51 protein-coding genes (1 of these 51 cut by a window edge) are annotated in these 57225 nt (G+C 65.1%); 23 read left to right on the top strand and 28 right to left on the bottom strand.

Features of this window, described 5'->3' with window-relative positions; translation table 11 throughout:
- Positions 1–447 carry the 5' portion of an NAD(P)H-dependent oxidoreductase gene (locus FHR70_RS14430; RefSeq protein WP_183451278.1) on the bottom strand. The gene continues 864 nt to the left of window position 1, outside the view, so 447 of the gene's 1311 nt are visible here — the first part of the coding sequence; it begins with the start codon at positions 445–447; its stop codon lies off the left edge, out of view.
- 189 nt (positions 448–636) lie between these two features.
- On the opposite strand from FHR70_RS14430, the gene FHR70_RS14425 reads away from it, so the two are divergent.
- Complete coding sequence (locus FHR70_RS14425; RefSeq protein ID WP_183451276.1) at positions 637–1200, top strand: M10 family metallopeptidase C-terminal domain-containing protein; 564 nt, start codon at positions 637–639, stop codon at positions 1198–1200.
- Positions 1201–1262: 62 nt separating this feature from the next.
- Here FHR70_RS14425 and FHR70_RS14420 read toward each other — a convergent pair whose 3' ends face one another.
- A complete protein-coding gene (locus tag FHR70_RS14420; RefSeq protein ID WP_183451274.1) occupies positions 1263–1526 on the bottom strand; it encodes a hypothetical protein in 264 nt (87 codons plus the stop codon).
- 638 nt (positions 1527–2164) lie between these two features.
- Positions 2165–3010, bottom strand: coding sequence for a class I SAM-dependent methyltransferase (locus tag FHR70_RS14415; RefSeq protein WP_183451272.1), 846 nt, complete (start codon positions 3008–3010; stop codon positions 2165–2167).
- Between the two features lie 103 nt (positions 3011–3113).
- On the opposite strand from FHR70_RS14415, the gene FHR70_RS14410 reads away from it, so the two are divergent.
- A complete protein-coding gene (locus FHR70_RS14410; protein ID WP_343058812.1) occupies positions 3114–5132 on the top strand; it encodes a transcriptional regulator in 2019 nt (672 codons plus the stop codon).
- Between the two features lie 6 nt (positions 5133–5138).
- Here FHR70_RS14410 and FHR70_RS14405 read toward each other — a convergent pair whose 3' ends face one another.
- Positions 5139–6497: an aminotransferase-like domain-containing protein gene (locus tag FHR70_RS14405; RefSeq protein ID WP_246408204.1), complete on the bottom strand. Its 1359-nt coding sequence runs from the start codon at positions 6495–6497 to the stop codon at positions 5139–5141.
- Between the two features lie 155 nt (positions 6498–6652).
- Here FHR70_RS14405 and FHR70_RS14400 point away from each other — a divergent pair, with 155 nt between their 5' ends.
- Both FHR70_RS14400 and FHR70_RS14395 read left to right on the top strand, forming a co-directional pair.
- Positions 6653–7588 carry a DMT family transporter gene (locus FHR70_RS14400; RefSeq protein ID WP_183451268.1) on the top strand — a complete coding sequence of 312 codons (936 nt, stop codon included), beginning with the start codon at positions 6653–6655 and terminating at the stop codon, positions 7586–7588.
- A 266-nt stretch (positions 7589–7854) separates the two neighbouring features.
- Positions 7855–10257, top strand: coding sequence for a bifunctional diguanylate cyclase/phosphodiesterase (locus FHR70_RS14395; RefSeq protein ID WP_183451266.1), 2403 nt, complete (start codon positions 7855–7857; stop codon positions 10255–10257).
- 74 nt (positions 10258–10331) lie between these two features.
- Here FHR70_RS14395 and der read toward each other — a convergent pair whose 3' ends face one another.
- From der to FHR70_RS14380, 3 genes are all read right to left on the bottom strand, one after another.
- The gene (der, locus tag FHR70_RS14390; RefSeq protein WP_183451264.1) at positions 10332–11675 is read right to left on the bottom strand and encodes a ribosome biogenesis GTPase Der; all 1344 of its coding nucleotides are present in this window, start codon (positions 11673–11675) and stop codon (positions 10332–10334) included.
- 13 nt (positions 11676–11688) lie between these two features.
- Positions 11689–12363, bottom strand: a complete 675-nt coding sequence (locus FHR70_RS14385; protein WP_183451262.1) for a tetratricopeptide repeat protein — start codon at positions 12361–12363, stop codon at positions 11689–11691.
- 83 nt (positions 12364–12446) lie between these two features.
- Complete coding sequence (locus FHR70_RS14380) at positions 12447–13037, bottom strand: NnrU family protein (protein WP_183451260.1); 591 nt, start codon at positions 13035–13037, stop codon at positions 12447–12449.
- A gap of 299 nt (positions 13038–13336) precedes the next feature.
- Between FHR70_RS14380 and FHR70_RS14375 the strand changes: the two genes are divergently transcribed.
- Together FHR70_RS14375 and FHR70_RS14370 are read left to right on the top strand one after the other, a co-directional pair.
- Positions 13337–13963, top strand: a complete 627-nt coding sequence (locus FHR70_RS14375; RefSeq protein ID WP_183451258.1) for a TRAP transporter small permease subunit — start codon at positions 13337–13339, stop codon at positions 13961–13963.
- Between the two features lie 37 nt (positions 13964–14000).
- Entirely contained in the window at positions 14001–15896 is a 1896-nt protein-coding gene (locus FHR70_RS14370; RefSeq protein WP_183451256.1) for a TRAP transporter large permease, read from the top strand.
- 355 nt (positions 15897–16251) lie between these two features.
- On the opposite strand, the gene FHR70_RS14365 is transcribed toward FHR70_RS14370, so the two are convergent.
- The 4 genes from FHR70_RS14365 to FHR70_RS14350 form a co-directional block, all read right to left on the bottom strand.
- Positions 16252–16599 (bottom strand): ArsC family reductase, encoded by a 348-nt coding sequence (locus tag FHR70_RS14365; protein ID WP_183451254.1) that lies wholly within the window; start codon positions 16597–16599, stop codon positions 16252–16254.
- Between the two features lie 3 nt (positions 16600–16602).
- Positions 16603–18159 (bottom strand): glutamine-hydrolyzing GMP synthase, encoded by a 1557-nt coding sequence (guaA, locus tag FHR70_RS14360; RefSeq protein WP_183451252.1) that lies wholly within the window; start codon positions 18157–18159, stop codon positions 16603–16605.
- A 218-nt stretch (positions 18160–18377) separates the two neighbouring features.
- The gene (locus FHR70_RS14355) at positions 18378–19631 is read right to left on the bottom strand and encodes a calcium-binding protein (RefSeq protein ID WP_183451250.1); all 1254 of its coding nucleotides are present in this window, start codon (positions 19629–19631) and stop codon (positions 18378–18380) included.
- A gap of 240 nt (positions 19632–19871) precedes the next feature.
- On the bottom strand, positions 19872–21167 hold the full coding sequence (locus FHR70_RS14350; protein ID WP_183451248.1) for an RsmB/NOP family class I SAM-dependent RNA methyltransferase: 1296 nt from the start codon (positions 21165–21167) through the stop codon (positions 19872–19874).
- Between the two features lie 122 nt (positions 21168–21289).
- Between FHR70_RS14350 and FHR70_RS14345 the strand changes: the two genes are divergently transcribed.
- Positions 21290–21439 (top strand): hypothetical protein, encoded by a 150-nt coding sequence (locus tag FHR70_RS14345; RefSeq protein WP_183451246.1) that lies wholly within the window; start codon positions 21290–21292, stop codon positions 21437–21439.
- Between the two features lie 41 nt (positions 21440–21480).
- Here the strand turns inward: FHR70_RS14345 and FHR70_RS14340 are convergent, their stop codons facing one another.
- Positions 21481–21912 (bottom strand): MAPEG family protein, encoded by a 432-nt coding sequence (locus FHR70_RS14340; protein WP_183451244.1) that lies wholly within the window; start codon positions 21910–21912, stop codon positions 21481–21483.
- A gap of 21 nt (positions 21913–21933) precedes the next feature.
- A complete protein-coding gene (gene guaB / locus FHR70_RS14335) occupies positions 21934–23427 on the bottom strand; it encodes an IMP dehydrogenase (RefSeq protein ID WP_183451242.1) in 1494 nt (497 codons plus the stop codon).
- A 174-nt stretch (positions 23428–23601) separates the two neighbouring features.
- On the opposite strand from guaB, the gene FHR70_RS14330 reads away from it, so the two are divergent.
- The 3 genes from FHR70_RS14330 (at position 23602) to FHR70_RS14320 (ending at position 27126) form a co-directional block, all read left to right on the top strand.
- The gene (locus FHR70_RS14330) at positions 23602–25059 is read left to right on the top strand and encodes a DHA2 family efflux MFS transporter permease subunit (RefSeq protein ID WP_183451240.1); all 1458 of its coding nucleotides are present in this window, start codon (positions 23602–23604) and stop codon (positions 25057–25059) included.
- A gap of 38 nt (positions 25060–25097) precedes the next feature.
- Positions 25098–25958 (top strand): dienelactone hydrolase family protein, encoded by an 861-nt coding sequence (locus FHR70_RS14325; RefSeq protein WP_183451238.1) that lies wholly within the window; start codon positions 25098–25100, stop codon positions 25956–25958.
- 154 nt (positions 25959–26112) lie between these two features.
- Positions 26113–27126, top strand: a complete 1014-nt coding sequence (locus FHR70_RS14320; RefSeq protein WP_183451236.1) for a magnesium and cobalt transport protein CorA — start codon at positions 26113–26115, stop codon at positions 27124–27126.
- A 38-nt stretch (positions 27127–27164) separates the two neighbouring features.
- On the opposite strand, the gene FHR70_RS14315 is transcribed toward FHR70_RS14320, so the two are convergent.
- From FHR70_RS14315 to efp, 5 genes are all read right to left on the bottom strand, one after another.
- Positions 27165–28100 (bottom strand): Gfo/Idh/MocA family protein, encoded by a 936-nt coding sequence (locus FHR70_RS14315; RefSeq protein WP_183451234.1) that lies wholly within the window; start codon positions 28098–28100, stop codon positions 27165–27167.
- A gap of 42 nt (positions 28101–28142) precedes the next feature.
- Positions 28143–28853, bottom strand: a complete 711-nt coding sequence (locus FHR70_RS14310; protein WP_183451232.1) for an SAM-dependent methyltransferase — start codon at positions 28851–28853, stop codon at positions 28143–28145.
- Positions 28850–29857 (bottom strand): Ppx/GppA phosphatase family protein, encoded by a 1008-nt coding sequence (locus FHR70_RS14305; RefSeq protein WP_246408202.1) that lies wholly within the window; start codon positions 29855–29857, stop codon positions 28850–28852. Before FHR70_RS14305 ends, FHR70_RS14310 begins: the two co-directional genes overlap by 4 nt.
- Before the next feature lie 239 nt (positions 29858–30096).
- Complete coding sequence (locus tag FHR70_RS14300; RefSeq protein WP_183451228.1) at positions 30097–31281, bottom strand: aminotransferase; 1185 nt, start codon at positions 31279–31281, stop codon at positions 30097–30099.
- 234 nt (positions 31282–31515) lie between these two features.
- Entirely contained in the window at positions 31516–32082 is a 567-nt protein-coding gene (gene efp / locus FHR70_RS14295) for an elongation factor P (protein WP_183451226.1), read from the bottom strand.
- A gap of 141 nt (positions 32083–32223) precedes the next feature.
- On the opposite strand from efp, the gene epmA reads away from it, so the two are divergent.
- The 3 genes from epmA to FHR70_RS14280 all read left to right on the top strand — a co-directional run bounded on the left by epmA (position 32224) and on the right by FHR70_RS14280 (position 34776).
- On the top strand, positions 32224–33288 hold the full coding sequence (gene epmA, locus FHR70_RS14290) for an EF-P lysine aminoacylase EpmA (protein ID WP_210277616.1): 1065 nt from the start codon (positions 32224–32226) through the stop codon (positions 33286–33288).
- A complete protein-coding gene (locus FHR70_RS14285; RefSeq protein ID WP_183451224.1) occupies positions 33285–34334 on the top strand; it encodes a lysine-2,3-aminomutase-like protein in 1050 nt (349 codons plus the stop codon). Before epmA ends, FHR70_RS14285 begins: the two co-directional genes overlap by 4 nt.
- 73 nt (positions 34335–34407) lie before the next feature.
- Positions 34408–34776 carry a hypothetical protein gene (locus FHR70_RS14280; protein ID WP_183451222.1) on the top strand — a complete coding sequence of 123 codons (369 nt, stop codon included), beginning with the start codon at positions 34408–34410 and terminating at the stop codon, positions 34774–34776.
- Positions 34777–34778: 2 nt separating this feature from the next.
- Here FHR70_RS14280 and arfB read toward each other — a convergent pair whose 3' ends face one another.
- Positions 34779–35201 carry an alternative ribosome rescue aminoacyl-tRNA hydrolase ArfB gene (arfB, locus tag FHR70_RS14275; protein ID WP_183451220.1) on the bottom strand — a complete coding sequence of 141 codons (423 nt, stop codon included), beginning with the start codon at positions 35199–35201 and terminating at the stop codon, positions 34779–34781.
- A gap of 157 nt (positions 35202–35358) precedes the next feature.
- Between arfB and FHR70_RS14270 the strand changes: the two genes are divergently transcribed.
- The gene (locus FHR70_RS14270) at positions 35359–36285 is read left to right on the top strand and encodes an AEC family transporter (RefSeq protein WP_183451219.1); all 927 of its coding nucleotides are present in this window, start codon (positions 35359–35361) and stop codon (positions 36283–36285) included.
- Positions 36286–36477: 192 nt separating this feature from the next.
- Entirely contained in the window at positions 36478–36633 is a 156-nt protein-coding gene (locus tag FHR70_RS14265) for a hypothetical protein (protein ID WP_183451217.1), read from the top strand.
- Here the strand turns inward: FHR70_RS14265 and dprA are convergent.
- Genes dprA through FHR70_RS14245 form a run of 4 tightly spaced genes read right to left on the bottom strand, consistent with a single transcriptional unit; the run spans position 36630 to position 40680 of the window.
- Positions 36630–37814 carry a DNA-processing protein DprA gene (gene dprA, locus FHR70_RS14260; RefSeq protein ID WP_183451215.1) on the bottom strand — a complete coding sequence of 395 codons (1185 nt, stop codon included), beginning with the start codon at positions 37812–37814 and terminating at the stop codon, positions 36630–36632. The two genes, FHR70_RS14265 and dprA, sit on opposite strands and share 4 nt — an antisense overlap.
- Before the next feature lie 4 nt (positions 37815–37818).
- Positions 37819–38421, bottom strand: a complete 603-nt coding sequence (gene plsY, locus FHR70_RS14255; protein ID WP_183451213.1) for a glycerol-3-phosphate 1-O-acyltransferase PlsY — start codon at positions 38419–38421, stop codon at positions 37819–37821.
- Between the two features lie 10 nt (positions 38422–38431).
- Positions 38432–39724 (bottom strand): dihydroorotase, encoded by a 1293-nt coding sequence (locus FHR70_RS14250; protein ID WP_183451211.1) that lies wholly within the window; start codon positions 39722–39724, stop codon positions 38432–38434.
- A gap of 8 nt (positions 39725–39732) precedes the next feature.
- Positions 39733–40680, bottom strand: a complete 948-nt coding sequence (locus FHR70_RS14245; protein WP_183451208.1) for an aspartate carbamoyltransferase catalytic subunit — start codon at positions 40678–40680, stop codon at positions 39733–39735.
- Between the two features lie 111 nt (positions 40681–40791).
- Between FHR70_RS14245 and FHR70_RS14240 the strand changes: the two genes are divergently transcribed.
- From FHR70_RS14240 to FHR70_RS14230, 3 genes are all read left to right on the top strand, one after another.
- Positions 40792–42426 carry an isovaleryl-CoA dehydrogenase gene (locus FHR70_RS14240; RefSeq protein ID WP_183451206.1) on the top strand — a complete coding sequence of 545 codons (1635 nt, stop codon included), beginning with the start codon at positions 40792–40794 and terminating at the stop codon, positions 42424–42426.
- A gap of 138 nt (positions 42427–42564) precedes the next feature.
- On the top strand, positions 42565–45288 hold the full coding sequence (gene topA / locus FHR70_RS14235) for a type I DNA topoisomerase (RefSeq protein WP_183451204.1): 2724 nt from the start codon (positions 42565–42567) through the stop codon (positions 45286–45288).
- A gap of 5 nt (positions 45289–45293) precedes the next feature.
- Positions 45294–45797: an MgtC/SapB family protein gene (locus tag FHR70_RS14230; protein WP_183451202.1), complete on the top strand. Its 504-nt coding sequence runs from the start codon at positions 45294–45296 to the stop codon at positions 45795–45797.
- Here FHR70_RS14230 and FHR70_RS14225 read toward each other — a convergent pair.
- The gene (locus FHR70_RS14225) at positions 45786–45974 is read right to left on the bottom strand and encodes a hypothetical protein (RefSeq protein WP_183451200.1); all 189 of its coding nucleotides are present in this window, start codon (positions 45972–45974) and stop codon (positions 45786–45788) included. The two genes, FHR70_RS14230 and FHR70_RS14225, sit on opposite strands and share 12 nt — an antisense overlap.
- A gap of 245 nt (positions 45975–46219) precedes the next feature.
- Here FHR70_RS14225 and parE point away from each other — a divergent pair, with 245 nt between their 5' ends.
- Positions 46220–48283, top strand: a complete 2064-nt coding sequence (gene parE / locus FHR70_RS14220; protein WP_183451199.1) for a DNA topoisomerase IV subunit B — start codon at positions 46220–46222, stop codon at positions 48281–48283.
- Positions 48284–48430: 147 nt separating this feature from the next.
- Here the strand turns inward: parE and FHR70_RS24355 are convergent, their stop codons facing one another.
- The 3 genes from FHR70_RS24355 to FHR70_RS14205 are packed head-to-tail and all read right to left on the bottom strand — an operon-like array spanning position 48431 to position 51391.
- Positions 48431–50596, bottom strand: coding sequence for a calcium-binding protein (locus tag FHR70_RS24355; RefSeq protein WP_183451197.1), 2166 nt, complete (start codon positions 50594–50596; stop codon positions 48431–48433).
- Positions 50523–50954 carry a hypothetical protein gene (locus FHR70_RS14210; RefSeq protein ID WP_183451195.1) on the bottom strand — a complete coding sequence of 144 codons (432 nt, stop codon included), beginning with the start codon at positions 50952–50954 and terminating at the stop codon, positions 50523–50525. The genes FHR70_RS24355 and FHR70_RS14210 overlap by 74 nt, the downstream gene beginning before the upstream one ends.
- Entirely contained in the window at positions 50954–51391 is a 438-nt protein-coding gene (locus FHR70_RS14205) for a hypothetical protein (protein WP_183451193.1), read from the bottom strand. Before FHR70_RS14205 ends, FHR70_RS14210 begins: the two co-directional genes overlap by 1 nt.
- Positions 51392–51860: 469 nt before the next feature.
- Between FHR70_RS14205 and rnr the strand changes: the two genes are divergently transcribed.
- The 4 genes from rnr (at position 51861) to rpmG (ending at position 55706) form a co-directional block, all read left to right on the top strand.
- Positions 51861–54170, top strand: a complete 2310-nt coding sequence (rnr, locus tag FHR70_RS14200; protein WP_246408161.1) for a ribonuclease R — start codon at positions 51861–51863, stop codon at positions 54168–54170.
- Between the two features lie 14 nt (positions 54171–54184).
- The gene (locus tag FHR70_RS14195; RefSeq protein ID WP_246408159.1) at positions 54185–54613 is read left to right on the top strand and encodes a DUF983 domain-containing protein; all 429 of its coding nucleotides are present in this window, start codon (positions 54185–54187) and stop codon (positions 54611–54613) included.
- A gap of 29 nt (positions 54614–54642) precedes the next feature.
- Positions 54643–55368 carry an NUDIX hydrolase gene (locus FHR70_RS14190; RefSeq protein WP_210277648.1) on the top strand — a complete coding sequence of 242 codons (726 nt, stop codon included), beginning with the start codon at positions 54643–54645 and terminating at the stop codon, positions 55366–55368.
- A 170-nt stretch (positions 55369–55538) separates the two neighbouring features.
- A complete protein-coding gene (gene rpmG, locus FHR70_RS14185) occupies positions 55539–55706 on the top strand; it encodes a 50S ribosomal protein L33 (protein ID WP_173950390.1) in 168 nt (55 codons plus the stop codon).
- A gap of 154 nt (positions 55707–55860) precedes the next feature.
- On the opposite strand, the gene FHR70_RS14180 is transcribed toward rpmG, so the two are convergent.
- On the bottom strand, positions 55861–57225 hold a 1365-nt coding region (locus FHR70_RS14180; RefSeq protein WP_281381343.1), incomplete at its 5' end, for a Calx-beta domain-containing protein.

The following is a 57225-nucleotide window of genomic DNA, read 5'->3' as shown; positions in this document are numbered from 1 at the left end:
CAGGGCCGGCTGGTCGCCATAGGCCATGGAATAGACTACGCCGCGCTCCCGCGCCCTCTCGGCCAGCAGCGGGCCCGCCAGCACATCCGCCTCCACGTTGACCATGACGATGTGCCGGCCCGCTTCGATGGCGGCGAGCGCATGGCGGATGACCGCCTCCGGATGGCCGGTCGCCTCGATCACGACCTCCACGTCATCCGCCCGGCAGGCCTCGAGCCCGTCGGCCACGAAGCGGGTTCCGGCGATCCGCGCCTCGTCCCAGCCGACATTGCGGCAGGCCTCCCTCGCCCGGTCCGGGTCGAGATCGGCGATCACCGCGACCTCGAGCCCGGCAATACTCGGCACCTGGGCGAGGAACATGGAGCCGAACTTGCCAGCGCCGATCAGCGCCACGCGGACGGGACGGCCGGATTCGGTGCGGCGGCGAAGCAATGCGTGCAGGTTCATGGGCCTTGGGCTCTTTCGTCTCTCGGTTTCCTCAACGCCGAGGCTCGAAGCTGCCGAACGGGAAGTCAATGGCCTGCCCTGTGCGCCGGAACACATACCTATCGTTAGGTAATAGCATTGTGGTAGTCCGGGTCTGTTGTCATTCAACCCGATTCGAAATCGGGGCAGACCGCATGGGAGGACGATGAGATGAGTACGAGGAACACGTCGAACGGCACTTGGAGCATGCCGAGCGTCGGCCAGGACCAGGACGCCCTGTGGGGCGCAGCGTCTACGGGTCTTCCCCCGATGGGCACGCCCGGCAACGACGTGCTGAGGGGCGACGACGGCATCAACGGCTTCTATGGCATGGGCGGCAACGACACCATCTATGGCTACGGCGACTATGACGCGATTGCCGGTGGGACCGGCAACGACAAGCTCTATGGCGGCGCGGGCAAGGACAACTTCATTTTCGAATCCCGGCTCAATGCGAAGACCAATGTCGACCGGATCATGGACTTCAAGGCGGCCGACGACACGATCAGCCTCTCGCGTTCGATCTTTAAGAAAGCCGGGTCGTATGGCGGCCTCAAGGAGGCGGCGTTCTATGCCGGCAAGAAGGCGCACGATAAGGACGACCGCATCATCTACGACAAGAAGACCGGCTCGCTGTATTACGATGCGGACGGCACCGGCAAGATCGCGCAGATCAAGTTCGCGATCCTGAACAACAAGACGAAGATCACGCACGACGACTTCGCCATCGGCTAGACAACCCGTCGCGCATGAGACATGCCCCTCCGGTGCCGGAGGGGCTTTTTTGTTGTGGCGTGCTAGTGCCGCCGCAGCACGGCCTCGAAGCTGGCCCGCTGGGCGGTCCAGTGGTCCCGGTGCAGGTGCATGTCCTCCAGCACCGCATCGGCGAAGCGCTTGCGATCCTCGAAATAGCACGGCGGGCCATAGCCGCCCTGGCAGCGCTCGTCGTTGCGGCACCGGCGCCGGCGGCAGGTGGACGGCACCTGGATCACGTCGGCGAGGCGCCGCAGGGCGTCGTCGGCATCGGGCATGCGGGACAGGATGGTGCGAACACGGCTCATGCTGAAACCTCATGGATGAAAGAGCGGAATGAAAAGACTCGGGTTAAGATAGGCACGGCCTCGCGGGCTCAGGAGCCGTTTCGGCTCCGAGCCTTTTGAGGCAATCGAGGGTGGCGCGAATGGCAGCCCGGCTCGATGTGTGTATTGGAATGGAAGAGCCGGAATGCCTCTTCGCGCACGGCTTCTTTAGGCGGACAAGCGATGCCAGCCCGGTGACCGCTCAAGGCGTTGCCCGTCTGGCTCGACGGGGGCCTTGAACCGATTCCGACCACCGGCACACAGCCTGGGCCTCCTGTCGATGCAGCGTGCGAGGCCGCACCACAGGACCGTGCCTGCCTCCACACTGCGACGCCTCGCGAGCGCGCCCCTCGATAGAGGCAGGTCTAAGGCAATGATATAGCCGAGCTTGGAGCAGTCGTCAAGAACAAAATAGGAACATCAACCTGCCGGGCGGTGTCGTTCCCTCCTCGTCATGGCCGGGCTCGTCCCGACCATCCACGTCTTTCATCCGCTGTGGTTCCTAAGACGTAGATGGCCGCAACAAGTGCGGCCATGAAGATGGGGAGTGGGGCGGCCGTTCCTGTTGTCGGGAGTTCTATCAGGAATGTCCCGATGCGAGCATCCCTCCTCCGCCCCGCCTACCGCGTGATCACCACCTCGAGATATTCGCTCGGCACCACCATGGTGTCGTCGCCCGAGCGGTTGAACTCGGAGATGAGCCAGAGCAGGTCCTTGCGGAGGGCCTCCTGGGCCTCGGGCTGCAGGGCCGCGAAGGTTTTCAGGACCGGGCCGTAGAAGGTCTGGAACACCTCCAGGCAATGCTCGGGCGAGCGGTAGCGGAACACGAAATGCTTGCGGCGTGCCTGGATGGAGGTGACGCCATGGCTGAACAGGTGGTCGAGGTGTTCGCGCTGGCCCCACAGGGAGGGCGGGCGGATGCCGGCCGGCGGGGGCATGTGGCGGCCGATGGTCTTGAACATCTGGCCGATATAGCCGTCGGGTGTCCAGTTCGCGAGGCCGATCTTGCCGCCCCGCCGGCACACGCGCAGCAGCTCGGAGGCCGCGCGCTCCTGGTCGGGGGTGAACATCACCCCGAAGGTGGACACGACCACATCGAAGCTGCCATTGGCGAACGGCAGCGCCTCGGCATCCGCCGTCTGGACGGTGAGTGGAAGACGTTCGGCCTCGGCCCGCTCCCGGGCACGGACGAGGAGGGCCGGCACGTAATCGGTGGCGACAACATCGCACCAGCGGCGGGCGGCGGCGAGCGAGACATTGCCGTTGCCGGCCGCCACATCGAGCACGCGCTGGCCGGCGTGCAGATCGAGGGCCTCGCACAGCTCCTCGCCGACGATCTGAAGGGTCGTGCCGACCACCGCGTAATCGCCCGACGACCACGCGCCCTGCTGGCGGGTCTTGATGGCGTTCAGGTCCGGTTGGACGGGCTGGGTTTCGTGGTTTATCGTGACAGCGGCATCAGCCATGACGGCCTCCTTGAGGGTTCCGATGGGCCCGCTCCCGGCTTCGAGCGACCTTGAGACGTCAGGCCCATTGGAGAGACCGTAGCAGCCACACGTGGAGGGAAACGTGGGAGGCAGCGTGGGTTCGGCCGTGGAAACGACCGAGACCGCAGATCCACACGGTGCGGCGCCCGTGACCGTGCGGATGCTCGGGCCCCTCACCGTGATGCGCGGCGATGCGCCGGTGCCGCTGCCGGCCTCGCGCAAGGTGCGGGCGCTGTTCGCCTATCTCGCTCTCGCGCCCCATGCGCCGACGCGCAGCCATCTCTGCGGACTGCTCTGGGACGTGCCGAACGATCCGCGCGGCGAGCTGCGCTGGTGCTTGAGCAAGATCCGCCGCATCCTCGGCGATGCCGGGCGGGTCAGGACGGAGGGCGACACGGTGCGCCTCGACCTCACGAGCTGCCATGTGGATGCCCGGCAGCTCGATGCGATCGCCGCGCAGGGCGTCGCGCTGCAATCGCTGCCCTCACTGTGCCGCATGGCGGAAAGCTTCGCGGGCGAGTTTCTCGACGGCCTTGAGCTCGACCGCAGCCCCGCCTTCAACGCCTGGCTCGTGGCGCAGCGCCGCCGTTATCGAGGCATTCAGACCGAGGTGCTGGAGCATCTGGCCGACCACCTTCCGGAGGCCGAGGCCGGGCGCACTCTCGAACGATGGGCGGCGCTCTGCCCGCTCGACGAGCGCGTCCATGCGCGGCTGCTGCGCATGCTGGCGCGCCGGCAGCGCGTGCAGGAGGGCAAGGATCATCTCGAGGCCGTCATTCGGCTGTTCGACGCGGAAGGGCTCGACAGCGCGTCCCTGCGCGAGGTGTGGCGAGAGGCGATGGCGCAAGCTCCGCGCCCGGTCCCGGCGCAGGCGATTGCACCCGATCCCCCGGCGCCGGTGGCCGCGGCCCATCACGGCTCCATCGCGGTCATGCCCTTCGCGGACGAATCCGGCACACCGCGCATCCGCGGCGGCGTGGCGGATGCGCTCGTGCACGACGTGATCACGCGGCTCGCGAAACTCCGCAGCCTGTTCGTCATCTCGCAAGGCTCGACCTTCGCGCTGCACGACAGGAACGTTTCTCCCGACGAGGCCGGGCGGCTCCTCAACGTGGATTACGTGGTCGGCGGCTCGATCCGCCGCAGCCAGGGTCATCTCACCGTGCAGGTGGAGCTCGCCGAGGTGCGCACGGGCAGGATCGTCTGGGCCGACATTCTCAGCCATTCGATCGACGACGCCTTTCTGGTGCTCGACGAAATCGGCAACCGGATCGTGGCCTCGGTGGCGAGCGAGATCGAGACCGTGGAGCGCAACCGCGCCATCCTTAAAGCCCCCAACTCGCTCGACGCCTGGGAGGCGCATCATCGCGGCCTCTGGCACATGTACCGGTTCAACAAGCAGGACAACGACGCGGCTCAAGCCTTCTTCACGCAGGCGCTTGCCATCGACCCGACGTTTGCGCGCGCCTATGCAGGCCTGTCCTTCACGCATTTCCAGAACGCCTTCCAGGGCTGGACCGAGCGCCGACCGGAGGTCGAGAGCGCGCTCCGGGCCGCGGGCCAGGGCCTGATGATCGACGACCGCGATCCCGCGGCCCATTGGGCGATGGGCCGGGCCCTGTGGCTGCGCGGCAGCTTCGAGCAGACCCTGAGGGAGCTGGAGACGAGCGTGGACCTCTCGCCCAATTTCGCCCAAGGGCACTATACGCTGGGCTTCGTCCATTCCCAGGCGGGCGATCCGGAGACGGCGATTGCGGCCGCGGATCAGTCGCGCCGCTTGAGCCCCTACGATCCGCTGCTGTTCGGCATGCTGGGCTCCCGCGCCATGGCGCTCATGCGGCTCGGCCGGTTCGACGAAGCGGCAGCCGCGGGTGTGACCGCAGCGAGCCGGCCGAACGCCCATGCGCATATCGCGGGGATCGCGGCGCTCGCCCTGTCGTTCGCCGGGCGGCTCGATGAGGCGCGCGATATGCTCGCGGGCATCCGCGCCACCCTGCCCGGCTATGGCATGAGCCATTTCCTGAACGCGATGCAGCTCGGACCGGATGACCGGGCGCTGTTCCGCGAGGCCGCCCGCCGGATCGGCATGGACGACGGTTAGAGACGGTCAGCGAGCAAGCCGCATCGCTTTCTCCAGCACCGCGAAAACCCGCTCGTCCGCGCATTGGGCCACGTTGAAGCGCATGAAGGTCCGGGCCGATTGCGCCGGGCTGAAGACGTTGCCTGGGGCGAGCACCACGTCGTCGTTGAGCGCGTGGCGCGCAACAAGGGCGGCGTCGAGATCATCCGGCAGGCGGCCCCAGAGGAGCATGCCGGCTTTCGGCACGATCCAGGGTGTGATGCCCAGCCGCTCCAGGCGCGGGACGACGGACGCCATGCTCTTCGCAAGCCGCGTGCGCAGGCTCTCCAGGTGCCTGCGATAGCCGCTGCTGCCGAGAACGGCGAACACAAGCTCTTCCGTGAGGCGGCTGCTGGCGAAGGTGGTGGCGATCCTGAGATCCGTGAGCTTGTCGATCCAGTCCGGGCGGGCGGCGATGTAGCCGCAGCGGAACGAGGCCGACAGGGTTTTGGAAAAACTGCCGATGCGCACCACCCGGTCGAGGCCGTCGAGGGCGGCGAGCCGCGGCGCGGGCTCGCGCTCGAAATCGGCGAAGATGTCGTCCTCGACTACGGTGAGCCCGTGCTGCTCGGCGAGCTTCAGCAGGCGGTGCGCCGTTACTGTCGAGAGGCTGGCGCCCGTCGGGTTGTGCAGCCCGGAATTGGTCATGTAGAGGCGCGGCCTGTGCTCGGCGAGCGCCTGCGCGAAGGTTCCGAGATCGGGTCCGGACGGCGTGAAGGGTACGCCGACCACATTCACCTGATGGGCGCGTAGCAGGGCCAGGAAGTTGAAGTAGCAGGGGTCGTCCACCAGCACAGTGTCGCCGGGCTGCACCAGCAGCCGGCACACGAGGTCGATGGCCTGGGTGCCGGAATCCGTCAGCAGGATCCGATCGGGCGCCGCTTCGACGCCCTGCTCCGCGAGGCGCCGGGAGAGGAAGCCGCGCAGGCCGGGATGCCCCAGGGGCGTGCCGTAATCGGTCAGCGCAGTTGGGTCCTTCGTGCGCGCGAGCCCACGCAGGGCGCGGCGGATCTCGTCTTCAGGCATCCACGCATCCGGCAGCCAGCCGCAGCCGGGTTTCAGCACCTCCCGACGCGCTTCCAGGGATTGCCGCGAGACCCAGAACGGATCGACCGCCCGGTCGAGACGCGGGGCGAGCTCCGCCAGCGAAAGCGGCGCGAGGGTTGCCGCGCTGAAGAAGCCGGAGCCCGGCCGGGAGCGGATCACACCCTCGGCCGCCAGCCGGTCATAGGCCTCCACCACGGTGGATTTCGACACCTGCAGGGTCTGGGCCAAAGCCCGGATGGACGGCAGCTTGCCGCCCGGCGCCAGGGAGCGGCTGGCGATCCGCCGGCGGATCGCCGCCATGACGTGCTCGACGAGGGTGCCGTCGTGTCTCGTGAGAGTGAAATCGTCCACTGTACCGGCCATCGTTCCATGACAGTTCGGCCCGACTGTATTGCACCGTCCCTGGAAAAGCCATGCGGTTCGGGTGACACCGAACCACACGGGAGGGGTTGCGCATGGACAGGACGACGGAAGGGTGGATCAGCGGCTTTCTCGGCGTCCTGATCTTCAGCGGCTCGCTGCCGGCGACCCGCATCGCCGTGCTCGAAATCGACCCGCTCTTCCTGACCCTGGCGCGGGCCACGATTGCCGGGCTCCTCGGCGCGGCACTGCTCATTGGGCTACGCCAGAAATGGCCGGCGAAGAGCGATCTCCTGCCGCTCACCATCGTGTCGCTCGGCGTGGTGGTGGGCTTTCCGCTGCTGACGGCGCTCGCCCTGCAGCACATTACCTCGGCCCAGTCCATCTGCTTCGTCGGCCTGTTGCCTCTGGCAACCGCGATCTTCGGGATCCTTCGCGGCGGCGAACGTCCGAGAGCAGCCTTCTGGATTTTTTCCGGCCTCGGCGGTGCCCTGGTGGCGGGCTTCGCCCTGCTCCAGGGTGGCTCGGCCTCTCCGACCGGCAGTCTCCTCATGATCGGCGCTATCCTGGCCTGCGGTCTCGGCTATGCGGAAGGCGCGAAGCTCTCGCGCCGCCTGGGCGGCTGGCAGGTGATCTCCTGGGCGCTCGTTCTCTCCCTGCCGCTGACCGCCGGCCTGATGCTGTTCAACCTGCCCGCTTCGTGGAGCGGGATCGGCCTGCCCGCATGGCTGTCGCTGGCCTATGTGTCCCTGTTCTCGATGCTGGTCGGCTTCGTGTTCTGGTATCGCGGCCTCGCGCTCGGCGGCATCGCGGGCGTGTCGCAGCTGCAGCTGTTCCAGCCCTTCTTCGGGCTGATGCTGGCGTCGATGCTGCTGGCCGAGGCGGTGAGCTGGGGCATGGTCGCGGTCAACATCGCGGTGATCGCCTGTGTGGCGGGGGCGAAGCGTTTCGCAACGCCTGGGACATCAGGCGCTTCGGTCCGACACGGGCATGCGGAGAAGCCAAGCGCCGTCGCCCGCTCATACCGTTAACCCTGTGTCGGAATAAGGCGCCCCAGTCCGGCCGCCATTCGTTGACTTGTAAAGCTTATGGGGCACATTTCTGATCGGGTTTGATTACCCATCACCCATGGCGGATTGGAGCACGGGCGCATAATCCCGCTCCAAAGGCATGATGCCGCCCCGCCATACCGGTGCGAGACCGGCTTCGCTCTCCCGATCGTCCGATTCCGCACCGCCCGTGTCTGTCGTCGCAAGCAGCGCCGCACCATACGACGGGAACGCCGCAAAGGCTGCCCATGCTGACCGTCTATGATTGCATCGTGACCGAGCACGACCTCCGGCTCGTCGCCCTCGCGGCCCTGGTCTGTGCCCTGGCATCACTAACAGCGGTCAACCTGCTCCATCACGTTCTGCGTCTGGAGCGCATGAGCCGCGGCATCTGGCTGACGGTAGCAGCGGCAGCGACGGGCTTCGGTATCTGGGCAACCCATTTTATCGCGATGCTGGCCTATTCCCCGGCCCTGCCGACCGCCTACAACGTAACGCTCACGGCCGTCTCCCTGATCGCTGCCGTCCTGCTGACCGGCTTCGGCTTTGGAATCGCCCTCCTCCCGGGACTCACCGCGTCGCGATGGGCCGGAGGAGCGGCCGTCGGCGGCGGTATCGCCGTCATGCACTATACCGGCATGGCGGCCTTTGAGGTGGCCGGCACCCTCGCTTGGGATCCGACCTTGGTGACGGCATCGATCCTGCTCGGGGGCCTCCTCGGCGCTGCCGCCGTAGCGGTGGCGTTGCACAGGGCCACGCCGGCCAGCAAGATCACTGGCGCGCTGCTGCTCACGCTGGCGATCTGCAGCCATCACTTCACGGCGATGGGCGCCGTCAGCATCACGCCCGACCCGACCATTGCCCTCTCGTCCTCGGCCATTCCCTCCAGGTGGCTGGCCCTCGGTGTCGCGGTCGTCAGCCTCGTCATCCTGCTGCTCGCCTTCATTGCCCTGATCCTCGACGTGAGGGACCGCCGCCGCGCCACGCTCGAGATGCAGCGCATGCGGGATCTCACCGACGCAGCGCTCGAAGGCCTCGTTCTCTGCGCGGGCGAGACCATCGTCACCGTGAACCAGAGTTTCGCGCGGCTGACAGGCCTGAAGGTGGAGCAGATCGGCGGCCAGAACCTGGCCGCGTGGATCCCAGACGCGCTGAAGCGGGAGATCCTGTTCGCCGCTCCAGGACAGGCGATCGAAGCCGAGCTGCGGCATGGCGACGGCACGCTGCTTCCCGTCGAGCTGATCGCGCGGCCGATCAACTACAAGGACCATCCACACAACGTGATCGCCGTCCGCGACCTGCGGGATCGCCGCAACGCGGAGGCGCAGATCCGTTTCCTGGCGCACCACGATCCGCTGACCGGCCTCGGCAATCGCGCTAGCTTCGATCAGCGGCTCGACCGTGAAATCACCCTACACGGGAGAAGCGGCAGGCAGTTGGCGCTGTTATGCCTCGATCTGGACGGCTTCAAGGATGTCAACGATCTCCATGGCCACGCGGCGGGCGATCAGTTGCTCAAGGACATCGCCAAGCACCTCTCCACGGCGCTCGCAGAAGATCAGATGCTCGCGCGTCTGGGCGGCGATGAATTCGCCGTCATCGTACCCTCGGTCGCGGATCCTGCCCATGTAGGCCAGCTCGCCGAGACCCTGCTGAAGAGCCTCAAAGACATCGATGGAACGGACACGCCGACCAACCTCGTGTCGGTGAGCATCGGCATCGCCCTGTATCCGTCCGACGCTAAGGACCGTACGGAGCTTCTCTCCAGCGCCGACACCGCCCTTTACCGCGCCAAGACCGAGGGCAAGGGAACCTATCGCTTCTTCGAGGCGGACATGGGCGCGCAGATCCGGGAGCGCCGCAGCCTGGAGCATGACCTGCGCAGCGCCATTGCGAACGGCGAGTTCAACCTGGTCTACCAGCCCCAGGCGCAGGTCGATACCGGGGCGGTGAACGGATTCGAGGTTCTTCTTCGCTGGATCCATCCCGCTCGCGGCAGCGTCCCGCCCGCGCTCTTCATTCCGATCGCCGAGGAAAGCGGGCTGATCCTGAAGATCGGCGAATGGGTGATGCGGGAGGCCTGCCGCGAGGCCGCCACCTGGATGCGGCCGCTGACGGTCGGGGTCAATGTCTCGGCGGTGCAGCTGACAAGCGATGGTTTCGCGGACCTCGTCCGTCGGATCCTCGACGAGACCGGGCTCCCGCCGCAGCGGCTGGAGATCGAGATCACCGAAACCGCCCTGATCCGCGATCCCAACCGTGCGCTCCAGACGCTCCAGAAGCTCAAGTCGCTGGGCATCAGCATCGCCATGGACGATTTCGGAACGGGCTATTCCTCGCTGTCGAACCTGCGCGCCTTTCCGTGCGACAAGATCAAGATCGACAGGTCCTTCATCCAGGCCGTCCATACGAACCCGCAGGCCGCCACGATCGTCAGAGCGGTCCTGGGTCTCGGGCGCGGCCTTGGTCTGCCGGTCATCGCCGAGGGAGTCGAAACCTCAGAGGAGCTGAGTTTTCTCGACATGGAGGGCTGCACGGAGGCGCAAGGCTATCTGTTCGGCCGGCCCGCCCCAATCGAGGAATTCGTGCCGCTGCTATCGGAGAACGTCGTGGTGCTTCCAACGTCGCCCGCCAGAACGATGGCCAAGTGAAGCCGCCACGATAGACCTCGACCTCAGTGTCATCCCCTCCGCTGCGCTCCGGCCGGGGATGACACTGCGGCGAGTTACTTCCGCTCTTTGTCGAACGGGTTCTGACCCATGCGCAGGGACACGCGGATCGGCGTGCCCGGCAGGTCGAAGGCTTCGCGGATGCCGTTGACGAGATAGCGGGTGTAGCTCTTCGGCAGGGCGTCGAGCTGGTTGCCGAAGACGGCGAAGTGCGGCGGGCGCGACTTGATCTGCGTCATGTAGCGGATCTTGATGCGACGGCCCGAGACAGCCGGGGGCGGGTTGGCCTCGATGGCCTCGGACAACCACTGGTTGAGCCGCGCGGTGGAGATGCGGGTGTTCCACTTCTCGTAGACGTGCAGCACCGCCTTCATGAGCGGGTCGATGCCGCTGCCGGCGAGCCCCGACAGGGGAACGACCGGAGCGCCGCGCACCTGCGGCAGCAGGCGGGCGGCCTTTTCCTTCAGATCGCTGAGCAGTCCCTTCTGGTCGGCCACGAGATCCCATTTGTTGAGGCCGATCACGAGAGCGCGGCCCTCCTGCTCCACCAGATCGACGATGGTGAGATCCTGCTTCTCGAACGGGATCGTGGCATCAAGGAGGATGACCACCACCTCGGCAAAGCGCACGGCGCGCAGCGCATCGGCCACCGAGAGCTTTTCGAGCTTGTCCTCGACCCGGGCGCGCTTTCTGATACCTGCCGTGTCGAACAGCTTGATTGCGCGTCCGCGCCATTCCCAATCGAGCGAAATGGAATCGCGGGTGATGCCGGCCTCGGGTCCGGTGAGCATGCGGTCTTCGCCCACCATGCGATTGATGAGGGTGGACTTGCCCGCGTTGGGGCGCCCGACGATGGCCACCTGAAGGGGCTTGTTCGGATCGTCCTCGTCCTCCATCTCGTCCGGATGGGAGAAGTGAGGCATCAGGGCCTCGAAGAGATCGGCCATGCCCTCGCCGTGCTCGGCGGAGAGCGGCACGGGATCGCCCAGGCCCAGCCCGAAGGCCTCGTAGGCGCCCGCCATGCCGCCCGCGCCCTCGGCCTTGTTGGCGATGAGGATCACGGGCTTGCCGGAGCGGCGCACCATCTCGGCAAAGGGCCGGTCGGCCGGGAGAATCCCCACGCGGGCATCGATCACGAAGAGGATCACGTCGGCATCCGCGATGGCGGCTTCGGTCTGGGCGCGCATGCGGCCGAGGAGCGATTCCTCCGTCGCCTCCTCGAGGCCCGCCGTGTCGATGATGCGGAACTCGAGGTCGCCGAGGCGCGCCTCGCCCTCGCGCCGGTCGCGGGTCACGCCAGGGCGGTCGTCCACGAGCGCCAGCTTCTTGCCGACGAGACGGTTGAACAGAGTCGACTTGCCGACATTCGGCCGCCCGACAATGGCGACGGTGGGCGTCATGTCTTGTCCTATCCTACTGGGTCGCCTGAACCGGACCGCCCGCAACGAGAGCCGTGTAGACGGCAAGGCGCTGCCTCAGGGCAGAGGGCGTCTCGCGGTCGGCGGCGATCTGGTCGAACCAGCGGCCGGCATAATCCATGTCACCGGCCTTAAGACCGGACAGACCCAAGAGTTCCCGCGCGGAATGGCGCCACGCATTGACCGGCGCGGCCAGCGGCTCGATGGTCTGGCGCAGGGCGGCCGGTTCGGCCGTGTCGAGGCGAAGCCACGCGGCGCGAAGTTTCGCGAGGTCCTTCCAGAGCGCGGGCACGGAGCCGTCATTGGCCAGCGCATCGAAGGCCGAAGCACCGTTCTCCGCGTTCTGCTTGCCGAGTTCGGCCGCCAGGCGGAAGCGGGCCAGCATGGCATAACCCGTGCCGGAATCCTCCTTCACGACGTTCTCGAGGGCAGCCTGAGCTTCCTGCCCTTTGTCGTCGGAGGACAGGCGAAGCGCCTCCTCGTAACGTACGGCCGCCTCCTGGGAGAGGGTCAGCTGCCGGTGCTGCCAGAAGCGCCAGCCGCCGACGCCGGCCACGATCAGAACGACCACCGCAATGATGATGCCGTTGTAGCGCTCCCAGATCTTGGCGATCTGGTCGCGGCGGTATTCCTCATCGACTTCGCGAATGAACTCGTCGTTCTGAGCCATCGTGTCTCTCACGCGGCGCGCGGGCCGCCTCCTGTAATCCAAGCGGGTCGCCTAACACACGCAATCGCACAAGGCGAGAGGCTTCATGCCCGCATGGGGAGAACCGGCACGCCGATCAGCCAGGGATGGAGCCAGAACACGAAGGCGAGATAGACAGCGGTGCCGATGACGACCGCCAGAATATCGTTGCGCCAGCCGGCCGGCGCCGCCGTGCCGCCATGCTGGGCCGCCACGTCCCGGCGCTTGGCGCTGATGCGGGCCAGCACCGCCCAGACCAGGAAGGAGCCGAAGAGCAGGATCGACCCGAGATCGCCGTTGGCGAGAAGATGCGCGAAGGCCCAGATCTTCACGCCGGCCAGCATGGGATGCTTGAGCCGGGCCTTGATGTAGCCGGGCAGATAGGCCGCGACGAAGCAGATAAAGGCGACGAGGACGAGGAGCAGCGCGAGGTGCCGGGTCCAGACCGGCGGGTCCCAGACCGGAATGTAGCCCGCCGCGCGGTACTGCCCGTAGCCGATGGAGACCAGGACGATGCCGGCGAGCGACAGGAGGGAGTACAGCCCCTTGTAGCCCCCCTCCCCGATCCTGCCGATGATGGCTGCCCTGGGGGCCCTCGCCATGCTAAAGGAATGGGTGCCGAGAAAGATCACAAGTCCGAGAACAAGCAGGGTCACGGGGAAGCCTCCGAGGCTTAGGAACTTATCGCCAGTTCCCCTGGAATAAACCAACCGTAGCCTTTGGGAAGATCGATGAGGCGCAAAAATGCCTAAAGGTCGCAGGTTGTAAGTTTCCGTTCGTCCTCAAAGCCTTGGACTGCCTAAACTTTTAACAGACAGGCTACTTGCGGCACGAAAATTTCCCCGCTAGGACCCGTCAAAACCTTGCATTGGACGAAAGCGGCTCTAGCAGGGCTGCCACAAGTCCAGTAGCTAGGCCGCAAGATTTCAACCAACAGGTTCCAAGGGGGAGACAGGTGACGGCACTTCTCGGGCTATCCCGTGTCATCGACTCGATCAACGAACGCATCGGCAAGGTGGCCGCCTGGGCCATCGTGGTGGCCATCCTGGTCTCGGCCGTTAACGCGATCATCCGGCGCATTTTCGGCGTCTCGTCCAATGCCTGGCTCGAGCTGCAATGGTACCTGTTCGGCGCCGTGTTCATGCTCTGCGCGGCCTGGACCCTCAAGGCCAACGAGCACATCCGCATCGACATCATCTCGAACAAGCTCACGAAGCGCGGGCGCGACACGATCGACCTGATCGGCCACCTGTTCTTCCTGCTGCCCTTCGTGGCCCTGATGCTCTACCTGTGCTTCCCGTATTTCTTCAATTCCTTCCGTTCCGGCGAGGTGTCCTCCAATGCCGGCGGCCTGCTGATCTGGCCGGCCAAGGGCCTCATCCTGCTGGGCTTCATCTCTCTTGCCTTCCAATGGCTGAGCGAGCTGATCAAACGGGTGGCCATCATGAACGGCCAACTGGTCGATGAACACGACACAGCCGGCCACAACGCCGTCGAGGCCGAGGCCGAGCGGCTGATTGCGGAGTTGGCCGATACCAGCACCACCAAGGGCGGCGAGCCTCCGGGCGACGTCTTGCGCTGACGCCCCTCGCCTGATCTGATTTCGGAGTCTCACGTCCATGGCTGTATTCATCGCCCAGAACCTCGCACCGATCATGTTCGGCGCGCTGGTGATCTTCCTTCTCCTCGGCTACCCGGTCGCGTTTTCGCTCGCGGCCAACGGCCTCCTGTTCTTCTTCATCGCGGTGGAGCTCGCGCCTCTCGCGCCGGAGACCATCAACCTTTCCTGGCCCCTGCTCCAGGCGCTGCCGGATCGCGTCTACGGCACCATGTCGAACGAGGTGCTGCTGGCGATCCCGTTCTTCACCTTCATGGGCTATATCCTCGAACGCTCCGGGATGGCCGAAGACCTGCTCGACACCATCGGCCAGCTCTTCGGGCCCCTGCGCGGCGGCCTCGCCTATGCGGTGATCTTCGTGGGTGCGCTGCTCGCCGCAACCACGGGCGTCGTGGCCGCCTCCGTGATCTCGATGGGCCTGATCTCCCTGCCGATCATGCTGCGCTACGGCTATGACCGGCGCCTCGCCTCGGGCGTCATCGCGGCCTCCGGCACCCTCGCCCAGATCATCCCGCCCTCGCTGGTTCTCATCGTCATGGCCGACCAGCTCGGCCGCTCGGTGGGCGACATGTACGAGGGCGCGTTCCTGCCCGGCCTTATTCTGTCCGGCCTCTATGCGGGCTACGTGTTCCTTGCCTCGATGATCGACCCGAAAGCCGCCCCCGGCCTGCCCCTGGAAGCCGTCGGCTTCCGTGAGCCGAACGGCTCGCGCGGCGTGTGGCAGCTCGGCGTCCTGGTGCTCTTCTCCGGCCTGGTCGGCTACTACGTGCTGTCGCAGACCAACACCAAGGCGGGCGCCGACTTCGTCATCCTGACGATCTGCGTCGGCACGGTGGTGGCGCTGATCTGCGCCCTCATGAACAAGCTGCTCGGCGCCAAGCGCATCGCGATCTCGGCGGTGCTCACCGTTCTTCTCATCGGCGCCTATGTGGTCCTGCATAACCAAGGTTATGAAGGGCTTGCCTTGACCATGGAGATGATCCTCGCCGGCGTGATCTATGCGCTCATCGTCGGCATGGTCGAGCGGTTCACCGGCCTTCGGCTCATGTCGAACATGGCCCAGCAGACCACCTTCGTGATGGTGCCGCCGCTGCTGCTGATCTTCCTCGTGCTCGGCACCATCTTCATCGGTCTCGCCACCCCGACCGAAGGCGGTGCCATGGGCGCGCTGGGCTCGGTCATCCTGGCGGCAGTCAAGCGCAAGCTCGACAACAACCCGAACCGCTTCAACTTCACCATCGTGCGTCAGGCCACGGAAGCGACCGCGAAGCTCTCCGCCTTCGTGCTCTTCATCCTGATCGGCGCCCGCGTGTTCTCGCTCACCTTCTACGGGGTGAACGGGCACATCTGGGTCGAGCACCTGCTGACCTCGCTCCCGGGCGGCCAGGTGGGCTTCCTGATCGTGGTCAACATCCTGGTCTTCCTGCTCGCCTTCTTCCTCGACTTCTTCGAGCTGGCCTTCATCGTGATCCCGCTGCTCGGCCCCGCGGCCGAGAAGCTGGGCATCGACCTGATCTGGTTCGGCGTCATGATGGGCGTGAACATGCAGACCTCGTTCATGCACCCGCCCTTCGGCTTCGCGCTGTTCTTCCTGCGCTCGGTGGCCCCGAAGGTGCCCTATATCGACCGCGTGACGGGCAAGAAGATGGAGCCGGTGACCACGGGTCAGATCTATTGGGGCGCCATTCCCTTCGTGGTGATCCAGCTCATCATGGTGGCCATCGTCGTCCTCTTCCCTGGCATCGTCACGCACTACAAGTCAGCCGGTCCTGCGGTCGATCCGGCCGCCGTGCAGAAGAAGCTCGACGAGCTCCTGGTCCCCGGTCTCGGCGCCCCCGGCAGCGAACCCGGCGGCCTCCCCGGCCTGAACTTCGACGAGCCGCCGAAGATCCAGTAACGCGGCTGGTCTCAGATACGACAAAGGCGGGCCTGGCGGCCCGCCTTTTTGTTTTGGCTCGGCTGCTAACACCCGACGCTATTGTCCCGAGTAGGCGGAGTGACAGATTGGGTGTCATTCCCGGCCGTAGATGGCGCAGCCACCGGAGGGGAAGGGAATGCATTGGCTCACCGCGTGTGTGTGGATCCCCTTCTCTCGCCTTCGGCTCGCCGGGGATGACACACACCACGTCATGGCCGGGCTCGTCCCGGCCATCCACGTCTTTGGAACCCGATGCAGGAAAACGTGGATGCCCGGCACAAGGCAGGGCATGACGGGGAGAAAGCACGGATGACGGGCAGGAGCAGGAGGGCTCTTACGGAACCGTGGCTTCGTACAAGTCAGGTCTGAATCCCACGAGGATGCGCCCATCGTGCTCAAGCACCGGACGCTTGATCATGGACGGCTGGTCGAGCATGAGCGCGAGCGCCCTATGCTCATCGAGACCTGCTTTGTCCGCATCAGGAAGCTTGCGAAAGGTCGTTCCCGCCCGGTTGAGCAGCGTCTCCCAGCCGACGCTCCGCGCCCAGCCTTCAAGCCGCGCCCGGTCGATGCCTTCGGCCTTGTAATCGTGAAAGGTGTAAGACACGCCCTTGGCGTCGAGCCAGGCACGCGCCTTCTTCATCGTGTCACAGTTCTTGATGCCGTAGAGCCTCACCGACAACGCTTACTCCCACTCGATCGTCCCAGGCGGCTTCGAGGTGATGTCGTAGGTGACCCGGTTGATGCCCTTAACCTCGTTGATGATGCGGGTCGCGACGCGGCCGAGGAAGGCCATGTCGAAGGGGTAGAAATCCGCCGTCATGCCGTCGATGGAGGTGACGGCGCGCAGGGCACAGACGTGGTCGTAGGTGCGCGCGTCGCCCATGACGCCCACTGTCTTCACCGGCAGCAGAACGGCGAAGGCCTGCCAGATCACGTCGTAGAGGCCCGCGTTGCGGATCTCCTCGAGGTAGATGGCATCGGCCTTGCGCAGGATGTCGAGCTTTTCGCGGGTGATCTCGCCGGGCACGCGGATGGCGAGGCCGGGCCCCGGGAAAGGGTGGCGGCCCACGAAGGCGTCGGGCAGGCCGAGCTCGCGGCCGAGCACCCTCACCTCGTCCTTGAAGAGCTCGCGCAGGGGCTCCACGAGTTTCATCTTCATGCGCTCGGGCAGGCCGCCCACATTGTGGTGGCTCTTGATCGTGACCGAGGGACCGCCCGTGAAGGAGACGCTCTCGATCACATCCGGATAGAGCGTGCCCTGCGCCAGGAAGTCCGCGCCGCCGATCTTCTTGGCCTCCTCGTCGAACACGTCGATGAAGAGTTTTCCGATGGTCTTGCGCTTCACCTCCGGGTCGGACACGCCTTCGAGTGCGCCGATGAACAGGTCCTGCGCCTGCACATGGACGAGCGGGATGTTGTAGTGGTCGCGGAAGAGCGTCACCACCTGCTCGGCCTCGGACGCCCGCAGCAGTCCGTGATCCACGAACACGCAGGTGAGCTGGTCGCCGATGGCCTCGTGGATCAGCACCGCCGCCACGGCGGAATCGACGCCCCCGGAAAGACCGCAGATCACCCGGCCGGTGCCGACCTGGGCGCGAATGCGCTCGATGGCTTCCTCGCGGAAGGCCTTCATGGTCCAGTCGCCCTTGCAGCCCGCGATGTCGCGCACGAAGTTGCGGATGAGCTGGGCCCCTTGCGGGGTGTGCACCACCTCGGGGTGGAACTGGACGCCGTAGAACCGGTGCTCCTCGTCGGCCACCACCGCGAAGGGGGCGTTCTCGGAGGCTGCCAGCACCTCGAAACCTTCGGGCAGCTTGGTGACCCGGTCGCCGTGGCTCATCCAGACGGGATATTTCTTGCCGACCTGCCAGACGCCCTGGAAGATCGGGCTCTCGGTCAGCACCTCGATCTCGGCGCGGCCGAACTCGGAATGGTGCCCGCCCTCGACCTCGCCGCCGAGCTGCGCCGCCATGGTCTGCTGGCCGTAGCAGATGCCGAAAACCGGCAGACCCGCCTCGAAGACCTCCTTCGGAGCCCTGGGGGACGCATCCGTGGTGACCGATTCCGGTCCGCCCGAGAGGATCACGCCCTTGGGCTTCATGGTGCGGATCGCTTCCGCCGCCTTCTGGAACGGCACCACCTCCGAATAGACCCCATCCTCGCGCACGCGCCTGGCGATGAGCTGCGTCACCTGGGAGCCGAAATCGATGATGAGGATCTTGTCGTGGGTCTGGGTCATGGTCTCTCGCGTTGGGCCCTGAGGGAAGAGCTTGATAGCCCCCGTGCTTTACCCCCATCCCGCCCCGGCTGTCATGCCTTTTGAGTCGCCACGGGCCGAAGTCCCGCGTTTTTGATGGCTGGTGGATCGGCAGCCGACACGCCGCCGCGCTGAACGGAAAGCCCCGGCTGCCGTCTAGGCAGCCGGGGCTTGAGCAAGGTGCCGTTTGGATCCGCTGGCTAGAAAACGATAAAATCGTCGTTCGTCAGCCCCAGCCGCGGGCTCAGACGGGCGAACAGGATCTGGGCGGCAGCCCCATCGCCGTCCGGATCGTAGTAGAGCGCGCCTGTTGCCCGATTATAGATGATCCTGTCATTGGCATCGTGAGCCTCGGCTCCTCGATAGAAGGCTGCTTGCGCGAGAACGCCGGCGGGCCCAGCCTCGGTGAAGATCGCGTCGTCGAGCCGGATCTTATCGTTCCTGACTGAAAACGACTGGATCCGATCCACATTCGTCGCGGCATTCAGCGCGCTGTCGAACACGAAGGAGTCGCGCCCCGCTTCTCCCCTGAGCACATCGTTCCCATCACCACCGTTGAGCCGGTCGTTTCCTGATCCACCGATGATGGTGTCGTTCCCCAGGTTGCCGCTGAGGCTGTCATTTCCCGACTTACCCTGCAGGCTGTTCGAACGATCATCGCCCACGAGCCGGTCAGCAAAGCGGGTGCCGACAACGCCTTCAATTGAAACATAGCTGTCGCCGATGGCGTTCAGGCCCTGATTTTGGCTCGCATCGGCAAGGTTTACCGTCACGCCTCGTGACCCGGTGTGATACATATCGTATCGGGCGAAATCGAAGCCGCCGCCGCCGTTCAGGACATCGGCGCCCCGTCCGCCGACAAGAACGTTTCTGAGATCGTTGCCGATCAGCGTATCGGCAAAGTCGCTGCCCTGCAGGCCTTCGATCGAAATGTATGTATCGCCCGCGGCATGGCCGGTATTCACGGAGGGATCGGCAAGGCTGGCGGTCACGCCCGTGGGGTCCGCCTTGTAGCGCGCGAAGTCGAGGCCGCGCCCCCCGTTGAGAGCGTCCGCACCGGCCACACCTTCGAGGACGTTGTCCCGGGAGTTGCCCGTGAGATTGTCGTCGAAGCGGCCACCCCTCACGCGCTCAATCGAGGAATATCGATCTCCAAGGGCTTCTCCCGTGTTCCGGGCCGCATTGGCCAGGTTGACGGTCACGGCCGTTGCCGCATTCCGATAATCGGCCCAGTCCTCACCGGTCCCGCCGATGAGGCGATCGCGTCCGGGACCGCCGCGCAGAAGGTCATCGCCCGAGCCCCCGTTCAGAATGTCGTTCCCGCGTCCGCCGAGGATTGTATCGTCTCCTGCAAGACCAATGAGGGTGTCGTTCCCCGCACGGCCATCGAGGGAGTCGTTTGCCCTCGTTCCCGTCAACGCATTGCCGCGACTGGTTCCTATGCGCACAACCACTGCTGTTCTCCCTGACAACCGCCCCCGTTTCTTCGAATGATTGCCGCGAGAGTAGATTCATCTGGAAGAGCAGCAAGCACTCTTCCTGTCTAAGCACATCGGACAGAGAGATTATTTTCCGATGAATACATCAATACTTCAGACATCATTCCTGAAAGGCACCGAGTTTAAACAACAAATCCAAATATACAGTGTAGTCTGGATATCCTTTGGATTAGCCCAGGAGAGAAAGTCCGTCGTCTAGGCCTTCCGCAGCACAGCGACGAAGAAGCCGTCGGTGCCGGTCTGCTGCGGCGTCAGCTGGAGCCCATAGGCGGTCCGGCGAGTGGCGTTCTTGAGAAATCCGAGCCCAGGCTTTCCCAGCAATTCCTCATGGGAGACCGGCCTGAAGCCTTCGTGACGCTCCACGAAACTGGAAAGCGCGTCGTCGTTCTCCTCAGGCAGGATCGAGCAGGTGATGTAGACGATGCGGCCGCCCGGCTTCACCAGTCTGGCCGCCCGGTCGAGCACCGTCGCCTGCTCCTTGCGCCGGGTCTCCAGGCTGCCGGGCCGGAGGCGCCATTTGGCATCGGGGTTGCGCCTCCAGGTGCCCACGCCCGTGCAGGGCGCGTCAACGAGAACGCAGTCGATCCGCCCGTCGAGATCGGACACCGCATCGGCCTTGTTGCGCGGCGTGCGGACCTGGACGTTGCGCACGCCCGCCCGGGTCAGGCGCTCATGAATGGGCGCGAGACGGCGCGCGTCGTTGTCGGTTGCGTAGATCTGGCCGTGGTTCTCCATCATGGCCGCGAGCGCCAGGGTCTTGCCGCCGCCGCCCGCACAGAGATCCACCACCTGCTCGCCGGGCTCGGCCCCGGAGAGCAGCGCCACGAGCTGCGAGCCCTCGTCCTGGATCTCGAGCCAGCCTTTCAGAAACTCCGGCTCCGACTGCACGGCTGGCCCGCGCCCGTCCTCGCCCGGCATGATCCGCAATCCCAGCGGCGAAAGCGGCGTTTCGACCGCACCCAGATGCGGCAGGGCATCATGCGCCTCCTCGCGGGAGGAGACTTTGAGCGTGTTCACCCGAAGGTCCAGGGGCGCACGGGTGGCGAGCGCCTGCATTTCGGGCACGAGATCATCGCCGAGCAGGCGCTGGAGGAATGGCTCGATCCAGTCGGGAAAATCACCGGCGATGTGAGGCGGGGCGCCGGAGAGATCGGCCTTGTCCAGCCGCTCGCGCTCATTCGCCGACAAAGGCTCAGGTGCGAAGCGCTCGCCGGAACAGAGCGCCGCGATGGCGTCGACGTTAAGCCCCCGCTGCAGCCGCAGCATACCGAGCACGACGGCGCGAGGAGCGTTGTCGCCCATGATCCATCCGGCGGAAGCTTTCCGCCGCAGGGCGTCGTAGACGAGGCTCGCGATGGCGGCCCGGTCCTTGGAGCCGGCGAAGCGATGCGACAGACCCCAATCCTTGAGGGCGTCAGATGCCGGGCGGCGCCGGGCGTCGATATCGGCCAGGACCTCGATGGCGGCAGAGATGCGGGCGGCAGGTGTCATGAGAAAAGCACACTCGAGCTTGGCCGTAGATACGACACAATGTTTCCTATTTTCAGTCCCGATCAGACGTGACTTGAGAGATTACGTGCATTCCGCACGATTCCTCTTTGGAGACCAATCTTATGTTGACCCGCCTGACCCGCGGCCTTGCTGCCCTCGGCCTCACCCTCGCGATCGCCGCCTGCGCCACGGCCCCGGCCGCCGACATCCAGCCGCCTCCGATGAAGCAGCTTGATGCCAAGACGCAGCTCGAAAGCGGACGTCGTTACTAGCTGCCTGAGCGGGATGGGCGCAGAGCCCATCCCGTCCTTACTTAAACGCCGGCCTCCGCCGCAAAGATGCGGACGGCGAAGACGATCCACATGGCTGCCAGAATCAGCACGCCCACCAGGAACGCCATAAAGCGTATGGAAACCTTGTTCGAGGTGACGTGGATGGCCGCATGAACCAGGCGGGTCGCCACGAACATCCATGACATCACCACGAAGAGCATGTCCGCCTTGCGGGTGATCAGCGCCAGAGCCACCAGGGCATAGAACAGCACCGGCAGCTCGAACTGGTTCTGATACGAATTCTGGAGCTGCAGGATGCGCTTGGGCCAGACACGCTCTCCAAGCGCGATGTCCCTGACCTTCACCTCGCCGGCCCGGAGTGTACTCAGTCGGGAGCTGCCGAGGGAGAAAAGCAGGATGAGGGTGAGCCCGACCAGAACAAGGACGGGCAGGATGACGGCGGAGATGCTCATGAATCGGGACTCGCGTGAAGCTTAACTGCGAGTCGGATAATTAGGGCTTTCCCGCGTGATCGTCACGTCGTGGACGTGGCTCTCGCGCAGTCCCGCGGAGGTGATGCGGATGAACTGCGCCTTTTCCCGGAATTCCGGCAGGGTCGCGGCGCCTACATAGCCCATGGAGGCACGAAGCCCGCCGGTGAGCTGGTGCAGGACCGCCGAGACCGGCCCCTTATAGGCCACCTGCCCCTCGATGCCCTCCGGCACGAGCTTGAGGGTGTCGCGCACCTCCGCCTGGAAGTAGCGGTCGGCCGAGCCGCGGGCCATGGCGCCCACGGAGCCCATGCCACGATAGGCCTTGTAGGAGCGACCCTGGTACAGGAAGGTCTCGCCGGGGGTCTCGTCCGTGCCGGCAAGCAGCGAGCCCACCATGGCGCAGGAGGCGCCGGCGGCGAGCGCCTTGGCGAGGTCGCCCGAGAACTTGATGCCGCCATCGGCGATCACCGGAATGTCGGCCTGAGCCGCCGCCTCGACCGCTTCCATGATGGCGGTGAGCTGGGGCACGCCGACGCCCGCCACGATGCGGGTGGTGCAGATGGAGCCCGGGCCGATGCCGACCTTGACCGCGTCGGCACCGGCATCGATGAGCGCCTGGGCGCCCTCGCGGGTCGCCACGTTGCCGGCGATGACCTGAACGGCGTTGGAGAGCTTCTTCACGCGGGTGACGCTCTCCAGCACCTTCACGGAATGGCCGTGGGCGGTGTCGACCACCACCACGTCGCAGCCCGCATCGATGAGGCGCTCGGCGCGCTCGAAGCCCTGCTCGCCTGTGGTCGTAGCAGCAGCCACCAGGAGGCGCCCCTGCACGTCCTTGGCGGCATTCGGATAGGCCACCTGCTTCTCGATGTCCTTCACGGTGATCAGGCCGATGCAGCGGAAGTGATCGTCGACGACCAGGAGCTTCTCGATGCGGAACTGGTGCAGGAGGTGGCGGGCCTCGTCCTGGCTCACGCCCTCGCGGACCGTGATCAGCCGGTCCTTGGTCATGAGCTCCGAGACCTTCTGGCCCGGATTGCTGGCAAAGCGCACGTCGCGGTTGGTCAGGATGCCGACGAGCTTGCCCTTGGCGCCGCCGGGTCCGCGCTCGACCACCGGAATGCCCGAGATGCCGTGATGCTTCATCATCGACAGCGCATCGGCCAGGGTCTCGTCCGGGAAGATCGTGATGGGGTTCATCACCATGCCGGATTCGTAACGCTTCACGAGGCGGACCTGCTCGGCCTGGGCCTCCGGCTCGAGGTTGCGGTGAATGACGCCGAGGCCGCCGTTCTGGGCCATGGCAATGGCCATGCGGGCTTCCGTCACTGTGTCCATGGCGGAGGCGATGATCGGCATGTTGAGGCGGATGGTCTTGGTCAGCTTGGTGGCGACGTCCACGTCGCCGGGCATCACCTCGGAGCGGCCGGGCCGGAGCAGCACGTCATCGAAGGTCAGTCCATCGATGATCTTATCGGCGAATACAGAGGCCATGGCCAACTCCTTGAAGTGCTGCGCGTATGGAAGGATAACGCTTTGGCGGGTTGGCACGGGTCCGTAGCACGGCGTTTCATTTTCGCAAAGGGTTGAGAGGCGCATCCCCAGAAGATCTGCAATGCGCCTGTTTGCCCTTTGCAATGACACGACAGAGCGCTAAGTCCGGCGGTCATGCGTCAATCCCGCCTTCTCCCGCTGATCATCGCGACGGCCCTGTTCATGGAGAACATGGATTCGACCGTGATCTCCACATCGCTGCCGATGATCGCTCAGGACCTGGGAACGCAGCCCATCGCCCTCAAGCTGGCGCTGACCTCCTATCTGGTGAGCCTTGCGATCTTCATCCCGATCTCGGGCTGGATGGCCGACAAGTACGGGGCGAGAACGATCTTCACCCTGGCCATCGGCGTGTTCATGGCGGGCTCCATCGCCTGCGCGGCAGCCAATTCCCTCGAATGGTTCGTGTTCTCCCGCTTCGTCCAAGGGGCCGGCGGAGCCATGATGGTGCCGGTGGGACGCCTCGTGCTCCTGCGCAGCGTGGCCCGCAGCGAGGTGGTGCAGGCGCTCGCGACCCTGACGATCCCAGCCCTGATCGGCCCCATCATCGGACCGCCGCTCGGCGGCTTCATCACGGAATTCGCCCACTGGCGCTGGATCTTCTTCATCAACATTCCCATCGGGATCATCGGAATCGTGTGTGCCCTGAAGTTCGTGCCGAACATCAAGGAAGACGATACACCGCCGTTGGATCTCATCGGCTTTCTGCTGACCGGAGTGGGTTTTTCCCTGCTGATGCTCGGTTTCTCCACCACTGGGCAGCATCTCGTCCCGCCCCAGATTTCGAGCAGCTGCATGGCGATCGGAGCTGCCAGCCTGGTCCTTTACGTCTTTCACGCCAAGCGCACCCCCTACCCGGTCCTGCATCTGAGCCTGCTCAAGGTGCCGACCTTTCGCGTCAGTGTCGTGGGCGGGTCGCTCTTCCGCATCGGCATCGGGGCAATCCCGTTCCTGCTGCCGCTGATGCTGCAGGTGGGCTTCGGCTTAGGCCCCCTGGCCTCGGGCTCGCTCACCTTCATCGCGGCCGTCGGCGCGCTGTTCATGAAGACCATGGCCAAGCGCATCCTCGAACGCACAGGCTTTCGCCGGCTGCTCACCATCAACGCCTTCATCGGCGCCGCTTTCGTGGCCGCCAACGGGTTCTTCACCCCCGAGACGCCGCACTGGCTCATCATGATCATCCTGCTGGTCGGCGGCTGCTTCCGCTCGCTTCAGTTCACCAGCCTCAATGCTATCGGCTACGCGGAAATCTCCAACCGCGAAATGAGCTATGCCACGAGCCTGGGGAGCGCTCTGCAGCAGGTCTCTCTCAGCATCGGCGTGGCCTTCGGGGCCTTCGTGCTGGAGATGGCATCGAGCTACGACGGCACGCCCGGGATCACGGCCGCCGACTTCGGCCCGGCCTTCTGGGCGGTTGCCACCATCTCGGCCCTGTCGGGCTTCATCTTCCTCCAGCTCTCGCCGACGGCAGGGGCCGAGATGTCGGGACACCGGGCCGTCGAGCGCAAGCCTGCCGCGACGGGCCTGGGCGACGGCACTACAAATCTCGGTGAAGAGGTAGAACGGCGATAGGAATGCCTTACCATGCCCTCTGTGACCAGGAGGCCCTCATGGATCAGCGCATCATCGACCTCTACGACGACTTCACCCATGGCGGCATGAGCCGCCGCTCCTTCCTCGACAAGCTTGCGGCTCTCGCCGGCAGTGCCGCCGGTGCAGCGGCCATCCTGCCGATCCTGCAGAACAATTATGCCCAGGCTCAGACCGTGCCGGAGACGGACCCTCGGATCACCGCCGAGACCGTGGACATTCCCGGCGGGCAGCCCGGCCTCAAGGGCTATCTGGTGAAGCCGAAGGATGCTCAGGCCAAGCTCCCGACCGTCATCGTGATCCACGAGAACCGGGGCCTGAACCCGCATATCAGGGATGTGACGCGGCGCATGGCAACAGAGGGCTTCATCGCGCTTGGGCTCGATTACCTCTCCCCCATGGGCGGCACGCCCGCCGACGAGGACAAGGGCCGGGAGATGATCGGTCAACTCAAGCAGCCCGACGTGATCGCCAACGGCAAGGCCACGGTGGCCTATCTCCGGGGCCGTCCGGACAGCAACGGCAAGGTCGGGGCCATCGGCTTCTGTTGGGGCGGCGGCGCAGTGAACAGTCTCGCGGTCAACGAGCCGAACCTGAACGCGGGCGTGGCCTATTACGGCGGCCAGCCGAAGGCGGAGGACGTGCCGAAGATGCAGGCCGCGATCATGCTGCACTACGCAAGCCTCGACGAGCGCATCAATGCGGGCATTCCAGCCTACGAGGCGGCCCTGAAGCAGGCCGGCAAGACCTACGAGATCCACATGTACCAGGGCGTCAACCACGCCTTCAACAACGACACCAACGCGGCGCGCTACGACAAGACGGCGGCCGATCAGGCGTGGCAGCGGACGGTGGCGTTCTTGAAGAAGAATTTGGCGTAGCTGAATTCAAACAGTGTCTCCTCGGGACTGCAAAGCGGAACCCGGGATCGCCCTTCGCGAGTCATTTCCGATCCTTGGAATCGATTGGTCAAGGCGCGGACAAGGGTATTTCGCTGCCTTGGCACTCGTTGGTCATGCTTCGCGTTAGGTAAGCATGGCCAAGTCTCTCAAACTTGTTTCAGGGCAGCCCGTACATCCTCCCGGTGTTGTTGCCTCGGCCGTATACGCACAGGGTCGCCGTCTGGCCGACATCGCCATCGAGGGCGCGGGGGATTGGGCGCGCAAACCCGGGCATGTGGTGTGGATCGGCCTGCACGAGCCCGGCCTCGACCTTCTCAGAACGGTGCAGGCAGAGTTCGGCCTGCACGATCTTGCCATCGAGGATGCCCTCAAGGCGCACCAGAGGCCCAAGCTCGAACTATACGGCGAGGCCCTGTTCGTCGTCGCGCGCACAGCCCAGATGCTGGAGGGGCGTATCGCTTTCGGAGAGACCCACCTTTTTCTCGGAAGAGGTTACGTGGTTTCCGTCAGGCACGGCGCCTCGACGACTTATCTCCCGGTGCGCGAACGCTGCGAGGCTATTCCTCACGCGTTCTCGGAGGGCGAGGACTTCATACTCTATGCCATCCTCGACTTCATCGTCGACAATTATGTGCCGGTGATCGAGTGCATTCAGGAGGAGGTGGAAGGGATCGAAGACAACATCCTCGCGGAAGCGTCGGGCCAGACCTATGTGCGACGGCTCTACGAACTGCGCCGCGACCTCCTGCGGCTGCGCAATGCCGTGGTCCCGCTGGTGGAAGTCTGCCGGCGCCTTGCGCAGCCGGGTCTGCCGGGCATCGACGCCACGATGCACCCGCTGTTCCGCGATGTGTCCGATCACATCCGCCGTGTTCAGGAGGAGATCGAATCCTTGCGCGAGGTGCTGGCATTCGCGTTCGAGACCAGCCTGATGACCGGGCAGGCTCAGCAGACCGAAATTACACGCAAGCTGGCCGCCTGGGCGGCCATCCTGGCGGTGCCAACGGCGGTGGCAGGCATCTACGGCATGAACTTCGACATCATACCCGAGTTGCACTGGAAATACGGCTATGCCGTCGTATTGCTGGTCATCGCAATGATGTGTGGATTGCTGTACTGGCGCTTCCGCCGAAGCCGCTGGCTGTAGGGTCGATTGCGAAATCGTCGCTGGACGACGTCCGCAGCTCAATCCTCGAACGCGTCCACCTGCTCCCGCTTGCCGATCATGAAGGCGTCGGCCACGAGGCGGAAGGGAGCGTCATCGACCTCGGAATGGCCGATGGTCAAGAGGGCGTCGAAGCGCCGGTAGATGCCCTGGTACTCGGCAGGCTCCTCCTGCACCACCACTCGTCCGTTGATCTCGAGACAGCTGCCGCCGTGGGTGAGTTTCAGCTGCATGCCGGCCTCGGTCTCCACCTCGATATCCCAGGTCTGCGGGCCGGTCTGGCGCCAGTCGAACACGGCTTGCAGATCGCCCTGCCCGTGGCTCATGGAGAAGGTCAGGTTCGCGGCGATGGGCGCGTCGCGGTTGGCCGGAAACTCCAGGCTCGAGGTCTTGATGAAGACCGGCTCGGGCATGATGCGGGTGACGATGGAGAGCGCGTTGATGCCCGGATCGAAGACGCCGAAGCCGCCCGCTTCCCAAATCCATTGCTGGCCTGGATGCCAGTGCCGGACATCCTCCTTCCAGGTCACGAGGAGGCGCTTGATCGACCAGCCGGCGAGCGCCTTCTTGGCCTCATCGACGGCCTTGTTGTACTGGGCGTGCCAAGTGGTGAAAACCACCTTTCCGGTCTTCGCGGCCAGTACCCTCAGATCCTCGAGCTCGCTCAACGTGGCAGCCGGGGGCTTTTCCAAGAGCACGCTCTTGCCGGCGAGCAGCGCCTCACGGGCAATCTGGTGGCGGACCTGCGGCGGAGTGCAAATCGAGACTGCATCGACGTCCGGCAGCTTCAGAAGCTCGCGATAGTCCTGAAAGGTGTATTTCGCATCCTCATGGGAGAGCCCCCGGGTGCTCGACACGGCGAGAAGCTCGAAATCCGGGTTGGACTTGATCACGGGCAGATGCTGATCCTGCGCGATCTTGCCGAGGCCGATGATGCCGATGCGATGCACTGCCATGGTCGTGGCTCCTTCAAAATCCGAGGCGTCGGGCAAGGCCTGTCAGGCTTCGGGCGTTTCGTCCGCCCGTCCCCGGAAACCGGTGGCCATCACATAGAGTTCCGCCGAGTCGGCCCGGCTCGCCGCCGGCTTCACGTGGCGCACCACGGCGAAGTCGCGCTTGAGGTCGGCGAGAAGCTGGTTCTCGGTGCCGCCCTGGAACACCTTGGCGATGAAGGCGCCACCGGGCGCCAGGATCTCGCGGGCGAAGTAGATCGCGGCCTCGGCGAGGCCGATGATGCGCAGGTGGTCGGTCTTCTTGTGGCCGGTGGTGTTGGCCGCCATGTCCGACATGACGATGTCGGCGGGCCCGCCCAGCATCTCGATCAGCTTGCCCGGAGCGCTCTCGTCCAGGAAGTCGAGCTGGATGAACTCGACGCCCGGCATGGGATCGATGGGCAGGAGATCGATGCCGACCACCTTGCCTTTCGGCCCCACCACCTTGGCGGCGATTTGGGACCAGCCGCCGGGAGCCGCGCCGAGATCGACCACCCGCTGGCCGGGTTTCAGGATGCGGTACTTCTCGTCGATCTCCAAAAGCTTGAAGGCCGCGCGCGAGCGGTAGCCCTCGCGCTTGGCGCGGGCGACATAAGGGTCGTTGAGCTGGCGCTCCAGCCATTTCTGCGAAGAGAGGGACCGCTTGTTGGCGGTTTTCACGCGCTGCTTGAGATTGCGGACACCCGAACCGGAACCCGAACTGGACTTGGCACTCACCTTGGGCTGCCCCCTCGCCACACGGAATCCTCTCGCATCATGTTCATCAAAATTCCTTCGCGCAGACCGCGATCAGCGATGCGCAGGCGCTCCGACGGGAACGCCCGCCGGATCGCTTCCAAAATGGCGCAGCCGGCGAGAACCAGATCGGCCCGCTCCTTGCCGATACAGGGATTCGCCGCCCGCTGTGTAAAGTCCGAATGCAGCAAACGATCCATCACCGTCGAGATCTCGCCGTTGCGCATCCACATTCCATCCACCCGGCGCCGGTCATAGCGTGCGAGCCCTAAGTGAATGCCCCCGACCGTGGTGACGGTTCCCGAGGTTCCGAGCAGGTGGAAGTTGTGGGCGCGCCCCGCCTGAGCGGCCACGAGGGCGAAATCCATGAGAAGCTCGGATACTTCCTCGACCATGCCCTCGAAGATCTTGGGCGTGACGTCGATGCCACCGTGGCGCTCGGCGAGAGTCACCACGCCAACGGGAAGAGAATCCCAGGCGCGAATGCGCTTGCACGGATCGGCGAAGGCATGCGGAGCCCGGCCATCGAGCCAGGCGATCTCGGTGGATCCGCCCCCGATGTCGAACACGATGACGGACTGCGCCTTGGGATCGACCAGCGACGCGCAGCCCGTGACCGCGAGATAGGCCTCGGTCTTGCGGTCGACGATCTCGAGTTCAAGGTCGAGCTCATCGCGAACACGGTCGATGAAGGCTGGACCGTTCTCGGCGAGCCGGCACGCTTCGGTGGCGACGAGTCGCGCGCGCCTCACATCCTTCGCCGTCATCTTCTCGCGGCAGACGCGCAGTGCATCAATCGTGCGCTCGATGGCGCCGTCGCTGAGCCGGTTGCCGAGGCCGAGCCCCTCGCCCAGCCGCACGATCCGCGAGAAGGCATCGACGACCCGGAAGCCGAAATGTGCAGGCTCTGCAATGAGAAGACGGCAATTGTTCGTGCCGAGATCGAGCGCCGCGTAGCTTCTCGATGAGCGTCGCCGCGCCTCCATCCTGGCCGTCGGCGCAGGAGTGTCAGCCACCCAGGATGCACCGTGTGCCGAGCCGCTGAGCGGTTCGGCAAGCCGGTCACCTTCTGCTGTCACGTCCGCTTTGACGGTCAAAACTCAAGTCCCCGCGGCACCCGGTTCAGGCGCCTGTTTGACCAAGAGAGTAACCATCGCCCCATGGTCCTGCCAAGGGTGCCCCTCTGAGTTTATGGTTTTGCCTCGAAGGAGGTACGAAGGACCGACTAGAGCGACAGACCCCGAAAGCGCTCCGTTAAGCCGCTTAAAACATCTGCGCCGACATTGGCGATCGCCACCCGCAGATGCCCTTCCTGACCAGGGCCGAAATAGCTTCCGGGCAGGCACAGAACACCCCGTTCGGTTGCTAGTTTCTCTGCCACCTGCTGCGCTTTGGCGCCGGAAAATGGATGCCGCACATAAGCGAAATAGGCGCCGACCGACTCGATTTTCCATTCCGGCAGCGGCGCGAGCGCGTCCTGAAAAACCTGTGCACGGCGGTTGATCTCCGCCCGGTTCCCCTCGCGCCAGTCCCGTAGGCCGTCGATGGCCCAGGGCAGCGCGCCTTGAGCGGTTCGCGGGGGGCAAATCTGGATGCAATCGAGAATCTTGGCGATCTGCTCAATGAGCTTGGCGTCGGCTGTGATCGCGCCAGTGCGGTGGCCGGGGATCGCGTAGGATTTCGAGAAGGAATAGAGCTGGATCACCGTGTCGCGCCAGTCCTCACGGGTGAAAAGCCCGTGAGCGCGGTTCATTTCCTGCGGCAGAAAATCCCGGTAAGTCTCGTCGATCACGAGATAAAGACCGCGTCTGGCGCAGAGCTGCGCGAAGCTGTCGATCACATGGGCCGGGTAGACGGCACCGGTCGGGTTGTTGGGCGTGACGAGCACGATGGCCCTGACCTTCTCGTCGATCAGCGCTTCGGCATCCTCGATGCGCGGCACGAATCCGCTCTCCGCACGGCAGGGCAATGGACGCGGCTCGATGCCCAACATGTCCAATGTCATCTGATGATTGAAGTACCAGGGCGTGGGCAACAGCACCGCCTCATTGCGATGAGCGAGCAGCATCATGGCGGCGAAGAACGCCATGTTGCAGCCGGCCGTCACCGCTGTGTCCTCAGGCTCGATCCGGCCCTCGTAGACACGAGACAGCTCGGCAGCATATGCCTCTCTGAGCGGCGCATCGCCGTTGATGGGGCCATATTGCGAGCCGGCCGCCGCGCCGGCGATGGCGGCCATCCGCCCCAGCAGCTCCGCATGGGGCGCATTGCCCGGCACCGCTTGGGAGAGGTTGATCAGCGGCCCGTATGAACCGTCATAGCGCCGGGTCCAGGCCTGGGCCTCCGGAATGGGAGGGCTGCCGACATCGGCTACGAGAGGATTGATGGGATGGGCAGGACCGCTCGTCATGAAACCGCTCGACTTCGTAAAATGAGAAAGGGCAGGACGCCCGGTGAGCCTTCACCGGAATCGCCTGCCCTGCAAGGTGTGGATACCACTTCGCCACCGCCAACCTCATCCTGAGGAGCCGCGAAGCGGCGTCTCGAAGGAGGCTCCAGTACGCGCTGGAGGCGCCCTCGTCCTTCGAGACGGACCTAACGGTCCTCCTCAGGATGAGGGCTTCGTGGTGCTGTTGAAGGACCCTTAGTCCTTCGCGCGCTCCACGTAGGAGCCGTCTTCCGTCATGATGACGACGCGGGTGCCGGCCTGGATGTGGGGCGGCACCAGGGTGCGCACGCCGTTCGACAGCATGGCGGGCTTGTAGGACGAGGAGGCCGTCTGGCCCTTCACCACCGGCTCGGTCTCGGTAATCTCGAGCGTCACGCGAGCGGGCAGCTCGATGGCGATCGCGACGCCGTTATGGGTCGAGAGCATCACGGCCATGCCTTCCTGCAGGTAGGGCTTCTGGTCGCCGATGATGTCTTCAGGAACCACGACCTGGTCGTAGGTCTCGGGGTTCATGAAGTGGAAGCCCTCGCCGTCCTGGTACAGGAAGGTGTGCTCGCGGTCCTCGACAAAGGCGCGCTCGACCTGCTCGGTGGTGCGGTAGCGCTCGGAGACCTTCACGCCGTCGGAAATGCGGCGCATGTCGAGCTGGGTGACCGGCGTGCCCTTGCCGGGGTGGATGTTCTGGGCGGTGAGAACCACATAGAGCTTGCCGTCCATATCGACGACGTTGCCTTTGCGGAGCGTAGAGGCGATGACCTTCACGGGAGGCTTTCCTTGTGACAGATAGGGGCGCGTCGTGAGGGTCGGGTCGCCCGAGCCCCAGTGGCACCGAAAATGCTTTCGGTGCCGCAAGTAGCCTATCTTGGCGCAAATCGCCAGTCCGACCTCGCGGAACCCTTCTGTATGGATAAGCCCATCACCGCTCCCTCCCCCTGGTGGACACCTCATGTCCACGCAGACCGCCGCCCCTTCCTCATGGGGCGGAACCGGATCCAGACGGCCCTGCGCGGCTTCTTCGCCGCCCGGGATTTCGTGGATGTCGACACGGCCACGCTCCAGACCTCGCCGGGCAACGAGGCGCATCTCCATGCCTTCGTAACCGAGGCCGTCGGCCTCGACGGGTCGCGGGCGCCGCTTTACCTCCACACCTCGCCGGAATTCGCCTGCAAGAAGCTGCTGGCTGCGGGCGAGGCCCGGATCGCGTGCTTCGCCCATGTCTACCGCAACCGGGAGCGCGGTCCCCTGCACCATCCGGAATTCACCATGCTCGAATGGTATCGGGCGGGTGAAAGCTACGAGACCCTGATGAAGGATTGCGGGGAAATCCTGGGCCTGGCCGCCGAGACGGCCGGCACCCGCGCCCTCACCTTCCGCGGCCGCGAGACCGATCCTTTTCGGGAGCCGGAGCGCCTGAGCGTAGCCGAGGCCTTCCAGCGCTTTGCCGGCATCGACCTCCTCGCCTCCATCGACCGGAGCGGCGAAACCGACCGCGATCAGCTCGCCGCCAGCCTGAAGGCGGCCGGCCTGCGGGTAGCGGAGGACGACACCTGGGCGGACCTGTTCAGCCGCGTCATCGTGGAACGGGTCGAGCCGAATCTCGGCCTCGGGCGCGCCACGATCCTCGACGAATACCCCGTCGCGGAAGCGGCGCTCGCCCGCCCGACCGCTCGCGATCCGCGCGTTGCGGAACGGTTCGAGCTCTATGCCTGCGGGGTGGAACTCGCCAACGCCTTCGGCGAATTAACCGATGCCGCCGAGCAGCGCCGCCGCTTTGAAGGAGAGATGGCCGAAAAGATGCGGGTCTATGGAGAAAGCTACCCCGTGGACGAAGATTTCCTGGCGGCGCTCGCCCAGATGCCGGAGGCCAGCGGCATCGCGCTCGGCTTCGACCGGCTGGTGATGCTCGCAACCGGCGCCTCCCGCATCGATCAGGTGCTCTGGGCGCCCGTGCCGGAGACGGGCCGGTGAACGACTTGCGCCCTCTGCGGACCCCGGCCGAGCTGGCAGAGGCCGGACTCGTCGCGCCCGAGGAGCTTGCCGGAATCGAGGTGGTGGCCGAGCGCTACGCCGTCGCCATCAGCCCCGCCATGGGCAGCTTGATTGACCGCAACGATCCGAACGACCCCATCGCCCGCCAGTTCGTGCCCAATGAGGGGGAGCTGACCATCACGCCCGAGGAGCGGGCCGATCCCATCGGCGATCTGGCGCACAGCCCCGTCGAGGGCATCGTCCACCGCTATCCCGACCGGGTGCTGCTGAAGGCCGTGCATGTCTGCCCGGTCTATTGCCGCTTCTGCTTCCGCCGCGAAATGGTTGGGCCGCAGGGTCTCGGCACTCTCTCGCCCGAGGCCATGGACAAGGCTTTCGCCTACATCGCGGATCATCCGGAGATCTGGGAGGTGATCCTCACCGGCGGCGACCCGCTGGTGCTGTCCCCCCGCCGTCTCACCGAGATCATGCAGCGGTTGTCCGCCATCGACCACGTGAAGATCGTCCGCTTCCACACCCGCGTACCCGTGGTGGAACCGGAGCGGATCGACGAGGCGCTGATCGCGGCCCTTAAATGCAGCGGCAAGACCGCCTACGTGGCGCTTCACGCCAACCATCCGCGCGAGCTGACGCCGGACGCGCGCGCCGCCTGCGCCCGGCTGGTGGATTCAGGCATCGTCATGATCAGCCAGTCGGTGCTCCTGAGGGGCGTCAATGACGATCCCGACACGCTGGCCGCCCTGATGCGCGCCTTCGTGGAAAACCGCATCAAGCCCTATTACCTGCACCACCCCGATCTTGCCCCTGGCACGAGCCATTTCCGCCTCTCCATCGAGGAAGGCCGCGCCCTCGTAGCGGGATTGCGTGGACGGATCTCGGGCCTGTGCCAGCCGACCTACATCCTCGACATTCCGGGTGGGCATGGAAAGGCGGTGCTCGGGCCGGATGCCATCCGTGTGAGCGGAGGCTGCCATACCGTGTCGGATTTCCGGGGCGGCGAGCACGTCTATCCTCCCTCGGAGTGAGGCGGCGGCTGTCGGCTCCGGCCGCAACCTGCGATAAGATCCTTCAAGAAACGCTCTCGCTTGGAGCCGGACGATGACGAGGGATGCGGTTGAACCTGCCCAGCGCGACGAACAGCAGCGCATCGACTCGACCTTCCGCAACGGCTCGGTCACGGCCATCGGCGTCGTCGTCGGCTTCTCTCTGGGATTCCTGAGCCGCTGGGCGGCGCTTCCCGGCGAATGGACCCGTTCGGATCTCGTGTCGGTCGCCCTGATCACCCTAGGGCTGGCCCTGCAAATCAAGGCACTGGCCGATCTGCTCCTGGTGTCCTCGCTCCAACTCAAGCGATACAACCGCTCAGTCCGGTTTTTCCTGACCGGGCTCATCCTCGTCGGTCTTGGGGTCGTGTTCGCCGTCTTTGCCGATCTTCTCGGTTTCGGCGGCATCGTTCTTCAAGGGTAAGCTCAGTCGAAGCCCGGCTTGCCGCTGCGGCCCTTCTTGATCTCGGCGCGTCGTCCCTTGGCCTCCAGCCTGCGCTTCTTGGAGGCGAGCGTCGGTCGCGTGGGCCGGCGCGGTTTCGGCCGCTCTGTCGCTTGACGGATCATCTCGACGAGGCGCTCGACGGCATCCTCACGGTTGCGTTCCTGAGAGCGGAAACGCTGGGCCGTGATGATCAGCACCCCCTCGTTGGTCATGCGACTGCCCGCAATTCTTTCCAGCTTCTCCTTCACGTAGTCCGGCAATGACGGCGAGTTGCGGACGTCGAAGCGCAGCTGGACGGCGGTTTCCACCTTGTTGACGTTCTGCCCGCCTGGGCCCGAGGCGCGGATGAAGCTTTCCTGGAGTTCAGCTTCGTCGAGCGCAATGGAGTTCGTCACCTGGATCATGGGGCCTCTGGCGGAACGCGAGAAAAGACAAGTGGAGTATCGGGGCCGGAATCCAATGCAAGCTTATCCGCCGCTTGTCGATGGCCCCGATCCGCCTTAAGCGCATCGTGCACGCCGCTATTGCCGGATTGCCCGCTCCCTCCCGCCTGGGCTTCCCATGTCCGCCATCTTCGCCAGCCTGATTCCGACCTTCCTGATCATCGCCACCGGCTGGCTGTGCCGCGCCACCGGTTTCGTAGGCGAGCAGCAATGGGCGGGGCTGGAGCGCGTTACCTACGTGATCTTCTTCCCGGCTCTGATCATCGATACCCTGTCACGGGCCGATCTCTCGTCCGTGCCGGTGCTCGGCGTCGGCGGGGCGCTGATCGGCGCGATCCTTACCACGGCGGTGATCGTGCTGGCGCTGCGCCCGGTGCTGGAGCGCCATTTCTGCATTGACGGCCCGAGCTTCACGTCGATCTTCCAGGGTGCGACGCGCTGGAACACCTTCGTGGGCCTCGCGGTCGCCGGCAGCCTGTTCGGCCAGCGGGGCATCGCGCTGATCGCGGTCGCCATCGCGGCCATGGTGCCGCTGCTCAACCTCCTCGCCTTCTACGTGTTCATCCGCTTCGCCGGCCAGCCCCGGCGCAGCCCCTGGGATATCCTGCGCTCCTTCGTGACCAACCCGTTCATCTGGTCCTGCGCGGTGGGGCTGACCCTCAACCTGCTGGCGCCTCCGCTGCCGAAGCCGGTCGCGATCTACATCGACATCATCGGCCGCGCGGCGCTGGCCGCAGGCCTCCTGATCGTCGGCGCGGGTCTCGACATCCGGCGCCTAGCCCGGCCCGGCCTGCCTCACGCGCTGTCTGGGGGTCTCAAGCTGGTTCTTCTGCCGATCATGGCCGGAACCCTGGCCAACCTCGTGGGAGTGACGGGCAACGACATGACGGTGACCATCATTGCCGCCTCGGTGCCGTCTGCCAGCGCGTCCTACGTGCTGGCGCGCCAGATGGGGGGCAACGCCGGGCTCATGGCGGAGATCCTGACCCTGCAGACCCTGCTCGCCCTGCTCTCCATGCCGGTGCTCATCTCCCTCCTCGGTTGATGAGATTCGGCAATCTACAATTGCAAGTATAATATGACGACTTGTCTTATTTACGGTTGTGTTGCTAACTAGGAGAATTGCAACACTGAGACAGCTTCATACGTCATGACCAGAGCCCTGCGCCCTTCCGGGAAAGCCCGGTCCGTCACAGATCCTTTAGGAGATGACGACAGCGCCCACCTGGGTGATGGAATGACCCCGACGGAAACAGCCCGGTATGTGGCCGAGTTCTCGGCAGAGCTGTCCTACCTCGCCCGCAACGCCAACCTGGATCTTCTGGCCTATCTGCTCGACATGGCCCGGCTGGAGGCCATTCGCGCCGTGCAGTCCGGCGACAAGGAGAGCTAAGACCCAAGCAGCGACACCGCATTGCCGCCGTGACGCTCGAGCCGTCCGGCAATCTCGAGTTCCAGCAAAGCCATCTGGACCGAGCGGATCGAGAGGCCGGATTGCCGGACGAGATCGTCGATGGCCACCGGCGACGGGCCAAGGAACGTGATCAGGTCGGCCTGCCCCTCCTCCGCCTCGTCGTCGATCCCGGCCTCGGGCATGACGGGCCGCACCGGCGCGCGGGCAATGTCGGGCAGGTCGAGCTCGTCCCAGAGCTCTTCCGATCCAAGGGTGTAGTGCGGCTCCTCGGCGCTCCGGTCGAGGCGCGGGCCCGAGGCGACCAGCGGCTCCAGAACGCTCGTGACATGCTCGATTCCGGCGCAGAGGGTCGCGCCATCGCGGATGAGATCGTTAGTGCCCTCGGCCCGGGGATCGAGCGGCGAGCCCGGAACGGCAAAAACCTCGCGGCCCTGCTCCAAGGCAAAGCGCGCCGTGATCAGCGAGCCGGAGCGGCGGGCTGCCTCCACCACAACGACCCCATAGGACAGGCCGGAGACGATGCGGTTGCGGCGCGGGAAGTCGCGCCCGCGCGGCTCCCAGCCCATGGGCATCTCGGAGACCACCGCCCCGCCCTGCTCCAGGATCGCCTGCAGCAGCGGCTCGTTCTGCGCCGGATAGATCCGGTCATGCCCGCCGGCCAGCACCGCGACGGTGCCCGTTTCCAGTGTCGCCTTATGCGCCCGCGTGTCGATGCCACGCGCCAGTCCCGACACGATGACGTAGCCCGCCTCGCCCAGCTGCCGCGCGAGCCGCTCGGCGAAGGTCAGGCCGGACGCGGAGGCATTGCGCGAGCCCACGATGGCAACGGAGGGCTTGGCCAACACGGCAGCATTGCCGCGCAGCGCAATCAAAGGTGGGGCCGTATCGATGGCCTGCAGGGTCTTCGGATAATCCGACTCGCCCATGGCGATGAAGCGCACTCCGAGGCGCGCGGCCGCGGCCATCTCCTTTTCGGCCTCCGTCCGGCTGCACACCTTGAGCAGCAGGCGCCCGCCGCGGCGGGCGAGATCCGGCAGGGCGTCGAGCGCCGCGGCGGCGCCGCCATATTGGTTGATCAGGGCGCGGAAGGTGCGCGGCCCGACATTTTCCGAGCGGATGAGGCGAAGCCAATCGAGACGCTGCTCATCCGTCAGGATCATGGAATCATCCCTTCTGGCCGATCTTGCCTTCGGTTCCGGCAAGGAGGCGGCTGATATTCTGCCCGTGCTTCCACCACAGGAGCGCTACCAGCACCACGGCGATCCCGGCCATTCCGGGCTCGCCCAGCAGCCAAAGAACGATCGGTGACGCCGCACTGGCGACCAGGGCCGAGAGCGAGGAATACTTGGACGCGAAAGCGACCCCGAGCCAGATCAGGCAGAAGATCAGCGCCGCCAGGGGCTTCAGGCCGATCAGGACGCCGATGAAGGTGGCAACGCCCTTGCCGCCCTTGAACCCGAGCCAGACCGGAAAGAGATGGCCCAGGAAGGCCCCGAGGGCGGCGACCGTTGCGAATTGCGGCCCCCATTGCGCCGCGACGAGCACGGCGGCCGTGCCCTTCAGGGCATCGGCCAGGAGCGTCGCGGCTGCAAGGCCCTTGCGGCCGGTGCGCAGCACATTGGTGGCGCCGATATTGCCGGAGCCGATCTTCCGCACATCGCCCAATCCGGCCATGCGGGTGAAGATAAGGCCGAACGGGATCGAGCCCAGAAGATAGCCGAAAAGCAGAGCCGCCAGCAGGTACAGGAGATTGGCCTCGTCAGACATTCACTTCTCGTTACATCGTTTCGCGTTGAAAAACCACCCGGCCCGCCACCATCGTGATGGTCACCTGGCCTTCGAGGCGCGCTTCGTCGAAAGGCGAGTTCTTGGACAGGGACTTGAGCTGGCGCTTGTCGAGCACGTAGGGCGCATCAGGATCGAACACGATCAGGTCGGCTGGAGCACCCACAGTCAGCCGCCCTCCCGGAAGACCAAGGATTTCGGCCGGTTTGGTGGACAGGGCACGCAGGAGCTTCGGCAGCGAGATGCGATCCGAATGGACGAGGCGCAGGGCCGCCGAGAGCAGGGTCTCGAGCCCCACGGCCCCATCGGCCGCCTCGGCGAAGGGCAGGCGCTTGTTCTCAACATCCTGTGGATTGTGATCCGAGACGATCACGTCGATGGTGCCGTCGGCCAGCGCCTCGATCATCGCCTGCCGGTCGTCCTCATGGCGCAGCGGCGGCGAGAGTTTGAGGAAGGTGCGGTAATCGCCGATGTCGTTCTCGTTGAGCGCCAGATGGTTGATGGAGACCCCGCAGGTGACGGGCAATCCCCTCGCCTTCGCAGCCCGCACGATCTCGGCCGAGTCGGCACAGGAGATCATCGCCGCGTGGTAGCGCCCGCCGGTGAGGCGCACGAGGCGGATGTCGCGCTCCAGCATCACCGTCTCGGCCTCGCGCGGGATGCCCGGCAGCCCGAGCCGCGAGGCGAACTCGCCCTCGTTCATCACGCCTTGGCCGACGAGATCGGGATCCTCCACATGGTGGATGATCAGCGCGTCGAAGTCGCGGGCATAGGTGAGCGCCCGGCGCATCACCTGGGCGTTGGTGACGGAGCGCGCACCATCCGTGAAAGCGATGGCACCGGCTTCCTTGAGGCGCCCGATCTCCGCCATCTCGTCGCCCTGGAGGCCCTTCGTGAGGGCCGCAGCCGGGCGGATATTGACCATGGAGGTGTCGCGGGCGCGGCGGACGATAAAGTCGATCACGGCCGGATCGTCGAGGGCCGGGCTCGTGTCGGGCATTGACACCACCGTGGTGACGCCGCCCGCTGCGGCCGCCTCGCCGGCGCTCTTCAGGGTCTCGCGATAGGGCCCGCCCGGTTCGCCGATGAAAGCGCGCATGTCGATGAGGCCGGGCGCCAGCACCTGACCACCGCAATCGATCACCTGCGCATCGGCGTCGACAGCAACCTGCGGGCCGACAGCGACGATCACACCGTCACGCACCAGCACAGCACCGTGCTCCTCGCGGTCGCTGGCGGGATCGATGAGGCGGGCGTTCTTGAAGAGGATGGGTTGGTTGCTCATGACGCCTCTCACCGGTTCGGCAGATGGCTCGCCAGAGCCTCCAGCACCGCCATGCGCACGGCGACGCCCATTTCGACCTGTTCGCGGATGAGCGACTGCGCGCCGTCCGCCACGTCGGAGGAGATCTCCACGCCCCGGTTCATGGGGCCGGGATGCATCACCAGCGCATCGGGCTTGGCGTAGGAGAGCTTTTCCTGATCGAGCCCGTAGAAGCGGAAATACTCCTTCACGGAGGGCACGAAGGAGCCGTTCATGCGCTCGCGCTGGAGGCGCAGCATCATGACGATGTCCGCGTCCTTCAAACCATCCTTCATGCTGGTGAAGGTCTCGAAACCCAGCCGCGCGATGCCCGGCGGGATCAGGGTCGAGGGGGCCACGAGGCGCACCCGCGCGCCGATGGCGGCGAGCAGGATCATGTTGGATCGCGCCACCCGCGAATGCAGGATGTCGCCGCAGATCGCCACCGTCAAACCCTCGATGCGGCCCTTGTTGCGCCGGATGGTGAGCGCGTCGAGGAGCGCCTGGGTCGGGTGCTCGTGCGCGCCGTCGCCGGCATTGACCACCGAGCAGTCGACCTTCTGGGCCAGAAGATGCACGGCGCCCGCCGCATGGTGACGCACGACGATGATGTCGGGCCGCATGGCGTTCAGCGTCACGGCCGTGTCGATCAGCGTCTCGCCCTTCTTCACCGAGGACGAGCCGACTTGCATGTTCATCACGTCGGCGCCGAGCCGCTTGCCGGCAATCTCGAAGGAGGATTGCGTGCGGGTCGAGGCCTCGAAGAAGAGGTTGATCTGCGTCCGGCCCCGGAGGGTCGTCTTCCGCTTCTCGACTTGTCGGCTGACCTCGACCTGTTCGTCGGCGAGGTCGAGCAGCGCCTGAATGTCCAAGGGAGACAACCCCTCGATACCGAGGAGATGCCGGTGGGGAAAAACGGATCGGGGGGCGTCTGTCATCTTAAAGCGATGGCTATAGGCGCTCCGAGAAACGGCGGCAAGCTGGCTCTCTTCGCGTAGGGTCACTCCGCGCTAGAATATACAAGAATAATCTCGAGAGGGCTGGCAGCCATGCTCCCGTTCGAAACCCATGACGTCCTCAACCAGACGCCGCCCTTCGGGGACGTGAATCTCGTCGCAACGAACCAAGCCCTTCTCTACGCGCTGAAGGCGAATGGTGTCGATCCGGAAGCGGAGGGGCTCATCGCCTTTGGCGCCGCCTGGGGCTCGGCAGAGCGGATCGATCTCGGCCGGCTCGCCAACGCGAACCCGCCGCTTCTGCGCACCCATGATGCGCGAGGCTACCGGATCGACGCGGTGGAGTTCCACTCGGCTTATCACGTGCTCATGCGGGCGAGCATGGAGGACGGCCTGCACGCCTCCACTTGGGACGAGCCGAACTCAGGCCACGCCCATGTGGCCCGCGCGGCGCGGATCTACACAGCGTCGGGGGTCGAGAGCGGCCATATCTGCCCGATCACCATGACCCATGCCTCGGTGGCGGCGCTTGCTGCCGCTCCGAACCACTTAGCCGAGTGGCTGCCGAAGATCCGCTCCCGCTCCTACGATTCCCGCTTCATCCCATTCTGGGAGAAGGCTGCCGTCACCCTGGGCATGGGGATGACGGAGAAGCAGGGTGGGACGGATGTCCGCGCCAACACCACCCGGGCCGATCCGAAGACGGGCGATGAATATGCGCTGACCGGACACAAATGGTTCCTTTCGGCGCCCATGTGCGACGCCTTCCTGGTGCTGGCCCAGGCGCCAGGCGGCCTCACCTGCTTCCTCTTACCCCGCTTCCGACCCGACGGCTCGCTCAACACTCTTCGCCTGCAGCGCCTGAAGGACAAGCTCGGCAACCACTCGAATGCCTCCTCGGAGGTCGAGTTCCACGACGCCTTCGCTTGGCGGATCGGCGAGGAAGGTCGCGGGGTGCGCACGATCATCGAGATGGTGCAACTCACCCGCCTCGACTGCGCCGTGGCGTCGGCCGGCCTCGTGCGGATGGGGCTGGCGCTGGCCATCCACCACGCCCGGCATCGCAGCGTTTTCCAGAAGAAGCTCATCGACCAGCCGGCCATGCGGATGGTTCTGGCGGATCTCGCCCTGGAGAGCGAGGCGATGACGGCCCTGGCTCTGCGAGCGGCCCGCAGCTTCGATCTCCAGCCAATGGACGAGCACGAGGCGTCCTATGCCCGTCTCGTCACCCCGGCGGCCAAGTTCGGCATCTGCAAGGCGGCCCCGCGCCTCCTCTACGAGGCCATGGAATGCCTTGGCGGCAACGGCTACGTGGAGGAGATCGCCCTGCCCCGGCTCTACCGGGAGGCACCCGTCAACGCCATCTGGGAGGGCTCGGGCAACGTGATCGCCCTCGACATCCTGCGCGCCGAGACCCGCGAGCCGGAGGTCGCCACTGCAGTGCTCGAGCGTCTCATGGCCGAGATCCGGGACCTTCCGGGCGCCTCCGATGCCGCGCGGGATCTTGTCATGGCGCTCCACTCAGCCGACGCCGAGGCCCGGGCCAGATTCATCGCCGAGAGGCTGTTCCTCCTCGCGGCAACGGCGGCCCTGGCCCGCTCCGCGCCGCCCGAAATCGTCGAGTCCTACGCCCTGACCCGCCTTGCCTCCCCGGCCCGGATGATCGGAGCCAACGATCTTGGGCCGGCCGTGAATCCCTTGCTGGAGAGGGCCTTCGTGGCCATATAGGCAATATAAGGACAAGTCCGATTTGACTTGTCCGCGATCATCAACCACTTATTCCCGCCCCGCGGCGGTCATGGGCTGACCGCCGGCTCCGCCCTGGCAGCAGGGCGTCCGTCTGCTCCCGCGCTTAGGAAGTCGTCCATGAAAGTCCTCGTCGTCGAGTCGCCTGCCAAGGCCAAGACGATCAACAAGTATCTCGGCAAGGATTACGAGGTCCTGGCCTCCTTCGGGCATATCCGCGATCTGCCCGCCAAGGACGGTTCGGTCGACCCGGATGCCGATTTCCGCATGATCTGGACGCTCGAGGACAGGGGCTCGAAGCGGGTCTCCGACATCGCCAAGGCGGTCAAGGGCGCCGAGAAGCTGATCCTGGCCACCGACCCTGACCGGGAGGGCGAGGCGATCTCATGGCACGTGCTGGAGGCTTTGCGCGAGAAGCGCGTGCTGAAGGATCTGCCCGTCGAACGCGTGACCTTCAACGCCATCACCAAGGACGCGGTACAGGCGGCCCTGCGCCAGCCGCGCCAGATCGACCAGGCCCTGGTCGATGCTTATTTGGCCCGCCGCGCTCTCGACTACCTCGTGGGCTTCACCCTGTCGCCGGTTCTGTGGCGCAAGCTGCCGGGCGCCCGCTCGGCCGGCCGCGTCCAGTCGGTCGCTTTGCGCCTCGTCTGCGACCGCGAACTTGAGATCGAGACCTTCAAGCCCCGGGAATACTGGTCGCTGATCGCGACGCTCGCCACCAAGGACGGCGGCGTGTTCGACGCGCGCCTTGTCGGCGCCGACGGCAAGAAGATCACCCGCCTCGACATCGGCAACGGCAAGGACGCGGAAGCCTTCAAGAAGGACCTGGAGCTTGCCACCTTCTCGGTAGCCAACATCGAGGCCAAGCCCGCCAAGCGCCACCCCTACCCGCCCTTCACCACCTCGACCCTGCAGCAGGAGGCCTCGCGCAAGCTGGGACTGGCGCCGGCCCAGACCATGCGCATCGCGCAGCGCCTTTATGAGGGTGTAGACATCGGCGGCGAGACGGTCGGCATCATCACCTATATGCGTACCGACGGCGTCGACATGGCGCCGGAAGCCGTGCAGGCCGCCCGCCGGGTGATCGGCAAGGAATACGGCGACCGCTACGTGCCGGGCGCCCCGCGCAAGTACACCACCAAAGCCAAGAACGCCCAGGAAGCGCACGAGGCCGTGCGCCCGACGGATATGGGCCGCCTGCCGAAACAGGTGGCGAAGTATCTGGAGCCCGAGCAGGCCCGCCTCTACGACCTGATCTGGACCCGCACCATCGCGAGCCAGATGGAATCGGCGGAGCTGGAGCGCACGACGGCCGACATCACCGCCCAGGTCGGCCCGCGCAAGCTCGACCTGCGCGCCACCGGCCAGGTGATCAAGTTCGACGGCTTCCTGACCCTCTACAACGAGAGCAAGGACGACGAGGCTGACGAGGATGAAGGCCGCCTGCCGCCGATGAAGGCGGGCGACCCGCTGGAGCGCCGCCGCATCGCTGCCACCCAGCACTTCACCGAGCCGCCACCGCGTTACTCCGAGGCCTCGCTGGTCAAGCGCATGGAAGAGCTCGGCATCGGCCGTCCCTCGACCTATGCCGCCGTGTTGCAGACCCTGCGCGACCGCGAATATGTGAAGATCGAGAAGAAGCGGCTCGTCCCCGAGGACAAGGGCCGCATCGTCACGGCCTTCCTGGAGAGCTTCTTCCGCCGCTATGTGGAATACGACTTCACCGCGGACCTGGAGGAGCAGCTCGACCGGGTCTCGAACAACGAGATCGACTGGAAGCAGGTGATGCGCGAGTTCTGGCAGCACTTCTCCGCCGCCATCGGCGAGACCAAGGAGCTGCGCACCACGGAAGTGCTCGATGCGCTCAACGAGCTGCTCGGGCCGCACATCTTCCCGGACAAGGGCGACGGCTCCAACCCGCGCACATGCCCGACCTGCGGCACCGGCCAGCTCTCGCTCAAGCTCGGCAAGTTCGGCTCCTTCATCGGCTGCTCGAACTACCCCGAGTGCAAATATACCCGCCAGCTTGCCGCCACCGGTGTCGCGGCCGACGGTGAGGGCCTGTCGGAGAACGGCGGCCAGCCTGGGGTGAAGGTGCTTGGCACGGATCCCGAGACAGGCCTTGAGGTCACCCTGCGCGACGGTCGCTTCGGCTTCTTCGTCCAGCTCGGCGAAGGCGAGAAGCCCAAGCGCTCCTCCCTGCCGAAGGGCACGACGCCGGCGCAGGTCGATCTGGAAAAGGCCCTGAAGCTCTTGGCGCTGCCACGTCAGGTGGCCATCCACCCAGAATCCGGCGAGCCGATCCTGGCGAGCATCGGGCGCTACGGGCCTTACGTTCAGCACGGCAAGACCTATGCCAATCTGGGACCGGGCGATGATGTGCTGGAGATCGGCGGGAACCGGGCCATCGACCTGATCGTCACCAAGGAAAGCGGCGGAGGCGGCGCCCGTCGTGGCGCAGCCGATCCGGGCCGTCCCCTGGGCGAGGATCCGGAATCCGGCAAGCCCATCGTGGTGAAGGCCGGCCGCTTCGGCCCCTATGTCACAGACGGCGAGACCAACGCGACCCTGCCGCGGGCCATGGCCGCGGAGACGGTGACGCTGGACGATGCGGTCGAGCTTCTGAAGGCGCGACGGGCTGCCGGTCCGTCGAAGAAGGCTGCCCGCGGCCGCAAGGCTCCAGCTAAGAAAGCTCCTGCCAAGAAGGCTGCCGCCAAGGCTCCTGCGGCAAAGAAGGCTGCGACCAAGACCGCAGCCAAGAAGGGCACGGCCAAGAAGGCGGCTCCGAAGAAGGCCGCGGCCAAGAAAGCTGCAGCAAAGAAGACCGCTAAGGCGGGCTGAGCACGATGGAACAGTGGGCGTTCTGGCTCTGGGAGGAGCACAGCGACCAAATCGAGATTTCGCTGAGGCTCCTGGGAGCGGCCCTCGCCGGCATGGTGGTCGGCCTCAACCGGGACATCCACAACAAGCCGATCGGGATGCGGACCTTGGCCCTCGTCTCCCTCGGGTCCGCCATCGTGATCCTGTCCGGCTCGGTCTATGAGGGGCTGCATTTCGGGCAGGATGCCGTCAGCCGCGTGGTGCAGGGCATCCTGACGGGTCTAGGGTTTCTCGGAGCCGGCGTGATCCTGCGGGATCGCGATCGAATGCAGGTCCATGGCCTGACCACGGCCTCTACCGTCTGGATCGCTGCGAGCCTCGGCGTAACGGCGGGACTGGGTGCCTGGTTCATCACCGTGGCCGGCACGCTCGCCACGCTGTTCCTGCTGACCTACGGCAAGCGCCTGGAGGACCGGCTCGTTCGCCTCTTCGGAGGAAATCCGGATGCCGACGACAAGTTAGAAGACTAGGCTGAGCCCTGCCAAAGCCACGGCGGCCATGCCGAGCCAGATCAGGCTCGATCCGTAGGAGCGCGATGTACCCGGTGTGGCATCGGGCTCGTCGAAGGCGAATGCCTCGCCCGCATTGCGCGCAGCGCGATCGAGGTGAAGCTTCTGTGCCGGTGCCATGTTCGTCCGCGTCGTCACGCCCAGATCTCCTGTTAAGCTCATGCTTAACCATTCAACGTGAATGGAATTTAAACAGTTCCGGATGACAGGCGTAAGACAGCCTTTAGGGGGAATTCGTTGGTAACCTTTACAGAGTAGCGTATGCGTGACTTTTATCGCTTGTGACTGAAAATCACCTTCACGTTTCCGTTTTGTTCTCGTATAAAAACGGGATGAGAAATAGTGTAAAGAAGCGCGAATCATCATCCCGGACCAAGGTCCCAATGACAGACAACGACGATCTCTTCGGGGGCGCCGCGGCCAAACGCGCCACGCCTGCCACGGCCCGCAACGCCGCCGTCAAGGTCTCACGCCAGGCGCCGCCTCAGCAAGGCACGCCGGGCGAGGCGGGCTACGACGCGTCGGCCATCGAGGTGCTGGAGGGGCTGGAGCCCGTCCGCCGCCGGCCGGGCATGTATATCGGCGGCACGGACGAGAAGGCCCTGCACCACCTCTTCGCCGAGGTGATCGATAATTCTATGGACGAGGCCGTGGCGGGACACGCGACTTTCATCGAGGTGGAGCTGGAGGAAGGCGGCTGGCTCTCCGTGACCGACAACGGGCGCGGCATCCCGGTCGATCCGCATCCCAAGTTCCCGAAAAAGTCGGCGCTCGAAGTGATCATGACCACCCTGCACGCGGGCGGCAAGTTCGACTCGAAGGTCTACGAGACCTCGGGCGGCCTGCACGGCGTCGGCGTCTCGGTGGTGAACGCGCTTTCCGAAATTCTCGAGGTCGAGGTCGCTCGCGGCCAGACCCTCTACCGGCAGATCTTCTCCCGCGGCATTCCGCAAGGGAAAATCGAGACCGTGGGCCGCGTGCTCAACCGGCGCGGCACCAAGGTGCGCTTCAAGCCCGACTGGCAGATCTTCGGCAAGGAGGCTCATTTCCAGCCCCGCCGCCTGTTCAAGATGGCGCGCTCCAAGGCCTATCTGTTCGGCGGCGTCGAGATCCGCTGGAGATGCGCCCCGTCACTGATCGAGGGCGTCACCAACGTCCCGGCGGAGGCGACCTTCAAGTTCCCGAACGGACTGAAGGACTACCTGCTCCACGACATCGACGGCAAGGAACTGGTCACGGACCAGATCTTCTCCGGCAAGATCACCAAGCCCGGCAGCCACGGCTCGCTGGAATGGGCGGTCGCCTGGATGACCAACGAGGACGGGTTCTCCACCTCATACTGCAACACCGTGCCCACCCCCGAGGGCGGCACGCACGAGAACGGCCTGCGCATCGCCCTGCTCCGGGGCCTCCGCGAGCACGCCGAGCGCGTGAACCAGGCCAAGCGCATGGCGGCGGTGACCACCGACGACGTGATGGCCACCTGCGCGTCCATGCTGTCGGTCTTCATCCGCGAGCCGGAATTCCAGGGCCAGACCAAGGACAAGCTAGCCACCGTCGAGGCCGGCCGCATCGTCGAAAATTCGATCCGCGACACCTTCGACCACTGGCTCGCCGCCTCGCCGCAGCAGGCCAACAAGCTGCTCGACTGGGTGATCGACCGGGCCGAGGAGCGCCTGCGCCGCCGCCAGGAGAAGGAAGTCGCCCGCAAGACCGCGACCCGCAAGCTGCGCCTGCCCGGCAAGCTGGCCGACTGCTCCAACGCCGGCGCCAAGGGCTCCGAGCTCTTCCTGGTCGAGGGCGACTCGGCCGGCGGCTCCGCCAAGCAGGCCCGCGACCGCGCCACCCAGGCGGTGCTCCCCTTACGCGGAAAAATTCTGAACGTGGCCTCGGCCGGTCGGGACAAGCTGCACCAGAACCAGCAGATCTCGGACCTCGTCCAGGCGCTGGGCTGCGGCCAGGGCTCCCAGTTCCGCGAGGCCGATCTCCGCTACGAGAAGGTCGTCATCATGACCGACGCGGACGTGGACGGCGCCCACATCGCCACCCTGCTGATCACGTTCTTCTATCGGCAGATGCCCAAGCTCATCGACAATGGGCACTTGTACCTCGCCGTTCCGCCGCTCTACCGGCTGACGCAAGGGGCGAAGTCGGCCTATGCCCGGGACGAGGCCGACCGGGAGCGCCTGATGAAGACGGTGTTCAAAGGCAACGGCAAGGTCGAGATCAGCCGCTTCAAGGGCCTCGGCGAGATGCTGCCCGGCCAGCTGAAGGAAACCACCATGGACCCGAAGAAGCGCCTGCTTCTGAAGGTCGTGGTAGCCGACGAGGAGCGGCCGGAGGCCAGCGATGTCGTGGAGCGCCTCATGGGCAACAAACCCGAAGCCCGCTTCGCCTTCATCCAGGAACGCGCCGCCTTCGCCGACGAGGCGGATCTGGATATCTAAGCCCCAATGCGGATATCCTTTCGACGGATGCGTCGACGTATCGGAAAGCTTAATCCTAAACACAAAAGCCGGCGCATATGGCGCCGGCTTTTGTGTTCGTTTGCATGCGCCGCGGCTCCGGGGATGTGGAGCCGCCCGCGCCCATCCTCAGATAAGAACGAAGGATGAGGTATTGAGGGCTAGGTTGGGGTTCAGCGTAGCGAACTGCACCTGTGCCGCGCCACCTAGACCGTCCGCATCGTAGGACAAGGCGCCCGTCGCGCTGTTGTAGACCAGACGATGGTGCGCGCTCGTCGCCGATGCGCCTGCCGTCAACGCTGCCGAAGATAGGGCGCCGCTAGAGATGAAGCTGCCGAACACGTCGCGCGACAAGGCCATCACGTCCTGCCCGACCATGAAATCGGCAATCCGGTCGATATTGCCGTTGCCCAGGATCGTGTCGAACACGAACCTGTCCCCACCCGCGCCACCGGTGAGTTGATCGGCGTTGGCGCCGCCCGCGAGCGTATCGTCGCCATTGCCGCCGGTGAGCACGTCGGCGCCGGTCTGACCGTAGAGCGCGTCATTGCCTTCGCCGCCCTCGAGATAGTCGTTGCCGATACGGCCGAAAAGCACGTCGTTGCCACCGAGGCCCACAAGTGCATTGCCCGCGAGATAGTCGGCGGCAGTGAGCACATCGTTGTAGTTCGAGCCCTGCAGCGCCTCGATGCCGACGTAAGAGTCGCCGGCCGCCTCGCCGGTATTGGTCGCGCTGTTCAACAGGCTTGCGATCACGCCGGCCGTTGCTGTCGCGTACGAGGCCCAGTCGAAGTCGGCGCCGCCATCGAGCACGTCGGCACCGATGCCGCCGTGGAGGATGTCATCGCCGGTGCCGCCATCGAGATGGTCGTTACCGCCCCGCCCCTGCAGGCTGTCGTTGCCGCCCAAGCCGAACAGAGCATTGCCGATGGCATCGCCGCCGAGCGCGTCGCCATGGTTCGAGCCCTGCAGCGCCTCGATCCCGCTGTAGCTGTCGCCGGCCGCTTCACCCGTGTTGCCGGAATGGCTCGCCAGATCCGCCGTCACACCCGCCGCAGCGTCGATGTAGGAGGCCCAGTCGAAGCCCAGCCCACCGATCAGCACATCGCCGCCGGCACCGCCGTTGAGGATGTCGTCGCCGGCGCCACCATCGAGATGGTCGTTGCCGCCCCGGCCCTGCAGCACGTCATTGCCGGCAAGGCCCGAGAGCGCATTGCCGATCTCATTGCCAGCGAGCTGATCGCCATAGCTCGAACCCTGCAACGCTTCGGTCTCGCTGTAGCTGTCGCCCGCGGCTTCCCCCGTATTGACGCTGCGGTTGACGAGATCCACCCGTACGCCTGAGACCGCGTCGGCATAGGACGCCCAATCGAAGCCCTCGCCGCCGACCAGCACGTCGGCGCCGAGCCCACCGCGCAGGATGTCATCGGAGCCGAGGCCGTAGAGCATGTTGTTCTTGGCATCGCCGACCAGAGTGTCAGTGTATTGAGTGCCGGCCACGTTCTCGATGCCATCGTAAGTGTCGCCCGCCGCCTCGCCGGAGTTGTGCTGCGGCTTCGCCAAATGGACCGTGACGCCCATACCGTTGACGGCATTGTAGGCCACCATGTCGCCAAGGCCGGCGCCGCCAATCAGGCGATCCGCGCCCGCGCCGCCGATGAGGATATCGTCGCCCCCGTCGCCCTCAAGCGTATCGTTGCCTAGCAGACCATGGAGCATGTCGTTACCGCTGTAGCCATGGATAGCATTGGCGTTGTTGTCGGCGGTCAGGTTGTCGTCGAATTTGGAACCGGCGAGGTTCTCGATCGACTGATAGCTGTCGCCCTTGGCATCGCCCGTGTTGCGTGCCCTGTTCGTCAGATCCACCACCACGCCCGTAGCGGCGGTATAGTAATCCGCTGTGTCGATGCCCGTGTCGCCGAAAACGTAATCGGCGCCGGCACCGCCAACGATGCGATCGTCGCCGTCGCCGCCGTAAAGCGCATCGTCTCCGGCCCAGGCATGCATCTCGTCGTTGCCGCCTCCGCCATGAAAGCGGTTGGACATATCGTCGCCATACAGCTTATCGCCGAAGTTGGAACCGATGAGCGCTTCGATTGAGAACAGCTCGTCGCCGGCAGCATCGCCCGCATTGGCGTGCTGCATCGTGAGGCTCACCGTCACGCCGGCGGCAGCGCCGACATAGCTTGCGAAATCGAAGCCGAACCCGCCGATGAGCCGGTCAGCTCCCGCTCCACCGTCCAGGGTGTCGCTGCCGGTCGCCGCCGTCGATGAAGTCGGCTTTTGCACTCCCATTCAGGACGTCATTGCCCTCCATCCCGAGGAGATAGCCATCGTTTTGGAGCCGGTCTGCCTGAGCGGTACCGAGTTTGAGGCTTGGGGAGTATTTTTCGGAATCCGTGTCTGAATCGCTGCTCGGCGGCGGCAGCACCTCGTCGCAGGTGGTGTTGTCATGGTAGGTCCAACGGACTGCCTCGAATCCGTTTTCTAAGATGAGCACCTCTTTTTTAGCGACCGGGTCGCCGCTGGTGTAAATGTCAGTATATGCGACACGTCTTCCATCGGTCCATTGAGTCGTTCGATACGCCCCGTTACCCAGATGCTCTTTAATCAGAGCGGTCGCTTGCTCCGCATATGCCGCAATTTCCATCATTACAAATGGTTCACCTGCAACATCGACACCATACCAGGTAGTTCTGGAATACGAGCCATCCGCTGAAGTGAACCATTGGCCCAAACATCGCTATCGCCGATAGAGGCGGCTCTGGCACCATCGGGAAACTCCGTAACCGTGTAATGGAAATCTCCGGCAGTCACTGAGTACGTTGCGGTTCCATCTACGAGAACGGTTAGCCTCCCCTCCAATCCGTCTACGAGAACTCTCGCTACCTGGGTACCGTCCTCCCGAACAACGACTTCCTTGATCCCGTTACCGGTGTCGATACGACCATTCTGGGTGGTCACGATGGGGCCGGCGCCATCGACGCCGCCGGTGCCGGTCCCGGCCTGTGCGCCGACATAACCCATGCTAATCTGGCCGCCGTGGTGGCGCATGAAATCGAGATAGGCCTGTTCGAGAGCACTGAGCATGGGACGCCCTATGAGATCATCACACGTACGAGCCACGATCCGTGCAGATTTTAAGGCTATAGAGAACTCTCCGGATAAACAGTATCCCATGCATTCTCAGCCCCTAAGCAGCTGAAATACAAGCAGAAGTCATCCCTTCCGCTGGAGCAGGACAACTTGTACCTTAATGAGGCCGACGCGCCAGCAATGCTGCTTCCATGGATAAGAGCTTCGGAACAGCGAAAATTTTTTCAAAAAAATTGGGAACCATCCCCGCGCCGGCCCGTTGTACAAGCTCACCGGCTCATTCTGCCCCCACGGGCCGGTCCCTCAAGGCTCCGTTCGCGGGGCCTTATTTTTTGCCTGCACGGCCCTTCGCCTCTTCATGGATCTCTTAGGCTCCCCGCGCGTCATGACAATGACAGCCGCCGGGCTGGTCGCGGCCAAGCTTGCATGCGACAAGATCCTGTCAACCGAACGAGTTCTGCCCTTGGCCAAACGATCCAATGCCGATACCCGGACCAGTCTGCCCTCCCGCGAGGAGGTCACGTCCTTCATCACCCATGCCCAGGGCAAGGTGGGCAAGCGGGAGATCGCCCATCACTTCAACATCAAGGGCAACGACCGCATCTGGCTCAAGCAGATCCTCAAGGACCTGGAGATCGAGGGCATCGTCGACCGCCGGGGCAAGACCATGCACAAGGCCGGCCAGCTGCCGCCGGTCGTGCTCGCCGACATAACCCAGCGCGACCGGGATGGCGAACTGATCGCAGTACCGACTGAATGGGATGAGGAGCACGGCGCGATCCCGACCATCATCATCGTGACCCCGCGCAAGCCCCGGCCCGGCATGCCGGTGGCGGGCGTCGGCGACCGGGCCTTGCTCCGGGTCGATCCGCTGAAGCCCGGTGAGATCCACCGCTATTCCGGCCGCGTGACCAAGATCATCGCCAAGAAGCAGGCCCAGGTGCTGGGCATTTTCCGCAGCCGGCCCGAGGGCGGCGGACGGCTGATCCCGGTCGACAAGAAGGCACGCGATCAGGAGCTGCAGATCAGGCCTGGCGACGAAGGCGAGGCGCAGGACGGCGACCTGATCGCCGTGTCCATCGTCAAGCATGGCCGCTTCGGCCTGCCGACCGCGAAGGTGAAGGAGCGCCTCGGCTCCGTGAAGTCCGAGAAGGCCGTGAGCCTCATCGCGATCTTCGCCCACAACATCCCCAACGAGTTCCCGAAGGCGGTGCTGGACGAGGCCGCGGCCGCGAAACCCGCGACCCTTGACGGCCGCGAGGATTGGCGCGCCCTTCCCCTCGTGACCATCGATCCGCCGGACGCCAAGGACCATGACGATGCCGTCCATGCGGCGCCGGACGACGACCCGAACAATTCAGGCGGTTTCGTCGTCACCGTGGGGATTGCCGACGTGTCGGCCTATGTGCGCCCCGGCTCCGCCATGGACCGGGAAGCACAGGAGCGCGGCAACTCGGTCTATTTCCCCGACCGGGTCGTGCCCATGCTGCCGGAGCGGATCTCCAACGATCTCTGTTCCCTGAGGCCTCGCGAGGATCGCCCTGCCCTGGCGGTCCGCATGGTGATCGGTCCCGATGGGCGCAAAGTTCGCCACAGCTTCCACCGGGTGATGATGCGCTCGGCGGAAAAGCTCTCGTACCAACAGGCGCAAGCCGCCATCGACGGCCGGCCGGATGAAGTCACGACGCCGATCCTCGACACGATCCTGAAGCCCCTCTGGGCCGCCTACGAGCTCGTGAAGAAGGCCAGCGACATCCGCGAGCCGCTCTTCCTCGACCTGCCTGAGCGCAAGATCGTGCTCAAACCCGACGGCACCGTGGACCGGGTCTTCGTGCCCGAGCGGCTGGAGGCACACAAGCTCATCGAGGAGTTCATGATCCTCGCCAACGTGGCGGCGGCTGAAGCCTTGGAGCAGGCGGACTCGGACCTGATCTACCGTGTCCACGACGAGCCCTCATTGGAAAAGATGCGCTCGTTGAGCGAGGTTCTGGCTTCCATCGGCCTGAAGATTCCAGGACAGGGACCGATCAAGCCGGAGCTGTTCAACCGTATCCTGCGGAGCGTCGACGGCTCAGAGCACCAGCTCTTCATCAACGAGGTGGTGCTGCGCTCGCAATCCCAGGCCGAATATTCGGCGGAGAATTACGGCCATTTCGGCCTGAACCTCCGCCGCTACGCCCACTTCACCTCGCCCATCCGGCGCTATGCGGACCTCATCGTCCACCGGGCGCTCGTCTCGGCCCTGAAGTTCGGCAAGGACGGTCTGCCCGAGAGCACCACCCGGGCGGAGCTGATCGAGATCAGCGCCAAGATCTCGGCGGCTGAGCGGCGGGCCATGGCGGCGGAGCGTGAGACGATCGACCGCCTGATCGCGCATTTCCTGGCCGACAGGATCGGGGCCACCTTCGAAGGGCAGATCTCGGGCGTGTCGAAGGCCGGCCTCTTCATCAAGCTGAACGAGACCGGCGCGGACGGCTTCGTCCCGGCTGCCACCATCGGCAACGACTATTACCGCTACGATGAGACCACTCACTCGATGCGCGGCGAGGATACCGGCGAGACCTATCGCCTCGGCGACAAGGTCGAGGTGAAGCTGGTAGAAGCGGCGCCTGTGGCGGGAGCGCTTCGCTTCGAGCTCCTCACCAAGGGACGGTTCACGGGCAAGACCGGCGGCGGTCGAAAAGGCGGCAAGCGGCCGGCCCGGCGGGCCAAGGCGGCGGAAGCCGCTCGTTTCCCGACGCGGGTGAAGGTCAAGCGGCGCGGGCGCGCCTGACGGAAGGACTGGATATGTCTTTGACGATCAAGACCGCGACCCCGGTCGACACGAACGACGTGAAGGTCATCCCCGCCATGCGGCGCGGATTCCTGAATCATTGCCCCGCCTGCAACCAAGGCCGTCTCTTCAGGCGCTTCCTCAAGGTTGTCGATCACTGCGAATCCTGCGGGACGGAATTCCACCATCACCGGGCCGACGACCTGCCGCCCTATCTGGTGATCTTCATCGTCGGCCATCTCATCGGCTACGGCATTCTCATGTCGGAAACCAAGCTGGAGGTGCCCATGTGGGTGCATCTGGCCATTTGGCCGGCCCTGACCCTGATCCTGTGCCTGGCGCTGCTCCAGCCGATGAAAGGCGCTGTCGTGGGGCTGCAATACGCGCTAGGGATGCATGGCTTTGGAGTGGCCCGAGCCAGGAAGAACGACGAGGACAATTGAACGTGACGGATATCGAAACCCTGGCGAAGATGGATCGCCTCGTTTCCGCTGAGACCAACCCCAAGGCTCCCGTTCTCCGCCCCGTCGACGCCGCAACCCTCATCATCATCGACCGCAAGTCGAAGACCCCGAAGGTCCTCATGGGCAAGCGCCATGCGGGACTCAAGTTCATGCCGGGCAAGTTCGTCTTTCCGGGTGGGCGCATCGAGGCCGGCGACCGCTCCATGACAGTGACGGGCGCTCTCCACCCCCGCGCCGAACAGGCCCTCATGGCCCGCGTCACCCGCCCCTCGACCCAGCGCTGCCGGGCCCTGGCGCTCGCCTCGATTCGGGAAACCTTCGAGGAGACCGGTCTTCTGCTCGGCACCAAGGAATACGGCAGCCCGGAACGCGCACCGGCCGGCACCGCCTGGACGGCCTTTCAGGAGCGGGGCGTCCATCCGGACCTCGAATCCCTGCACTTCATCGGGCGGGCGATCACGCCACCGAAGCGCGTGAGGCGCTTCGACACCCGCTTCTTCGCCGTGGATCGAACGGGCATCGCCGACGAGGTCGAGGACGTCATAGGGCCGGAAGCCGAGCTTGTGGAGCTGGCCTGGGTCACCATCGATCAGGCCAAGGCCCTGGACCTGCCGCCGATCACCACGGTGATCCTCGGAGAGCTGGAAGCCCGCATCGCCGCCGGATTCGCCCACCAGCTCCCGGTCCCCTTCTTCCACCAGCAGCGTGGCCGTTTCGTGAAGGAGCTGCTGTAGCGCCTTCCCGAGCAGGAATTGCACCTCCTCACAGCCCTTCACCCTTGACGGGCTCGCGATAATCGGGCATGGGAACCGCACGATTTTCCGGCCGGGTTCGCCCGGCCTTTGCGTTTCGGCGATGCCCTGGGGCCACCCGAACCGTCGAACCGAACAAGAGGTCTTGAACCATGGCCAAAGCCGCAACGATCAAAGTGAAGCTCGTCTCCACCGCCGACACGGGCTATTTCTACGTGACGAAGAAGAACTCGCGCACGATGACCGAGAAGATGTCGTTCAAGAAGTACGACCCGGTCGCGAAGAAGCATGTCGAGTTCAAGGAAGCCAAGATTAAGTGATTCGCTTACATCTAAACTTCTGAAATCATTTCGAAAACCGCCTCCCTAGAGAGGCGGTTTTTTCGTTCTGGGTAACAAATGGGTAGCGAGCCCGGTCGACTGCGCGGTCCTAGAAAAGAGGTGTCCCGGATCAGGGCTAGCAGCGGTTTGCGAGCTACAGCAGGAAATCGCTGGCCACAAGCTTGCTGGCCTGCACGCCGGATAGACGCAGCACATCACCATTGCCGAAGTCGATCACCGTGTCGCCACCATCCTGCCGGAACAGGTCCTGCAACTGCTCGAAGCTGAACTCCGCTCCGATGCCCCGCAGATCGATCCGGTCCTCCAACGCCTCGCCTGCTACGAAATTGACGATGGTGTCGTGGCCATTGCCCTGGCTGAAGATGAAGACGTCATCCCCTAGGCCACCGGTGTAGGTCTCGCCGCCATCGGGAACCAAGGCCGTGTCCCCTTGGCTGCTCGTGGCCACACGGGCGGTCTCTGCCAGACTGCTCGTGTTCTGTGGCATCGTATAGGTGACGCTGAGGACGGGTCTGGACGTGACGGACGAGCTCTCGGAGGAGCTGATGTCCCACGCGTCCGTGCCGGCGCCCTTGAACAGCCAGCCGTAATTGTCCTCGCCGGCAGCCCACGCCCGCAGGCTCTCCGTGACATCAAAGCTCCGGCTGCCGTTGACGGTCCGCCCGGTGGAAACATCCGCCGCCAGATCGGCCTCGCTGCCGATCTGCACGCCGTTGCCGAGCGAGGTCCAGGTCGCGTTCTCGTCCCAGCTGGTGTTCATCCGGTGTAGCGTGCCGCCCTGCAGCGAGTCGTTGGTGGTGCGCAGGGTCAGGCTGGCCGAGGTGATGATCGCGCCGGGCGGGATCTGCCCCGGTCCGGTGCCGAACAGGTTGGTGAAGGCGAGCAGCGTCTGGTACTCGGCATTGGCGTCGGCGTCGACCCTGAGGGTGGTGGCGGCGCCGGCCCCCGCGCCGGGCGCATTCTGCCGGATCATCGTGTCGATCGTGCCCGCGTAGCCGCCAAGGCCGTCCCGGAACGTCACGGTCGTAGGGGCGGTGTCGTTGTCGGCGATATTCCCTGTGGCGGTGTTGCTGGTGGAACTCACCGTCGCATTGGTCGCAGTATCAATCTTGACGCTGAACGACTCGGCGGGCTCGGGGGTCGAGTCGTTGATGAGATTGATCGTGACGGTCTTGGACGTCTCGTTTGGTGCAAACGTCACCGAACCGCCGCTCACCCCGGTAAAATCACTGCCGGCCAGCGCCGTGCCGTTCTCGGTTGAATAAGTCACCGTCACCGGCTGACTCGAGGGCTTGTCGAGAGTGATGGTAAAGCTGATCTGAGCGCCCTGCCCCTCTATCTGCGGATTGGGGGTGCCAGGGGTGATCGAGACCACCGGCCTGACCGGTTCGGAAGAACCAGTGGTATAGGTGACGCTGAGGACGGGTCTGGACGTGACGGACGAGCTCTCGGAGGAGCTGATGTCCCACGCGTCCGTGCCGGCGCCCTTGAACAGCCA

It is taken from the genome of Microvirga lupini, assembly GCF_014191055.1.
Taxonomy (GTDB): Bacteria; Pseudomonadota; Alphaproteobacteria; order Rhizobiales; family Beijerinckiaceae; genus Microvirga; species Microvirga lupini_A.
The sequence above is the reverse complement of the archived record's forward strand: the minus strand, read 5'-3'. Positions and strand labels throughout refer to the sequence as shown.

Bases quoted from the DNA above. Each gene is read 5' to 3' on its own strand.
- topA (WP_183451204.1), top strand. From the start codon at position 42,565: ATGAAAGTCCTCGTCGTCGAGTCGCCTGCCAAGGCCAAGACGATCAAC.
- FHR70_RS14395 (WP_183451266.1), top strand. From the start codon at position 7,855: ATGCTGACCGTCTATGATTGCATCGTGACCGAGCACGACCTCCGGCTC.
- epmA (WP_210277616.1), top strand. From the start codon at position 32,224: ATGGATAAGCCCATCACCGCTCCCTCCCCCTGGTGGACACCTCATGTC.
- FHR70_RS14405 (WP_246408204.1), bottom strand. From the start codon at position 6,497: ATGGCGGCGATCCGCCGGCGGATCGCCAGCCGCTCCCTGGCGCCGGGC.
- FHR70_RS14425 (WP_183451276.1), top strand. From the start codon at position 637: ATGAGTACGAGGAACACGTCGAACGGCACTTGGAGCATGCCGAGCGTC.
- der (WP_183451264.1), bottom strand. From the start codon at position 11,675: ATGACGCCCACCGTCGCCATTGTCGGGCGGCCGAATGTCGGCAAGTCG.
- FHR70_RS14300 (WP_183451228.1), bottom strand. From the start codon at position 31,281: ATGACGAGCGGTCCTGCCCATCCCATCAATCCTCTCGTAGCCGATGTC.
- FHR70_RS14305 (WP_246408202.1), bottom strand. From the start codon at position 29,857: ATGGAGGCGCGGCGACGCTCATCGAGAAGCTACGCGGCGCTCGATCTC.
- FHR70_RS14420 (WP_183451274.1), bottom strand. From the start codon at position 1,526: ATGAGCCGTGTTCGCACCATCCTGTCCCGCATGCCCGATGCCGACGAC.
- FHR70_RS14330 (WP_183451240.1), top strand. From the start codon at position 23,602: ATGCGTCAATCCCGCCTTCTCCCGCTGATCATCGCGACGGCCCTGTTC.
- FHR70_RS14370 (WP_183451256.1), top strand. From the start codon at position 14,001: ATGGCTGTATTCATCGCCCAGAACCTCGCACCGATCATGTTCGGCGCG.
- parE (WP_183451199.1), top strand. From the start codon at position 46,220: ATGACAGACAACGACGATCTCTTCGGGGGCGCCGCGGCCAAACGCGCC.
- plsY (WP_183451213.1), bottom strand. From the start codon at position 38,421: ATGTCTGACGAGGCCAATCTCCTGTACCTGCTGGCGGCTCTGCTTTTC.
- FHR70_RS14240 (WP_183451206.1), top strand. From the start codon at position 40,792: ATGCTCCCGTTCGAAACCCATGACGTCCTCAACCAGACGCCGCCCTTC.
- FHR70_RS14320 (WP_183451236.1), top strand. From the start codon at position 26,113: ATGGCCAAGTCTCTCAAACTTGTTTCAGGGCAGCCCGTACATCCTCCC.
- FHR70_RS14345 (WP_183451246.1), top strand. From the start codon at position 21,290: ATGTTGACCCGCCTGACCCGCGGCCTTGCTGCCCTCGGCCTCACCCTC.
- FHR70_RS24355 (WP_183451197.1), bottom strand. From the start codon at position 50,596: ATGGGAGTGCAAAAGCCGACTTCATCGACGGCGGCGACCGGCAGCGAC.
- FHR70_RS14315 (WP_183451234.1), bottom strand. From the start codon at position 28,100: ATGGCAGTGCATCGCATCGGCATCATCGGCCTCGGCAAGATCGCGCAG.
- FHR70_RS14230 (WP_183451202.1), top strand. From the start codon at position 45,294: ATGGAACAGTGGGCGTTCTGGCTCTGGGAGGAGCACAGCGACCAAATC.
- FHR70_RS14265 (WP_183451217.1), top strand. From the start codon at position 36,478: ATGACCCCGACGGAAACAGCCCGGTATGTGGCCGAGTTCTCGGCAGAG.
- rpmG (WP_173950390.1), top strand. From the start codon at position 55,539: ATGGCCAAAGCCGCAACGATCAAAGTGAAGCTCGTCTCCACCGCCGAC.
- FHR70_RS14280 (WP_183451222.1), top strand. From the start codon at position 34,408: ATGACGAGGGATGCGGTTGAACCTGCCCAGCGCGACGAACAGCAGCGC.
- FHR70_RS14400 (WP_183451268.1), top strand. From the start codon at position 6,653: ATGGACAGGACGACGGAAGGGTGGATCAGCGGCTTTCTCGGCGTCCTG.
- FHR70_RS14205 (WP_183451193.1), bottom strand. From the start codon at position 51,391: ATGCTCAGTGCTCTCGAACAGGCCTATCTCGATTTCATGCGCCACCAC.
- FHR70_RS14245 (WP_183451208.1), bottom strand. From the start codon at position 40,680: ATGACAGACGCCCCCCGATCCGTTTTTCCCCACCGGCATCTCCTCGGT.
- FHR70_RS14385 (WP_183451262.1), bottom strand. From the start codon at position 12,363: ATGGCTCAGAACGACGAGTTCATTCGCGAAGTCGATGAGGAATACCGC.
- FHR70_RS14190 (WP_210277648.1), top strand. From the start codon at position 54,643: ATGGATCGCCTCGTTTCCGCTGAGACCAACCCCAAGGCTCCCGTTCTC.
- guaB (WP_183451242.1), bottom strand. From the start codon at position 23,427: ATGGCCTCTGTATTCGCCGATAAGATCATCGATGGACTGACCTTCGAT.
- arfB (WP_183451220.1), bottom strand. From the start codon at position 35,201: ATGATCCAGGTGACGAACTCCATTGCGCTCGACGAAGCTGAACTCCAG.
- FHR70_RS14270 (WP_183451219.1), top strand. From the start codon at position 35,359: ATGTCCGCCATCTTCGCCAGCCTGATTCCGACCTTCCTGATCATCGCC.
- FHR70_RS14350 (WP_183451248.1), bottom strand. From the start codon at position 21,167: ATGACACCTGCCGCCCGCATCTCTGCCGCCATCGAGGTCCTGGCCGAT.
- FHR70_RS14250 (WP_183451211.1), bottom strand. From the start codon at position 39,724: ATGAGCAACCAACCCATCCTCTTCAAGAACGCCCGCCTCATCGATCCC.
- FHR70_RS14340 (WP_183451244.1), bottom strand. From the start codon at position 21,912: ATGAGCATCTCCGCCGTCATCCTGCCCGTCCTTGTTCTGGTCGGGCTC.
- FHR70_RS14415 (WP_183451272.1), bottom strand. From the start codon at position 3,010: ATGGCTGATGCCGCTGTCACGATAAACCACGAAACCCAGCCCGTCCAA.
- guaA (WP_183451252.1), bottom strand. From the start codon at position 18,159: ATGACCCAGACCCACGACAAGATCCTCATCATCGATTTCGGCTCCCAG.
- FHR70_RS14325 (WP_183451238.1), top strand. From the start codon at position 25,098: ATGGATCAGCGCATCATCGACCTCTACGACGACTTCACCCATGGCGGC.
- FHR70_RS14210 (WP_183451195.1), bottom strand. From the start codon at position 50,954: ATGATGGAAATTGCGGCATATGCGGAGCAAGCGACCGCTCTGATTAAA.
- dprA (WP_183451215.1), bottom strand. From the start codon at position 37,814: ATGATCCTGACGGATGAGCAGCGTCTCGATTGGCTTCGCCTCATCCGC.
- FHR70_RS14195 (WP_246408159.1), top strand. From the start codon at position 54,185: ATGTCTTTGACGATCAAGACCGCGACCCCGGTCGACACGAACGACGTG.